The sequence below is a fragment of the Glycomyces luteolus genome (assembly GCF_027622875.1).
In the GTDB taxonomy this organism is placed as follows: Bacteria; Actinomycetota; Actinomycetes; order Mycobacteriales; family Micromonosporaceae; genus Glycomyces; species Glycomyces luteolus.
In genome coordinates this window covers 57,319-113,671 of sequence record NZ_JAPZVP010000014.1, presented here as the reverse complement: position 1 = coordinate 113,671, position 56,353 = coordinate 57,319, and the positions used below count along the sequence as shown (strand labels likewise).

Annotated in this window: 48 protein-coding genes (2 of these 48 running past the window's edge); 23 read left to right on the top strand and 25 right to left on the bottom strand. The window is 69.9% G+C overall.

Going from position 1 to position 56,353, the window contains the following annotated elements:
- Positions 1-856: the 5' portion of an L-talarate/galactarate dehydratase gene (locus O1R50_RS17605; protein WP_270111452.1), read on the bottom strand. It extends 368 nt beyond the left edge of the window; 856 of the gene's 1,224 nt are visible here — the first part of the coding sequence; the start codon lies at positions 854-856; the stop codon falls past the left edge of the window.
- A 238-nt stretch (positions 857-1,094) separates the two neighbouring features.
- Between O1R50_RS17605 and O1R50_RS17600 the strand changes: the two genes are divergently transcribed.
- Positions 1,095-3,449 carry an ABC transporter substrate-binding protein gene (locus O1R50_RS17600; RefSeq protein WP_270111451.1) on the top strand — a complete coding sequence of 785 codons (2,355 nt, stop codon included), beginning with the start codon at positions 1,095-1,097 and terminating at the stop codon, positions 3,447-3,449.
- 80 nt (positions 3,450-3,529) lie between these two features.
- Here O1R50_RS17600 and O1R50_RS17595 read toward each other — a convergent pair whose 3' ends face one another.
- The 3 genes from O1R50_RS17595 to O1R50_RS26410 form a co-directional block, all read right to left on the bottom strand.
- Positions 3,530-4,159 carry a dihydrofolate reductase family protein gene (locus O1R50_RS17595; protein ID WP_270111449.1) on the bottom strand — a complete coding sequence of 210 codons (630 nt, stop codon included), beginning with the start codon at positions 4,157-4,159 and terminating at the stop codon, positions 3,530-3,532.
- 222 nt (positions 4,160-4,381) lie between these two features.
- The gene (locus O1R50_RS17590; RefSeq protein WP_270111448.1) at positions 4,382-4,663 is read right to left on the bottom strand and encodes a hypothetical protein; all 282 of its coding nucleotides are present in this window, start codon (positions 4,661-4,663) and stop codon (positions 4,382-4,384) included.
- An 89-nt stretch (positions 4,664-4,752) separates the two neighbouring features.
- Entirely contained in the window at positions 4,753-4,932 is a 180-nt protein-coding gene (locus O1R50_RS26410; protein WP_408612735.1) for a LacI family DNA-binding transcriptional regulator, read from the bottom strand.
- A gap of 96 nt (positions 4,933-5,028) precedes the next feature.
- On the opposite strand from O1R50_RS26410, the gene O1R50_RS17585 reads away from it, so the two are divergent.
- From O1R50_RS17585 to O1R50_RS17575, 3 genes are all read left to right on the top strand, one after another.
- Entirely contained in the window at positions 5,029-5,655 is a 627-nt protein-coding gene (locus O1R50_RS17585) for a histidine phosphatase family protein (protein ID WP_270111446.1), read from the top strand.
- Between the two features lie 105 nt (positions 5,656-5,760).
- Complete coding sequence (locus tag O1R50_RS17580; protein WP_270111445.1) at positions 5,761-6,600, top strand: S1 family peptidase; 840 nt, start codon at positions 5,761-5,763, stop codon at positions 6,598-6,600.
- Positions 6,601-6,711: 111 nt separating this feature from the next.
- The gene (locus tag O1R50_RS17575; protein ID WP_270111444.1) at positions 6,712-7,641 is read left to right on the top strand and encodes a threonine/serine dehydratase; all 930 of its coding nucleotides are present in this window, start codon (positions 6,712-6,714) and stop codon (positions 7,639-7,641) included.
- 97 nt (positions 7,642-7,738) lie between these two features.
- Here the strand turns inward: O1R50_RS17575 and O1R50_RS17570 are convergent, their stop codons facing one another.
- Entirely contained in the window at positions 7,739-8,230 is a 492-nt protein-coding gene (locus O1R50_RS17570) for a mycothiol transferase (protein ID WP_270111443.1), read from the bottom strand.
- Between the two features lie 152 nt (positions 8,231-8,382).
- Between O1R50_RS17570 and O1R50_RS17565 the strand changes: the two genes are divergently transcribed.
- Entirely contained in the window at positions 8,383-9,615 is a 1,233-nt protein-coding gene (locus O1R50_RS17565) for an ROK family transcriptional regulator (protein ID WP_270111442.1), read from the top strand.
- A gap of 77 nt (positions 9,616-9,692) precedes the next feature.
- Here the strand turns inward: O1R50_RS17565 and O1R50_RS17560 are convergent, their stop codons facing one another.
- Together O1R50_RS17560 and O1R50_RS17555 are read right to left on the bottom strand one after the other, a co-directional pair.
- Complete coding sequence (locus tag O1R50_RS17560; protein ID WP_270111441.1) at positions 9,693-10,301, bottom strand: dihydrofolate reductase family protein; 609 nt, start codon at positions 10,299-10,301, stop codon at positions 9,693-9,695.
- Positions 10,302-10,363: 62 nt separating this feature from the next.
- Entirely contained in the window at positions 10,364-10,855 is a 492-nt protein-coding gene (locus tag O1R50_RS17555) for an Lrp/AsnC family transcriptional regulator (protein WP_270111439.1), read from the bottom strand.
- A 98-nt stretch (positions 10,856-10,953) separates the two neighbouring features.
- On the opposite strand from O1R50_RS17555, the gene O1R50_RS17550 reads away from it, so the two are divergent.
- Positions 10,954-12,168, top strand: coding sequence for a trans-sulfuration enzyme family protein (locus O1R50_RS17550; protein WP_270111438.1), 1,215 nt, complete (start codon positions 10,954-10,956; stop codon positions 12,166-12,168).
- A gap of 87 nt (positions 12,169-12,255) precedes the next feature.
- Here O1R50_RS17550 and O1R50_RS17545 read toward each other — a convergent pair whose 3' ends face one another.
- The 7 genes from O1R50_RS17545 to O1R50_RS17515 are packed head-to-tail and all read right to left on the bottom strand — an operon-like array spanning position 12,256 to position 22,413.
- A complete protein-coding gene (locus O1R50_RS17545; RefSeq protein WP_270111436.1) occupies positions 12,256-14,775 on the bottom strand; it encodes a glycoside hydrolase family 2 protein in 2,520 nt (839 codons plus the stop codon).
- 26 nt (positions 14,776-14,801) lie between these two features.
- Complete coding sequence (locus tag O1R50_RS17540; RefSeq protein WP_270111435.1) at positions 14,802-16,874, bottom strand: beta-galactosidase; 2,073 nt, start codon at positions 16,872-16,874, stop codon at positions 14,802-14,804.
- The gene (locus O1R50_RS17535) at positions 16,871-17,776 is read right to left on the bottom strand and encodes an ABC transporter ATP-binding protein (protein WP_270111434.1); all 906 of its coding nucleotides are present in this window, start codon (positions 17,774-17,776) and stop codon (positions 16,871-16,873) included. Before O1R50_RS17535 ends, O1R50_RS17540 begins: the two co-directional genes overlap by 4 nt.
- Positions 17,773-18,657 carry an ABC transporter ATP-binding protein gene (locus O1R50_RS17530; protein WP_270111433.1) on the bottom strand — a complete coding sequence of 295 codons (885 nt, stop codon included), beginning with the start codon at positions 18,655-18,657 and terminating at the stop codon, positions 17,773-17,775. Before O1R50_RS17530 ends, O1R50_RS17535 begins: the two co-directional genes overlap by 4 nt.
- Entirely contained in the window at positions 18,654-19,700 is a 1,047-nt protein-coding gene (locus O1R50_RS17525) for an ABC transporter permease (RefSeq protein WP_270111432.1), read from the bottom strand. Before O1R50_RS17525 ends, O1R50_RS17530 begins: the two co-directional genes overlap by 4 nt.
- A gap of 15 nt (positions 19,701-19,715) precedes the next feature.
- Positions 19,716-20,705, bottom strand: coding sequence for an ABC transporter permease (locus O1R50_RS17520; RefSeq protein ID WP_270111431.1), 990 nt, complete (start codon positions 20,703-20,705; stop codon positions 19,716-19,718).
- A 31-nt stretch (positions 20,706-20,736) separates the two neighbouring features.
- The gene (locus O1R50_RS17515) at positions 20,737-22,413 is read right to left on the bottom strand and encodes an ABC transporter substrate-binding protein (RefSeq protein WP_270111430.1); all 1,677 of its coding nucleotides are present in this window, start codon (positions 22,411-22,413) and stop codon (positions 20,737-20,739) included.
- 146 nt (positions 22,414-22,559) lie between these two features.
- Here O1R50_RS17515 and O1R50_RS17510 point away from each other — a divergent pair, with 146 nt between their 5' ends.
- The 5 genes from O1R50_RS17510 (at position 22,560) to O1R50_RS17490 (ending at position 28,680) form a co-directional block, all read left to right on the top strand.
- Positions 22,560-23,786: an ROK family transcriptional regulator gene (locus O1R50_RS17510; RefSeq protein ID WP_270111429.1), complete on the top strand. Its 1,227-nt coding sequence runs from the start codon at positions 22,560-22,562 to the stop codon at positions 23,784-23,786.
- A gap of 64 nt (positions 23,787-23,850) precedes the next feature.
- Entirely contained in the window at positions 23,851-25,059 is a 1,209-nt protein-coding gene (locus O1R50_RS17505; protein WP_270111428.1) for an ROK family transcriptional regulator, read from the top strand.
- 156 nt (positions 25,060-25,215) lie between these two features.
- Entirely contained in the window at positions 25,216-26,427 is a 1,212-nt protein-coding gene (locus O1R50_RS17500) for an MFS transporter (RefSeq protein WP_270111427.1), read from the top strand.
- A gap of 47 nt (positions 26,428-26,474) precedes the next feature.
- A complete protein-coding gene (locus O1R50_RS17495) occupies positions 26,475-27,608 on the top strand; it encodes a trans-sulfuration enzyme family protein (protein WP_270111426.1) in 1,134 nt (377 codons plus the stop codon).
- A gap of 67 nt (positions 27,609-27,675) precedes the next feature.
- Positions 27,676-28,680, top strand: coding sequence for an NAD-dependent epimerase/dehydratase family protein (locus O1R50_RS17490; protein ID WP_270111425.1), 1,005 nt, complete (start codon positions 27,676-27,678; stop codon positions 28,678-28,680).
- A gap of 11 nt (positions 28,681-28,691) precedes the next feature.
- Here the strand turns inward: O1R50_RS17490 and O1R50_RS17485 are convergent, their stop codons facing one another.
- Positions 28,692-29,654 carry a helix-turn-helix transcriptional regulator gene (locus O1R50_RS17485; protein ID WP_270111423.1) on the bottom strand — a complete coding sequence of 321 codons (963 nt, stop codon included), beginning with the start codon at positions 29,652-29,654 and terminating at the stop codon, positions 28,692-28,694.
- 109 nt (positions 29,655-29,763) lie between these two features.
- On the opposite strand from O1R50_RS17485, the gene O1R50_RS17480 reads away from it, so the two are divergent.
- Entirely contained in the window at positions 29,764-30,159 is a 396-nt protein-coding gene (locus tag O1R50_RS17480) for a RidA family protein (protein WP_270111422.1), read from the top strand.
- Positions 30,160-30,207: 48 nt separating this feature from the next.
- Here the strand turns inward: O1R50_RS17480 and O1R50_RS17475 are convergent, their stop codons facing one another.
- The 4 genes from O1R50_RS17475 to O1R50_RS17460 all read right to left on the bottom strand — a co-directional run bounded on the left by O1R50_RS17475 (position 30,208) and on the right by O1R50_RS17460 (position 34,356).
- On the bottom strand, positions 30,208-30,951 hold the full coding sequence (locus tag O1R50_RS17475; protein WP_270111421.1) for an alpha/beta hydrolase: 744 nt from the start codon (positions 30,949-30,951) through the stop codon (positions 30,208-30,210).
- A gap of 183 nt (positions 30,952-31,134) precedes the next feature.
- A complete protein-coding gene (locus tag O1R50_RS17470; protein ID WP_270111420.1) occupies positions 31,135-32,760 on the bottom strand; it encodes a glycoside hydrolase family 43 protein in 1,626 nt (541 codons plus the stop codon).
- Between the two features lie 11 nt (positions 32,761-32,771).
- A complete protein-coding gene (locus O1R50_RS17465) occupies positions 32,772-33,671 on the bottom strand; it encodes an alpha/beta hydrolase family protein (protein WP_270111419.1) in 900 nt (299 codons plus the stop codon).
- A 79-nt stretch (positions 33,672-33,750) separates the two neighbouring features.
- Positions 33,751-34,356 (bottom strand): RICIN domain-containing protein, encoded by a 606-nt coding sequence (locus O1R50_RS17460; protein WP_270111418.1) that lies wholly within the window; start codon positions 34,354-34,356, stop codon positions 33,751-33,753.
- A 151-nt stretch (positions 34,357-34,507) separates the two neighbouring features.
- Here O1R50_RS17460 and O1R50_RS17455 point away from each other — a divergent pair, with 151 nt between their 5' ends.
- Entirely contained in the window at positions 34,508-35,551 is a 1,044-nt protein-coding gene (locus O1R50_RS17455; protein ID WP_270111417.1) for a LacI family DNA-binding transcriptional regulator, read from the top strand.
- Between the two features lie 35 nt (positions 35,552-35,586).
- Here the strand turns inward: O1R50_RS17455 and O1R50_RS17450 are convergent, their stop codons facing one another.
- Entirely contained in the window at positions 35,587-37,392 is a 1,806-nt protein-coding gene (locus O1R50_RS17450; protein ID WP_270111416.1) for an RICIN domain-containing protein, read from the bottom strand.
- A gap of 215 nt (positions 37,393-37,607) precedes the next feature.
- Between O1R50_RS17450 and O1R50_RS17445 the strand changes: the two genes are divergently transcribed.
- Positions 37,608-38,300 (top strand): hypothetical protein, encoded by a 693-nt coding sequence (locus O1R50_RS17445; RefSeq protein ID WP_270111415.1) that lies wholly within the window; start codon positions 37,608-37,610, stop codon positions 38,298-38,300.
- A 53-nt stretch (positions 38,301-38,353) separates the two neighbouring features.
- Here O1R50_RS17445 and O1R50_RS17440 read toward each other — a convergent pair whose 3' ends face one another.
- The 4 genes from O1R50_RS17440 to O1R50_RS17425 all read right to left on the bottom strand — a co-directional run bounded on the left by O1R50_RS17440 (position 38,354) and on the right by O1R50_RS17425 (position 43,392).
- On the bottom strand, positions 38,354-39,370 hold the full coding sequence (locus O1R50_RS17440; protein ID WP_270111414.1) for an endo-1,4-beta-xylanase: 1,017 nt from the start codon (positions 39,368-39,370) through the stop codon (positions 38,354-38,356).
- 24 nt (positions 39,371-39,394) lie between these two features.
- Positions 39,395-40,327 (bottom strand): alpha/beta hydrolase family protein, encoded by a 933-nt coding sequence (locus O1R50_RS17435; protein ID WP_270111413.1) that lies wholly within the window; start codon positions 40,325-40,327, stop codon positions 39,395-39,397.
- An 11-nt stretch (positions 40,328-40,338) separates the two neighbouring features.
- Positions 40,339-41,448 (bottom strand): non-reducing end alpha-L-arabinofuranosidase family hydrolase, encoded by a 1,110-nt coding sequence (locus O1R50_RS17430; RefSeq protein ID WP_270111412.1) that lies wholly within the window; start codon positions 41,446-41,448, stop codon positions 40,339-40,341.
- A 240-nt stretch (positions 41,449-41,688) separates the two neighbouring features.
- Positions 41,689-43,392, bottom strand: a complete 1,704-nt coding sequence (locus O1R50_RS17425) for a cellulase family glycosylhydrolase (RefSeq protein ID WP_270111411.1) — start codon at positions 43,390-43,392, stop codon at positions 41,689-41,691.
- A gap of 427 nt (positions 43,393-43,819) precedes the next feature.
- Here O1R50_RS17425 and O1R50_RS17420 point away from each other — a divergent pair, with 427 nt between their 5' ends.
- The 5 genes from O1R50_RS17420 to O1R50_RS17400 all read left to right on the top strand — a co-directional run bounded on the left by O1R50_RS17420 (position 43,820) and on the right by O1R50_RS17400 (position 50,869).
- Positions 43,820-45,886 (top strand): glycoside hydrolase family 36 protein, encoded by a 2,067-nt coding sequence (locus O1R50_RS17420; RefSeq protein ID WP_270111410.1) that lies wholly within the window; start codon positions 43,820-43,822, stop codon positions 45,884-45,886.
- Between the two features lie 226 nt (positions 45,887-46,112).
- Positions 46,113-47,804, top strand: coding sequence for a type 2 periplasmic-binding domain-containing protein (locus tag O1R50_RS17415; protein WP_270111409.1), 1,692 nt, complete (start codon positions 46,113-46,115; stop codon positions 47,802-47,804).
- 188 nt (positions 47,805-47,992) lie between these two features.
- The gene (locus O1R50_RS17410) at positions 47,993-48,976 is read left to right on the top strand and encodes an ABC transporter permease (RefSeq protein ID WP_270111408.1); all 984 of its coding nucleotides are present in this window, start codon (positions 47,993-47,995) and stop codon (positions 48,974-48,976) included.
- The gene (locus tag O1R50_RS17405) at positions 48,973-49,914 is read left to right on the top strand and encodes a carbohydrate ABC transporter permease (protein ID WP_270111407.1); all 942 of its coding nucleotides are present in this window, start codon (positions 48,973-48,975) and stop codon (positions 49,912-49,914) included. Before O1R50_RS17410 ends, O1R50_RS17405 begins: the two co-directional genes overlap by 4 nt.
- 235 nt (positions 49,915-50,149) lie before the next feature.
- Entirely contained in the window at positions 50,150-50,869 is a 720-nt protein-coding gene (locus O1R50_RS17400; protein WP_270111406.1) for a FadR/GntR family transcriptional regulator, read from the top strand.
- A 49-nt stretch (positions 50,870-50,918) separates the two neighbouring features.
- Here O1R50_RS17400 and O1R50_RS17395 read toward each other — a convergent pair whose 3' ends face one another.
- Entirely contained in the window at positions 50,919-52,475 is a 1,557-nt protein-coding gene (locus O1R50_RS17395) for a phytoene desaturase family protein (protein WP_270111405.1), read from the bottom strand.
- Positions 52,476-52,686: 211 nt separating this feature from the next.
- Here O1R50_RS17395 and O1R50_RS17390 point away from each other — a divergent pair, with 211 nt between their 5' ends.
- The 4 genes in view from O1R50_RS17390 to O1R50_RS17375 are tightly spaced (at most 33 nt apart) and all read left to right on the top strand, a layout consistent with a single transcriptional unit that may run on beyond the window.
- The gene (locus O1R50_RS17390; RefSeq protein WP_270111404.1) at positions 52,687-53,706 is read left to right on the top strand and encodes a LacI family DNA-binding transcriptional regulator; all 1,020 of its coding nucleotides are present in this window, start codon (positions 52,687-52,689) and stop codon (positions 53,704-53,706) included.
- Positions 53,707-53,739: 33 nt separating this feature from the next.
- Positions 53,740-55,020, top strand: a complete 1,281-nt coding sequence (locus O1R50_RS17385; protein WP_270111403.1) for an extracellular solute-binding protein — start codon at positions 53,740-53,742, stop codon at positions 55,018-55,020.
- Between the two features lie 2 nt (positions 55,021-55,022).
- Positions 55,023-56,000 carry a carbohydrate ABC transporter permease gene (locus O1R50_RS17380; RefSeq protein ID WP_270111402.1) on the top strand — a complete coding sequence of 326 codons (978 nt, stop codon included), beginning with the start codon at positions 55,023-55,025 and terminating at the stop codon, positions 55,998-56,000.
- Positions 55,997-56,353 carry the beginning of a carbohydrate ABC transporter permease gene (locus O1R50_RS17375; RefSeq protein WP_270111401.1) on the top strand. It continues 531 nt past the right edge of the window, so 357 of the gene's 888 nt are visible here — the first part of the coding sequence; the start codon lies at positions 55,997-55,999; its stop codon lies beyond the right edge, outside the window. The genes O1R50_RS17380 and O1R50_RS17375 overlap by 4 nt, the downstream gene beginning before the upstream one ends.

Sequence of the window (56,353 nt, the reverse complement as noted above, 5' to 3'; positions counted from 1 at the left end):
CGGTGGCGATGGGGGTGGCGAGTTCGCGGGCGAGGTCGGCATGGCCTTCGGCGTCGTAGGCGTCGAGGGGCTCCTCGATCCAGGTGAGTTCGTACTCCTCGAGCTTGCGGCCCATGCGGATCGCGGTGCTGCGGTTCCACTGCTGGTTGGCGTCGACCATGAGAGGGAAGTCCTCGCCGAGGTGCTCGCGGACGGCGGCGACTCGGCGCAGGTCGATGTGCGTGTCGGGTTGGCCCACTTTGATCTTGATGCCGCCGATGCCGCTCGCGATGGCGGCGTCGGCGTTGTCGAGGACCGCTTCGATGGAGGAGGAGAGGAACCCGCCCGAGGTGTTGTAGCAGGCCACGGAGTCGCGGTGGGCGCCGAGGAGTTTCGCGAGGGGCAGCCCGGCGCGCTTGGCCTTGAGGTCCCACAGCGCGATGTCGAACGCGGCGATGGCCTGAGTGGAGAGTCCGCTGCGTCCGACGGAGGCGCCGGACCAGACCAGCTTGGTCCAGATCCGCTGGATGTCGTTGGGGTCCTCGCCGATCAGGTCGGGGGCGATCTCGCGGGCATGGGCGTACTGGCCCTTGCCGCCGGCGCGCTTGGAGTAGCCGTAGCCGACGCCTTCGAGGCCGGACTCGGTGCGGATCTCAGCGAACAGGAACGCGATCTCGGTCATCGGCTTCTGGCGGCCGGTGAGCACCTTCGCGTCGCTGATGGAGGTCTTGAGCGGGAGGATCGCGTGGGAGATCCGCACGGAGGCAATGCGGTCGAGGCTCGCCTCGCCCCGCTGCAGCGCGCTGAAGTGGCGTTCGTTGACGGCGCTCGTCTCGGTGGCGCTGGTCTGCTCGATGAAGGTGGCTTCACTGGTCATGTCGGTTCGCTCTCCTACGCTGGAAAGTCCCATTCATTGGGAATTCATATCGATGAATGGGACGTGACGAGCTTAGGTCAGACCGCGAACGGACGCAAGGGGAGCTGAGCCGTGCGCCCGCCTATATCCCCTCGATCGAATGAACGCATCCCGCAGGGCCGCAGGTGAAAGTGTCGGATTCCCGACTTGCGCGCGACAGTTGAGCCGAATTGACGCACCCGCCTGAAAACATGTGCGGATGGCAACGACCACACCCCGAGCCGGTAACGGCGACCCCTCCGAAAACCCGCATTCGCAGCCCTACACCCGAGCCGACCGCCCCCGGCTCATCCTCGTCACCGGCACCGCGATCGACGATCGGACCCTCGGGAACCTGCTGGACACCCGGGCCTTCGCTGCCGTAATCCCCCTGGGCTCCAACGAGACGCGCCCGGAGAGCAGCATCTGGGAGCGATTCGCCGACCGTCCCGAGCTCGCCCGGCAGACGCCGTTCAAGCTCCTCGCGCTCATGCTCGACGCCGTTCGCGGCAACCTCGAATCCGACGGCAGCGCACTCGCCTACGAAGCCCTCGCCCTCACCCGCGACAAGCCGAGCCGCTTCCTCGACGCCCTCAACAGGGGCTCGCAGGACAACGCCGGCATCGGCGTGGGACCGCTCCAGTTCCCGCTCAAAGGCCTGGCGATCCCGTTGCGCTGGATCGCATTCGGTGCCGCCCGCAAACGCCTCCTGAAGCTCACCACGACCGACGGCCAATGGGACCTCGACGCCGTCCGCCAAGCGGCGCACCAGATCCCCGAAGGCGACAGCGAACCCAACCGCACCACCGACTGGGCCCGGCAGGAACTCGCGAACACCTACCGCCGGTCCTTCATCGCCGACTGCGCCGTCAACGGCATCGAACTCGTCTTCGCCGGGATCGCGGACGGCGACGAGGCCTACGAACTCGCCAGCGCGCTGCGTGCCGAGAGCCGCCAGTCGCGCGGCCAACTCCACTACTACGAGCACCACGACCCGAGCCAGCGCGCCCGCACCGGGGAACTCTTCGGGCTGCTGCGCCAGCTGCGCACCGGTCCGTCGAGGTTCGCCGAATGGCACCACTTCGGTGCGACCGGCCTCTCGGGCGACGAGCAGCCGATCACCGCCCGCAGGTCGCGCGTCCGCGCGGCCGTGTCCTGGACCGCGGTCGCCGTGGTCCTCGTCGTCATCGCTGCACTGGGCGTCTTCGCGCTGGGCGGCGGTTTCGAGCCGGACTCCTGCGGCGAGCCGTTCACCCGCGATGAGGCCAGCGGCGATTGCCTGCGGCTGAGCGAGGGCGGCAACTGCGTCAACCCGGCGCTCAAGCAGGCCTGCGACGCCGTCGCCCGGCAGAACGAGGCCATCGGCGACGACGAGGACTCGTTCACCGTCGCCTTGGCGCTCTCGATGACCTTCGAAGGCGACGACGCCAACTCCCCCGACGACATCGCCAACCAGATCCAGGGCGCGGCCGCCGCGCAGGCGCTCATCAACGACGACCAGTACCCGAAGGTGCGGCTCCTCCTGACCGACCTGGGGCCGAGCAACGAGGAATGGGCCGAGGCCGCCGAGGCGCTGGTCGATCAGCGCCGGGAGGCGAACCTGATCGCCGTCACCGGGTTGAGCGCCAGCTACGAGGCGACCGGGCTGTTCATCGACCGGATGAACCGGGAGGGCCTGGTCGTCATGGGCTCCACCATCACCGGCGACAACATGCTCACCGGGGACCCGGAGACGAACTCGGCGTTCCGCATGGGGCCCACCAACACCCAGGAGGCGCTGGCGCTGGCGTCGTTCGTGCGCGAGCACGGCGACCTGTGCTCGGTGTTCAACGTGAGCGACACGGACCGGAGCTACGACTACTCGATCACGCTGAACGAGTCGTTCCAGCAGCAGCAGGTCGATGAGGGCTGCACGGACTCCCCCCGGCCGTTCACGTACAACGGATCGGACATCTCGGAGGTCAACCCGTCCCTGTTCGAGGAGACGGTGGCGGCGATGTGCCAAGAGGTGCAGGAGGATTCGTACCTGTTCTTCGCGGGTCTCTCGCGGTTCGCGCTGCCGTCGCTGATCCGGAGCCTGAGCCTGCGGGAGCAGCCGTGCCTGGAGCAGCGGATCACGATCATCACCGGGGACAACGCCTCGTCGGTGCCGCGGGAGCGCTCGCTCGTGAGCGACATGCGGGCGGCCAATGTGGACCTGTACTACATCGGTCTGGCGCACCCGGACCAGTGGGCGGAGGCCGGCCCGGAGCACGACTCCTCGGCCGCTCAGATGAAGAGCGCCGCCGACCAGCTGCAGCACCAGTTCGGCACGAACGCGAACCTGGCGAACGGGCAGGCGCTGATGTCGTACGAAGCGTTCAGGCTGGTCGCGCTCATCGCGCAGGGCCAGGGTCCGACCGTCACCGCCGACTCGCTCGCCGACGAGCTGCGGGGCTTCAGCGGGATCACGGCGACCGGGCCGCTGGAGTTCGACGGCCACGGCAATCCGATCAGCAAGACGATGACCGTGCTCGCGGCCACCACCGACGTGGAGGACCCGGTCGAGGTCATCGATCTGGTGGTCAGCGGCTGAGCGACACCGGGCGCGGGCTGCGGGCCGCGCCCGGTGTGATCGCCCTGTCGGGCCGCGAAGCGTCTGCCGAGCGGCACCGGTCAGGTCAGTCGGTCGACGTCCGCGCCGATGTCGCCTACCGCGGGTTCGCCCGCGGTCTCGTATTCGAGTTTGAGCGTGCCGTTGGCGAAGACGCGCGATTCGGCCAGGCGCAGGGCCGCGGGGACCGCGCCTTCGGCGAAGACGCGCTTGCCGTCGCCGAGGACCAGCGGGTAGACCCACAGGTTGAGCTGATCGACGAGGCCGAGCCGGAGCAGCGACTGGACCAGGTTCAGGCTGCCGATCACATGGACGTTGCCGTGGCGGTCCTTCAGGCCGTTCACGGCCTCGGCCAGGTCGCCTTCCAGGAGGCTCGCGGTGTCCCAGCTCAGCGGGGCTTCGAGCGTGCGGGAGGCGACGTACTTGGGGACGCGGTTGATGAGCTCGGTGAACTCGAACTCGGCGGGGGCCGTGGGCCAGTAGCCCGCGAAGATCTCGTACGTGCGGCGGCCGAGCAGCAGGGCGTCCATGCCTTTCGCCTGCTCGAAGATGAAGTGCTCCTCATCGCGGTCGATGAGCGGCGCCTGCCAGCCGCCGTACTCGAAACCGCCCTCGGGGTCCTCCTCCGGCGCGCCGGGGGCCTGGGCCACGCCGTCGACGGACGTGAACTCGGTGACGATGAGCTTGCCCATGTGCTGCTCCTCTGGTTCGGGAATCCTCAGGTATACCGACGACGCCGCAGGCCGAAACTCATCGGTTCAGGCGGGCAGCGGTTCGCCGGTCAGGTAGACGAACGAGGTGTCGTCCATGGCGTCTCCTCCCGTGGCGTCCCGAACCAGCCTAGGCGGATCGGGCGCTCGGGGGGCGGCAACCGGGCCAGAGGCTGGTGGCCCGGGGGTGTTGCGGTGTTCGGTCTAGCGGCGCGGGAGCTGCGCGTGCACGTTGATGTAGCGGGGGCGGTAGAGGCTCGCGTCCGCGTACAGGTCGCTGCCTTGGAAGCTGTTCACGTTGCAGGAGATGACGAGGGTGTCGTGGTCGCCGAGGTTCGGGTGGGCCTTCGTGATGCAGGTGAAGACGTTCCCGCCGGTCTCCGGGGTCGTATACAGCTCGGTCTTGCCGGTGCGCCCGATCTCGCGCAGCGCCTGCTGGTCCCGGGCGATGATCGACGTGTCGATCGGCGCCCCGCGCTCGTTCATCGCCTGCTCGTAGCCGCTGACCGGCGCTCGCCGGTGAACACGGAGCTGCGGTTGCCGAAGAATCCGATGCGGGTGTGCCCGGCGCCGAATTAGAGCAGGTGCCGTGGTAGAGCCGCGCGCCATCGAGCAACGCTGTGGTGTCCGCCAGTACGGGCATGTGGCACGTTGACGCCGCCCGCGAGCGTGCGGGACACTGTCATCGGACTGACCCCCGCGCGCGTGGCGACCTCTTTGACGGTCGGCTGGCGCGCGCTTCGCGATGTCGACATGCCCGCCCTCCTCTGCGTCGCGCCAATCCTAGGCGAACCCTCGACGCCCTGCCGGTCTAGAGTCGAACGCTCCCCCGCTCAGAGAGGCACGCACCCATGCGCACGCTCTACGTCGTCACCCACCCGCAGGCCACCCACCACGTCGAAGGGCGAGTCGGCGGCTGGTACGACTCGGACCTCACGCCCGGCGGCGTCGAAGCCGCCGGGCGCATCAGCGACGCCCTGCGGGCCGCGATCCCCGATGCGTCGCAAGTGGAGCTCTACTCCTCGGACCTCCAGCGCACCAAACAGACCGCCGACGTGATCGGGAAGCGGTTCGGGCTCGAACCGGTCTTCGACCCCCGGTTGCGCGAGGGGTCGTTCGGCGAGGCCGAAGGGCACCCGCAGTCGCGATGGGACGAGCTCTTCACGCCGCCTCCAGCGGAAGGCGACCGGATGGGTCATCTCCACATCCCCGGCTCGGAGTCGAGAGGCCAAGTGGCGCAGCGGATCTACGCAGCCATGGACGAGATCACCCGGAGCCCGTGCGAGCACCAGATCATTGTGACCCACGGCTACGCGTTCACATTCGCGGTCGCCGCCTGGATCCGGATGCCGATCGAGGCGCTCGGGTACGCGGTCTTCAAAGCCCGGTCGGGCAGCATCACCACGCTGCACGAGGACGACCTCTACCGCGGGCGCCTGGTCCTGCGCCTCGCCGCGACCGAGCACCTCGAGGGCTGAGCCTGCGGCACAAGCGCTTCGGGAGGGGTCCCGGAACATTGCGGATATTTTCGGGCACGGTGGGCCGATCGGGCCGACCGCACTTCCACCCCGAAAGGATTCACAGTGGACAGTAAGAGGAAGCGCCTGGCGGTCCGCGTCGGCGCGGGCGTCGCCGCCGGCCTCGGTGCCGTGGCGCTCGCCTGGACCGGCGTCGCCGCCTTCGCGGAGGAGCCCGAAACCAAGGGCGACTTCGAAGCCAAGATCATCGGCGGCGAACCCGCCGAGGAGGGCCAGTACCCCTGGCTCGTCGCCCTCGGCTACACCGGTGACGGCACCCCGTACGAGCGTCAGTTCTGCGGCGGCACGGTCATCACCGAGAACGTCGTCCTCACCGCCGCGCACTGCCTCGCGGACCTCACCTCGCCCGACGAGTTCGCGGTCTTCTCCGGTTCGGTCGACCTCGAATCCGACGACCTCGTCGAGACCGCCGTCGCCGACTTCCACATCGCGCACGACTACAACGAGCCGATCGACCGGGCGAACGACTGGGCGCTCGTGCTCCTCGACGAGCCCGTCGACGTCGAACCCATCGACGTGGGCACCGAGCCCGAGGAGTTCGACGTCCTCGAGACCGCCGGCTGGGGCGAGACCGGCAGCGGCTACCCCGCGGTCGCGCAGCGGATCGAGGTGCCGTTCGTCAGCGACGACGACTGCGAAGCGGCCTATCCGGACGGGATCGACGCCCAGACCATGCTGTGCGCGGGCGACCTCGAGAACGGCGGGGTCGACTCCTGCCAGGGCGACTCCGGCGGACCGATCATGGCCCCGACCGATGAAGGCCTGATCCTGGTCGGCATCGTCAGCTGGGGCGCCGGCTGCGCCGAACCCGGCAGCCCGGGCGTCTACGCCGAGGTCGCCGACTTCAACGGCGCCATCGACGACGTCCTCGAGGACTGGGAGTAAGAACGGCGGCGGGGCCGGGAGGGGCGACCCTCCCGGCCCCGTTCGCGCGCCGCCCGGAGGGCCGGTGGATACAGTCGTGCCGACCGATCGAAACCACGGAAGGAGCGACCGATGATTCACCTCAAGGACGTGCTGGAGGCCGCCGAGAGGATCGCTCCATTCATCCGCCGCACCCCGCTGTTCAAGGCCGAGGGCCGGTACTACAAGGCGGAGTTCATGCAGCACACCGGGAGTTTCAAGCCGCGCGGATCGTTCAACCGACTCCTGACCGCACGCGAGGCCGGGGACCTCGACACCGAGGTCGGCGTGGTGTGCGCGAGCGGCGGCAACGCCGGACTCGCGGCCGCCCACGCCGCCGCGACGCTCGGCGTCCCCGCCACGGTCTTCGTCCCGGCCACCGCCCCGGCGATGAAAGTGGCGAGGCTCCGCGCACTCGGGGCCCGGGTGCATCAGGTCGGCGACCAGTACTCCGACGCTTTTGAAGCCGCGCAACGGCACGTGGCCGAGACCGGGGCGACGTTCGTCCACGCCTACGACCAGCCCGCCGTCGCGGCCGGGGCCGGGACCATCGCACTCGAGATCCTGCACGACCTGCCGGAGGTCACCCACATTGTCGTCGCCGTGGGCGGCGGCGGACTGTTCGCGGGAATCGCCACCGTCGCGGCCGAGTGCGGCGTCCGCGTCGTCGCGGTCGAACCCGAACGGGCGCCGACCCTGCACGAGGCCCTGCGGGCCGGCGCACCGGTCGATGTGGCGGTTTCGGGCGTCGCCGCCGACTCCCTGGGCGCCAGAAGGATCGGTGACATCGCGTTCGCAGCCGCCGAGCGCGCCTCGGTGACTTCAGTCCTGGTGAGCGACGAGGAGATCGTCGCCGCTCGCCAGTCGCTGTGGGACCGGCGGCGCCTGGTCGTCGAGCACGGCGCGGCGGCCGCCCTCGCCGGAGTCCTCAGCGGACGGTCTGCGATCGATCCCGCGGCGACGGTCGCCGTCGTGCTCTGCGGCGCGAACACCGACCCGGGCAGCCTGGTCACGCCCGCATAAGTCTCCCGTCGGTGCTTTCGGGAGTCTCGGCCGCCATGCGAGGACCTTTCGGCAGGGGTCGGCAATCCCTTCGCCCCAGCGAGATCGGGGTCCCGCGTCAGTTGACCACGAGCCATTGGCGGCCGTCGCGGAGCTCGCGGACCACGTCGAGTTGCCCTGCATGGCAGGCGGTGTCGATGATGACGTGGAGCATGACCTCGCGCAGGTCGCCGTTCCGCCAGGGGCCGTAGCGGTCGGGCCACCAGGCCGGGCCGCTGTCGAGCGGCAGGCCTGCCACGGCGGCGTCGGCCAGCGCCGCTTCGCGCCGGTACAAGTCGAAGACCTCCGCCGCGCTCAGTCCGGGCGGGGCGGTCCAGGCGCCACCGTCGACTGCGAACGAGTCGACGGCGGCCGGGTCGCCGCCCATGACGGCGCGGAACCAGAAGCGTTCGACGTCGACGGCGAGGTGGTGCACGAGGTCGAGGCAGCTCCAGCCGGAGGGGACGGCCGGCTCGCGCAGGGCCCGCTCGTCGAGGCATTCGGGGATGCCGAGGACGTGCGCCCGCTGGGTCTCCTGGCGGCGAACCAGGGCGGTGTGCTCGGGGGTCATGGTCGCTCCGATCCGGAATGCGCGGGCGGGTCGCCCGCTACGTATCAGACAAGGCGGCGGCCGCGGATTCATCGGTGTTCGTGAACCCGAATCGGGGCGGGGTCCTTTGTTAGTCTTCGAGTCCGATCATTCGTCAGGATCTGGGAGGGCTCATGTCCGGCACCCGGCTTACCTCACGCGATATCCGCAGCGAATCGCGACTCGTGGTCATGCGCGCCCTGCTCGCGGCGGGCGAGTCGACCCGGAGCGATCTGGCCGAGGCCACGGGGTTGAGCCTCGGGACGGTCTCCACGATCGTCCAGGACCTGCTGAAGTTCGGGATCATCGCCGAGTCCGGGCAGCTGAGCAGCGGCATCGGGCGGCCTACGACCGGCCTGCGGCTCAACGCGGACCGGGGCCGCGTCGTCGGGGTCTACGTGGAGGACCGGTACCTGGAGGCGACCGTGTTCGACGCGGCGCTCGGGGAGCTCGCGACGGTCGAGGCGGCCTCTGACGCCGCCGTTGCGGAGGCCGATGAGGTCATCGCCTGGATCGACCGCACGCTCGAGACCGCTCTTGAACGCGCGCAAGCGAAGCGCGAGGACGTCATCGGCGTCGGCATCCTGCTGCCCGGCGGTATGCAGCGACCGGTGAAGGGCGCGACGGCGCCGGACGCGATCTGGCTCCACTTCGACCGCCTGCTCGACACGCTCGGCCTCCCGGTCGTGGTCGACAACCCGCTGAAGGCCATCGCGACCGCGGAGCTGTGGCTCGGTGCGGGGCGACGGGTCGCGAGCGCGGTCGCCGTCAGCCTCGGATACGGGGTGGGCGCAGGGATCATCCAGGACGGCGCGGTGGTTCGCGGCGCCACGAACGCGGCAGGCGAATGGGGACACAGCCTCCTGGTCTTCGATGGGCGCCAGTGCCAGTGCGGCCGCAAGGGCTGCGTCGAGGCCTATGTCGGCATCCCGGGCCTGCGGACGACCCTGGCCGAGATCGCCCCCGGCCACCCCCTCGCCGAGGGCGTCGATGCCCTCGGCGAAGGCCCTGAGGGCTTCGACCTCGTAGCGGCCCTCGCCGACGCCGCGAAGAACGGCGACCGGGCCGCCATCGCGACGATGGAGCGCAGCGCCCATTACCTCGGTGCCGCGCTGACCGATCTCGTCGCCATTCTCAATCCCGAGGTCATCGCCCTGAGGGGCTGGGCTGAGTGGCCGGTGTGGCGCGAGCGGATCGCGCCGATCGTCCGGCGGCGCGTCCTCGAGGACTCCCCTGGGGACGCCGCCGCCGGTCTCGCGATCGAGCTCTCCCCCACGTGCGGGATGGAGGGCATCGCCGCGATCGCCTTGGAGCGCTTCATGAGAGACATCGGCTTGGTCACCACCCGGGAGATTCCGGCCCTCTGACGCCCGTCGGCGCGAACGCGCTCGGCCGGGCCGGCGAACCGGTCTCGGCCGAGACGTCGCAGGTGCGATTGGCGGCCTCAGTTGAGGATGCGGTAGGTCACGTGCGTGACCGCAGTTGCGCCGCGGACGCTGACCTGCTCGAGCTTGAGCGGCGGGACGCCGTCGAAGAGGCGGCTGCCCGCGCCGATCATGATCGGGGCGATGTGGAGCCGCAGCTCGTCGATCAGTCCGGCGGCGAGGTACTGGTTCACGGTGGTGGCACCGCCCATGACGGCGATCTCGCCGTCGCCGGCCGCTTCGCGCGCCTGCGCAAGCGCGGATTCGATGCCGTCGGTGACGAAGGTGAAGGTGGTGCCGCCTTCCATCTGGACGGTGTCGCGCGCGTGGTGGGTGAGCACGAAGACCGGGGCATGGAAGGGCGGGTTGTCGCCCCACCAGCCGTTCCATTCGCGGTCCCAGGGCCCGCGGATGGGGCCGAACATGTTGCGCCCCATGATGAACGCCTTGGCGGCGGTCATCTGGGCGATTTCGACGGGGTTCTCCTCGGGGGTCTTGAACATCCAGGCGTGCAGCCCTTCGCCCTTGCCGTTGCCGCCGTCGTCGCCGAATGGCCGCTCCTCGGTCTGGTTGTGCCCGGCTGCGTAGCCGTCGGCCGAGACCGTGATACTGCAGATCACCTTGCCCATGTGTGCCTCCTTGTTGATGCCTGGGGCATCAGGATGCCACCCCGGGCCGACAGCTCGGCGGGTCAGCGAGGCAGGACGCCGCGCCCGTCGCGGACCTCGAACACGAGTTGGGTCTCGGTCTGGCGCACCACGGCGTGGGCGGTCACGTGTTCCAGGATGAGGTCGCGCAGCGCCTCGGGCCCGGCCACGGCGACGTGGAGGAGGAAGTCGTCATCGCCGCCGACGTGGAAGACGGTCATCACCCCGGGCAGTTCGACCAGGCGGTCGTAGAGGTGGTGCACATGCTCGCGGCTGTGGCTTCCCAAGCGCACCTTGATGATCGCGTGGAGCGGGCGGCCGAAGGCCTCGGGGTTGAGGCGGGCGGCGATGCCGGTGAGGACGCCGGATTCGCGCAGCGCGCGGAGGCGGTACGCGCAGGTCGACTCGGCGACGCCCGCACGGGCGGCGAGCGCGGCGTTCGTCATCCGGCCGTCCTCGGCGAGGGCGGCGAGGATCGCCAGGTCGGTGCCGTCCAGAGGCGGTGGTTGTGGTTTCTTCGATCGCTCGTCCGCCATCTGCGCTCCTTCCGGTGAATCTTCATGGAAATCCGCGATCGATGCGGGTTTCCGCAGCAAGTATTGCAGATTGTTGTGGTTCGGCTTAGATTCTGGTCATGAATGCGCCTCAACTGCAGTTCGACACCGTCGCCGTCCACGCGGGCCGCGAGGACCTCGCGGCGCTCGGCGTGCACGCCCTGCCGATCGACCTCTCCTCGACCAATCCCCTGCCGGGCATCGAGGCGGGCGGGCTCTCCTACGAGGCCATGGCGAACGGCGGGACGCCGACCGCGGAGGGCGGGTCGGTGTACGCGCGGTTGTGGAATCCGACCGTGGCGCGGTTCGAGTCGGCGCTGGCCCGGCTCGAGCACGCGGAGGCGGCGGTCGCGTTCTCCTCGGGTATGGCGGCGATGACGGCCGCGATCCTCGCGGGCGGGACCGGCCGCCACATCGTGGCGGTCCGTCCGCTGTACGGCGGGACCGACCACCTCCTGTCCTCGGGGCTGCTCGGGACGGAGACCCAGTTCTGCGCGGCCGAGGAGGTCGCGGGCGCGATCCGGTCCGACACGGCGATGGTCGTGCTCGAGACTCCGGCGAATCCGACCTTGGATTTGGCGGACATCGGCTCGGTCGTCGAAGCGGCCCAAGGTGTTCCGGTGCTCGTGGACAATACGTTCGCGACGCCGGTGCTGCAGAACCCGATCGACTTCGGCGCCTCGATGGTCCTGCACAGCGCCACCAAGTACCTGGGCGGGCACGGCGATGTGGTCGCCGGGGTCATCGCCTGCGGCGAGGAGAGCGCGGCCGCGCTGCGACGGGTCCGCGCGGTGACGGGCGGGCTGCTCCATCCTCTCGGGGCGTATCTGCTCCACCGGGGATTGACGACGCTGCCGATCCGGGTGCGGGCCCAGCAGGCGACGGCGCAGCGTGTCGCCGCTTGGCTGGCGCGGCACCCCGGCGTGGCCCGCGTCCACTATCCGGGGCTCGACGGGGACGAGCAAGGCCTGCTCGGGCGGCAGATGCGGGGCACCGGGGCGATGGTCTCGGTCGATCTGCGGGGAGGGTTCGAGCAGGCGGCGCACGTGACGTCGGCGGTGCGGCTGTTCACGCATGCGGTGTCGCTGGGCGGTGTGGACTCGCTGGTCCAGCATCCGGCCGCCCTGACGCACCGGCCCGTCGCCGCCGACGCGCGGCCCGCAGACAGCCTGGTCCGGCTCTCGATCGGGCTCGAAGCGGCGGAGGATCTGATCGCCGACCTCGATCAGGCGCTCACGCCGCCGATGTCCACGACAGCGGGTGCACGAGGTGCCGCCAGGCCCGCTGCCGCGTAATCGGGCCGCCGGTCCGGTCGGGCCGCGAACCTGGACCCAGGCTCCGGTCGGAATGCGCAGCGGCGCTTCGCATTCCGACCGGTATCGCTAACGCAGGTCGTTCGCGCAGCGCAGGGCGGCCGCGAACGCCGCCGGGTCGCCCGATGGCGACATGATGCCGAACCGCGCCGACTCCCCCGCGCGGAGCGTCAGCATGCCCTGCTCGGCGCGGGCGGCCGGGTCGACCTTGTCCGCGTGGCAGAACAGGTCCCGCACCAGGGAGGTCGCGGTCACGTGCAGGACGCAGCCGCCTTCGACCGCCTCGGCCGCGACCTCGAACGGGCGCGGGTCGAGGCGCTGGTCCACCACTTCGGCCCCGTAGTGGAAGGCCGGTGCGAAGCCGTCGCCTTCGGCCCGGATGTACTCGTCGGCCGCGTCGTGGAACGCCGCGACCTCGGCCGGGACCGCGATCGTCGCGCCGTCGCGCGCGTCCACTCGGGCCTCGACCACGGCCTTGGCGAGCACCGTGCCGTCGAAGGCCTCGCGGGTCACGGTGAACGATCCGGAATAGGCCTCGCCGGTGTCGTTGACGAGGACCAGCGCGAGCAGGTCGAAGTCGGGCACGAGGCCTTCCCAGGCGTTCGCGCGGCTCTCCTCCGACGGGCGCGGCTGGAGGGTCGCCAGTCGCGGCGCGTAGGCGTCGCGCAGCGCGTGCCATAGCGGCTTGCGGTGCCCCGCGAAGTCGACCGCCGCCCACGAGACGACGGGCCAGTTGTCGTTGAGCTGCCACAGGATCGTGCCGGTGTTGTGCGGGGTGAGCGAGCGGTAGTGCTCGACGCCGAAGCGGATCGCCTGCGCCTGGTTGAGCTGCGTGGTCCAGTGCCAGTCCTCGATGGACTCGGGATCGGGCAGGTGGCCCTGCCAGCCGCGCTGGAGCTTCTCGTTGCCGCGGTTGGCCTTCTGGTGCACGAGCATCTCCGCGCCGAACGGGTCGAGCGGTTCGTCGTGCACGACGGAGACGAGGGTCGACCACGCGGGCGGGGCCTGGAAGCCGAACTCGGACACGAACCGCGGCCGGTAGTCGGCGTAGACCTTGTAGTCGACCCGGTTCCAGACGTCCCAGACGTGCATGGTGCCGTAGCGCTCGTCGTTGGGGTAGCGGTAGTCGCCGTAGGAGTACGGGCTCGCGGGCGAGTACGGGCGGGTCGGGTCGAGTTCGGCGCAGAGCGCGGGCAGCAGCTCGCGGTAGTACGCGTCGCCCCAGCCGCGTCCGCCGAGGCGGTGCGCCCAGCCCCAGTCGACCGAGCCCCAGGTGTTCTCGTTGTTGCCGTTCCACAGGACGAGCGACGGGTGCGGGCTGAGCCGGGTGACGTTCTCGCGGACCTCGGCCTCGATCTCGGCGCGCAGCGGGTCGTCCTCACTGTATGCGGCGCAGGCGAAGAGGAAGTCCTGCCACATGAGCAGACCGTGCTCGTCGGCGAGGTCGTAGAGGTCGTCGGACTCGTAGATGCCGCCGCCCCACACGCGGAGCAGGTTGATGTTCGCCTCGAGGGCGTCGGCGACGCGAAGGGCGTACCGGTCGCGGTCGATCTCGGTGAGGAACGCGTGGTCGGGAATCCAGTTCGCGCCGCGCACCAGGATGCGGTCGCCGTTGACCTTCAAGTGGAACGGCGCCCCCGCCGCGTCGGGGGCGGTGTCGAGCTCGACGGTCCGGAAGCCGACGCGGCCGCGCCAGTATCCGTCTCCCGCTTCAATGCTCACGTCGTACAGCGGCTGGTCGCCGTAGCCGACCGGCCACCAGCGGCGCACGTCAGGCACGTCCGAGACGACTACAGTGGAGGTCGTACCGGCGGGTACCGTAGCGGAGGTCTCCAGTGGACGGCCGTCGGGACCGACGACGATGACCAGGACCTCCACATCCTCGTCCCCCGCCGCGCGTTCGATCTCCAGATGGACGGTGAGGACGCCGTCGTGGCCGCCGTCCGCGTTCGGGACCACGTCCACCAAGGGCCGGACGGAAGCGACCCGCGTGCCCGACCAGGATTCGAGGCCGATCGGCTTCCAGATCCCCGCGCCCGCGACGTCGATGCCCCAGTCCCAGCCGAAGGAGCAGGCCATCTTGCGCAGCTGGTTGTACTCGTGGTGGTTGGTGCGGGGCAGCGCGCCGTCGCGCTCGGCGCGGGCCGCCGCCTCCGGGACCGGGGCGGCGAACTCCACGGTGAGCGTGTTCTCGCCCTCGCGCAGCGCCTCCCGGACGTCCCACCGGTAGCCGCGGTGCTGGTTCTCGGCGCGGCCGATCTCGATGCCGTTGAGCGTCAAGGCGGCCACCGTGTCGAGGCCGTGCGCGACCAGGTCGTGGCGCGGCGAACCGTCGTCGGTCCAGTCGAACACGGTCGTGAAACGCCAGGCGGTGTCACCGATCCACTGCTGCGCGGCCTCGTTGTCGCCGTCGAACGGATCATCGATCAGTCCGGCACGCAGCAGGTCGAGGTGCGCCTCACCCGGGACAACGGCCGCGATGCCGTCGGCGAGCGGCGCGACCACTCCCCTGGGAGCGTCGGCGGCCAGGTCGGCGGCGGTGAGCGTCCATCCCTCGTGGAGGGCGCGGAAGGTCGGCGGGTAATGCATGGGAGAGCTCCTCAAGAATGGCGAGGTCAAGCGGGCGTTTCGCGCAGCACGCGGACGCCGTTCGCGGGAATCGAGACGATGGGACCGAGGGATTCGCCCGTGAGCAGGTCGAGACCCTCGGCTGTGGCATTGCGGTCGGCGTCGGTGTGGTTGAGCAGGAACAGGAACGAGCGTCCGTCGCCGACGCGGCGCACCGCTTCGACGCCCGGATCGGCCTCCGCCGCCGGGGCCAGTCCGGTCTCGGCGGTCAAGCGGTCGGCGATGCGGTCGATCGAGTCGGACGGCAGATGCGCCGAGACGTACCAGGCCGCACCGTCGCCGACCGCGCGGCGGGTCACGGCCGGACCTCCGGCGAGCGTGCCGGAGGTGTAGCCGACGACGGACTCGGCGCCGTCGAGATGCACGCGTTCGGTCCATTCCGCCACGGCCCCACCGTCGTCCAACGCGACCGTCTCATGCGCCTGGAGCGGATAGCACTCGTCGGTCCACGCGCCGAGCACATCGCGGAAGGCGCCGGGGAAACCGCCCGGGATCACCTGGCTGTCGGCGTCGCAGACACCTGAAAGGTAGGTGACCAGGAGCGTGCCGCCCCTTTCGGGAACGGCGCGGAGGCGGGCGGCGACCGGTTCGGCGACGGTGAGCAGCGTCGGGACGATGACCAGGTCGTAGCCGTCGAAATCGGCCGAGGGCGGGACGACGTCGCACAAGAGGTTCCGTTCCCACAGGGCCCGGTGCCATTCGCGCAGTTCGCGCCCGTACGACAGTTCCCGGTGCGGTTTGAGACCGTGCTGGAGCGCCCACCCTGCCGGGTCGTCGGCGACGATCGCGGCCCGGGCCCGCTCCACCCGCGTCCCCTGCACTTCCTTGAGGGTCTTCAGATGCCGCCCGAGTTCGAGCACCTCCCGCCAGACGCGGGACCGGGTGCCGCTGTGCGGGAGCATCGCCGAGTGGAACTGCTCGGCCCCCGAGCGGGACGCCCGCCACTGGAAGAACATCGCGCCGTCAGAACCGCGGGCCACGTGCCCGAGGGAGTGCCGCACGATCTCGCCGGGGTCCTTGGCGCGGTTGCGCCGCTGCCAGCTCGGCGAACCGGTCGAGCTCTCCATGAGCAGCCACGGGCGCCGGTCGGGGAACAGGCCGCGCATCCGGTCGGCGGCGAAGGCCAGGTCCTGCTCGCGCAGCGGGTCGTCCACAAGGGTGTAGTGGTCGTTGGCGGCGATCGCCGTGTGCGGGGCCCAGGTCGCGTAGTCGACGACCTGCGCGCCCGCGCCGACCATGAGGTTGGTCGTCACCGGTGCGTCCGAATGCCGCTCGACCACGGCCTTCTCGGCCAGGTACTGCGAGAGCAGCGCGTCGGAGGAGAAGCGCTCGTAGTCCAGGTACAGGCCCGGGTTCGGGGCGCCGTGGCGGCCGCGCGGCGGGAGGATCTCCTCCCACGCGCCGAAGCGGTGCCCCCACTGCTGCGTCCCCCAAGCGGCGTTCACCGCGTCGAGGCCGCCGTGGCGCTCGCGCAGCCAGTCGCGGAACGCCTCGGCCGAGAGGTCGCAGTAGCAGCGGGCGTTCCCGCCGCCGAACTCGTTCCCTATGTGCCACAGGCGGACCGCAGGGTGGCGGCCGTAGCGTTCGGCCAGCGCCTCGACATGGCGCAGCGCGTAGCGGCGGAAGACCGGAGAGGCCGCGCACCAGGCGAGGCGCCCGCCGGGCGGCTCGCGGAAGCCGTCGGCGAGGACCGGCGCGATCTCGGGGTGGGCGGCCAGGAGCCAGCTCGGCGGGGCCGCCGTCGGGGTGGCGAGGTCGATGCCGATCCCGCCCTGGTGCAGCAGATCCACGATGTCGTCCAGCCAGGACCAGTCGCGGACGCCGTCGGCGGTCTCGATCGTGCCCCAGGCGAAGATGCCGAGCGACACGAGGTTGACGCCGGCCTCGCGCATGAGTTCGACGTCCTCGTCCCAGACCTCGCGCGGCCACTGCTCCGGGTTGTAGTCGCCGCCGAAGGCCAGGCCGTCGGCGACGCGCACGGGCGGCCGCGGGGACGGGTCCGGCACGCTCACTCTGACCGCGCTGCCAGGTTCGCCGCTGTACCAGGGGCCCGCGGTCATGCGCCGGTCCTCGCTGCCGCGGCCGGGACGCCCGCTTCCCGCCATTCACCCGCGAAGTGGTCGTAGCACGTGCTGTTGTCGATCGCCTCGCGGTCCACACCGGCCTCGGAGGTCACCCTTCCGGGGCGCTCGGGGTCGGGGGCGGCCAGGGCGAGGAGTTTCGTGTAGTCGTGGTGCGGGTCGAGGATCACGGCGTCGGAGGGGCCGCGTTCGACGACCCGGCCGCGGTAGAGCACCACGATCTCGTCGGAGAAGTGGCGTGCGGTGGCGAGGTCGTGCGTGATGTAGAGGACCGCGAGCTGGTCTTCTCTTTGCAGGCGGCCGAGGAGGTTGAGGACCCCGAGGCGGATCGATACGTCCAGCATGGACACCGGTTCGTCGGCGATGAGGACCTGCGCGCCGGGGGCGAGGGCCCGCGCGATGGCGACGCGCTGGCGCTGGCCGCCGGAGAGCTCGTGGGGCCGCCGGGGCGCGATGGTCTCGGCAGGGGTGAGGTTGACGCGTTCGAGCATTTCGAGGACGCGGGCGCGGGTGTCCTCCTGGGTCCTGGTGCGGCCGTGGATCTTCAGGGGCCGGGCGATGTGGTGCTCGATGGAGTGGAACGGGTTGAGGGAGGCGAAGGGGTCCTGGAAGACCATCTGCACTTCGCGCCGGTAGTGGGCGTTCGAGACGGTGGTGCCGTCGTCGAGTCGCACGTCCACGGTGCCGGAGGTGGGGCGTTCCATGCGGGTGAGGATCTTCGCGATGGTGGACTTGCCGGAGCCGGACTCGCCGACGAGGGCGACGGTGCGGCCGGGGGTGAGTTCGAGGCTCACGTGGTCGACCGCGCGCAGGCGGGTGCGTTTGAGTCCTGCCCGGAGCGTGTAGTCCTTGACGAGGTCGGTGATCTTGACGCTGGTCATGCTCGCTCCTCGGCCAGGATGTCGGTGGTCTCGTCGATGCCGGTGCGGATGAACGCGCCCCGCTCCCCCGAGAGGCTCGGGAAGGAGCCGAGGAGCTTGCGGGTGTAGGGGTGCTGCGCGTCGCGGTAGAGGCGGTCGGCGGTCTCGAGTTCGACGATCTCGCCTTCGAGCATCACGGCGATGCGGTCGCTGATCTCCAGCAGCAGCGGCAGGTCGTGGGTGATGAAGACGACGGCGAAGTCGAGTTCGTCGCGGAGGCGCACGATCTCGCGGAGGATGTCGCGCTGCACGACCACGTCGAGCGCGGTGGTGGGCTCGTCCATGATCATGATCTGGGGCTCGAGGAGCATGGCCATGGCGATCATGACGCGCTGGCGCATGCCGCCGGAGAGCTCGTGCGGGTAGGAGCCGAGGCGGCGGGGGTCGACCCCGACGCGCTTCAGCACGTCTTCGGAGCGTTCGCGGATCTCCTTGCGGGACATCCGGGGCCGGTGGGCGAGCAGGGTGTCCTTGAGCTGCGCGCGCACGGTGGTGACGGGGTTGAGCGCGTTCATGGCGCCCTGGAAGACCATGGAGAGGCGTTCCCAGCGGAAGGCCCGGAGCTCGCGGTCCTCGAGGGCGAGGATGTCGATGTCGCCGTCGTCGCCGTGGAAGGTGATGCGGCCGGAGGCGATGCGGGCCGGCGGGCGGTGGAGGCGGTTGATCGCGTAGGCCAGGGTGGTCTTGCCGCATCCGGATTCGCCCGCGAGGCCGAGGATCTCGCCGCGGTGGAGGGTGAGGTTCGCGTGCTTGACGGCGGTGACGGGCTGCTCGGTCTCGTAGACGACGGTGAGGTCGTCGAGGGTGAGCACCGGTTCCGTGCGGCGGTCGGCGGCGGTCATCGCGCGGACTCCTTTGCGGTCTGGGTCGGCACGCCGCCGTTCCGGCGCGTGGCCTGGGCGAGCTCGCGTTCGAGGCGGGCCGCGCGGCGGGCGCGCTTGCGGTGCAGGCGCAGGTTCTTGAGTTTGGGGTTGATGATCTCGTCGATGGAGAAGTTGACGAGGGAGAGGCCGGTGCCGAACAGCGCGATGATGAGGCCGGGCGGGATGAACCACCACCAGGCGCCGAGGGACAGGGCGAACCCGTTCTGGGCGTAGAAGAGCATCGTGCCGAGGGTGGAGGAGTTGGAGGCGCCGAGGCCGATGAAGGACAGGCCGGCCTCGCCGAGGATCGCCGCGATGACGGCGAACACGAACTGGGAGGCGATGACCGGGAGCAGGTTCGGCAGGATCTCGACCACGATGACCCGCCAGGGGCGTTCGCCGGAGACCTGCGAGGCGGCCACGTAGTCGCGGTTGCGCACCGAGAGGGTCTGGGCGCGCAGGACGCGGGCGGAACCGGCCCAGCTGGTGATGGCGAGGACGATGGCGATCGTCCACAGTCCGCGGCTCTCGGCCGGAACGAAGCCGGAGATGACGATGACCAGCGGCAGGCCGGGGATCACCAGGAACACGTTGGTGAAGAGGGAGAACGCCTCGTCGACGATGCGGCCCCGGTAGGCGCCGTAGATGCCGAAGAAGGCGGAGAGCGCGGTGGCGAGCAGGCCGACGATGACGCCGATCTGGAGCGATCCCCGTGTGGCGTAGGCGAGTTGGGCCAGGACGTCCTGGCCGGTCTGGGTGGTGCCGAGCCAGAACTCGGCGGAGGGACCGGTCAGGCCCATGTCGCGGATGGCCCGCGGGTCGCCGACGAAGTACGGTCCGATGAGGCCGAACAGGGTGATGGCGATGATGAGGCCGAGGCCGATGGCCAGCCAGGGCGTCATGGTGGGCAGGAGCATCCGCCAGCCCGCGCGCGGGCGGCGCCCGGTCTCGGTGGAGGTCTCGGCGAGCAGTTCGGCGCTGTCGGCGACCGAGGGCTCGCTGGTGGGTTTCAGGTTCGTCATGGTGCGGGTCTCCCGTCAGGACCGGGCGCGGGTGCGCGGGTCGATCAGGCCGTACAGCAGGTCGACCACGAGGTTGGCGCCGAGCACGGCGAGGGTGATGAAGAGGAAGAGGCCCTGCATGAGCGCGTAGTCGTTGTTCGACACCGCGCCGAGCAGCCGCCCGCCGATGCCGGGGTACGAGAACACCTGCTCGGTGATCACCGAACCGGAGACCACGAAGCCGAGCGAGATCGCGAAGCCCGCCACGGACGGCAGCACGGCGTTGCGGGACGCGTAGGAGCGCAGGATCTTCCGCGGCGAGAGGCCCTTCGCCTCGGCGGTGAGGATGTAGTCCTCCGAGAGCGTCGAGACCATCATGTTGCGCATGCCCAGCAGCCAGCCGCCGATCGAGGCGAGCACGATCGTGAGCGCGGGCAGGAAGCCGTAGGTGATCGCCGAGGCGATGAACTCCCAGTTCCATCCGGGGGTGAGGACGACGTCGTAGCCCCCTTGCAGCGGGAACCAGCCGAGCACGCGGGCGAGCAGGTAGGTGAGCAGCAGCGCCAGCCAGAAGTACGGGACGGCCGCGAGCAGTGTCGTCGCGGGGATGAGCGAGTCGAGCCAGGTGCCCGGCTTCCAGCCGACGAACGCGCCGAGCGCCACGCCGAGCACGGCGGCGAGGATCGTCGCCAGGCCGACGAGGATGACGGTCCACGGCAGCGACTGGCCGATCACCTCGCTCACGGGCGCCGGGTAGTAGCTCACCGAGACGCCGAGGTCGCCTTGGACGAGATTGCCGAGGTAGTCGAAGTACTGCCGCCACAGCGGCAGGGAGTCGTCGCCCCCGAGGAGCAGCGCATAGGCCTCCCTGGTCTCGGGTGTGACCGTGCCGCCGCGCTGCTGGAGTTTGGCCAGCAGGATGTCGACCGGGTTGCCCGGGAGCATGCGGGGGATCGCGAAGTTCAGCGTCAGCGCGGCCCACAGGGCGACGGCGTAGAAGCCGATTTTGCGCAGGAAGTAGCTCATGCGGTTCTCCTTCGGGGGCGACGGGGGCGCGTCAGCCCTGCGGCTCGAGGTGCTTGAAGATCTCGGCGGCGTCGAGCGCCGACCAGACCGCCGGGAAGGCGTACAGGTCGTCGTCGGAGGGCCAGCCGGTGAACTTCGCCGTGTTCCAGACGCTCGTCGTGCCGCCGGTCAGGATCGGGATGTACGGCATGTCGCGCACGATCTCGGCCTGGATGGTGTCGAAGTACGGCTGCCTGGCGGCCGCGTCGTCGAGCGGCAGCTGCACGAGGGCGTCGATCGCCTCGTCGACCGCCGGGTTGTTGTACCGCGAGTAGTTGTTGCCCGCGGCCTCGCCGACCTTCGCACCCGAACCGGAGTCGAAGAAGTAGTTGTAGAGGTAGTACGGGTCGGCCGTGGGTCCCTGCCACAGCGCGTCGATGGCGAGCTGGAAGTTGCCCTTGCCCTTCTTGTCGGTCCACTCGTTCCAGGAGGACTGCGCGGCCTTGACCTCGATGCCGGCCGCGGCGGCCTGCGAGGCGATCGTGTCGACGGCGGTGATGTAGTCGGTCCAGCCGGTCACGATCTCGATGGTGAGCGAGAGCCGCTCGCCGTCCTTGGCGTAGATCCCGTCGTCGCCCTTGGTCCAGCCGGCGCCTTCGAGGAGCTCGGCGGCCTTGGCCGCGTCGGGCTCGGTCGGCACGGTCTTCTCGGTGACGGCGGCCGAGACGAAGGAGTCCTGGCTCGGGGTCAGCGCGAACGTCGGCGACATGTCGCTGGCGGTGTCCATGAACGCGAGGCTGTTGATCTGCGTGCGGTCCATGGCGTAGTAGAGCGCCTGGCGCACGGCCGGGTCGGTCTGCGGCCCTTCGCAGCCCATGTCCGCGCTCGAGCACGAGGCGAGGACCATCTGGTTCTGCGCCTGCGTGTAGGCGTCGTAGTTCGGGAAGTTCTCGTGCGTGTTCTGGATGTCCGGGATCGGACCGGTCTGCCAGTCGATGGTGCCCGCGGCGATCGCGTCGGCGCCCGCCTGGTTGCCCGAGAGCGCGAGGAAGCGGATCTGCTTCACCTTCGGCTCGCCGCCCCAGTAGTCGGGGTTGGCCTTGTAGGTGAACGCCTGCGGCTTGAAGTCGTCGAGGACGTACGCGCCGGTGCCGACGGGCTCCTCCATGACGTCTTCGGCGGGGTTGACGTCCTTCCAGAGGTGCTCGGGCACGATCGGCGTGCTCAGCAGGTCCGGTCCGCGCACGAACGCGGGCTCGGCGAAGGTGAGGGTGACGTGGGTGTCGTCGACCGCCGCGACCTCGCCGTCGAAACCGCCGGTGTTGATCGCCGGGTTCGCCTTGATCATGTCGAACGTGAAGGCCACGTCCTCGGCGGTGAACGCCTCGCCGTCGCTCCACTTGACGCCTTCGCGCAGCGTCACCGAGAGCACGGTGCCGTCCTCGTTCCAGGCCGACTCGGTGCCCAGGAGCGGCACCGGGTCGGAGACCTCGGCCTTGTTGTGGAAGAAGAGCGGCTCGTAGATCGTGCCGAGGGCGCCGATCCGGGAGGGCGAGAAGGGGTTGAAGTTGATCTGGTAGTCACCGGCCTGGCCGGTGTAGGCGATGAGGGTGGCCGGGTCGCCGTTGCCGCCGGAGCCGCCTGAGGAGCAGCCCGTCGCGAGCAGGCCGATCGCGGCCGCGCCCGCGAGCAGCGCCGCGGCACTTCGCCTTCGGATGTTGAGAGACATCATTGTCCTTTCAGGACCGTGGGGGGATCTCCCACGGGACGGGAGGGGTGGCGTCCGCTCCGGGCGCCGTGTTTATTATTAACGCGTTAAATTAAACGTGTCAAGAAGAAGTTTCGGTTCAGTGAACGCCCGGGAGGGAGCACCGCATGGCCGCCACCGGTGCCGGCCGCGCCACCACCGCCGGACGCATGCTCGACCTGCTCCGCACGCAGGGCACCCTGAGCCGCGTCGAACTCGCCGAGCGGACCGGCCTGACCCCCGCGACCATCACCAACACCGTGCGCCGCCTCATCGACGCCGGGCTCGTGCACGAGATCGGCCGCGGGCACCAGCGCGGCCGCGGCCAGCCCCGCCGCCTCCTCGAACTCGACCCCGCGGCCTGGCACGCCGTCGGCATCCAGGTCGACCGCACCACCACCACGATCGTCGTGCTCGACTTCGCCGGAACCCGCGTCGCCGGCGCGAGCCTGCGCGGCTCGGGCGGCGAGCGCCCCGAGACGACCATCGCCGCGCTCGTCGAGCACGTCACGGACCTGCTGCGGCACAGCGGCATCGCGCCCGAGCGGGTCCTGGGGGCCGGGCTCGTGACGCACGGGCCGCAGGACCGCGAGCGCGGGATGCTACTCACCGCGCAGCCCGACCCGGCCTGGCTCGAATTCCCGCTCACGCGCACGCTCGCCGAGCGGCTCGGCATCCCGGTCCTGCTCGAGAACGACGCCACCGCGGCGGCCTTCGGCGAGCAGTGGGCCGGGACCGTCCCCGCCGACACGTTCGGGCTGATCTACATGGCCTCCGGCATCGGCGGCGGCGTGATCGTGGACGGCGAGAGCTACCGGGGCCGGACCTCGAACGCAGTCGAGATCGGGCACATCGCGCTCGGCGGCGGCCGCGCGCCCTGCCTGTGCGGCAACAACGGCTGCGCCCAGGCCGAGGCGAGCCCGGGCACCGTGGTCGCGCAGGCCCTCGCCGACGCGTCGCTCGCCGCGCGGCTCGGCATCCGGGGCGGCCCGGAGGACACGCTCGCCGACTTCGAACGGCTCGCCCGCGCCTGGCGCACCGGCGACAGGGCCGCCGCGGCCCTGCTGGAGCGGTCCGCGCGCTGGATCGGGCAGGCCGCCGTCACCCTCGTCAACCTCTTCGACCTGGACACCGTGGTGCTCGCCGGGCCCGCGTTCGCCACCGCCGGCCCGCTGTACCGGCGGCAGGTGGCGGCCGAGCTGGAGCAGCGCGCGCTCACCCGGGCGCTGAGCCGCCCCGGCGTGCACCTCGCCGCCAATGTGGAGACCGCCGCGGCCATCGGCGGAGCGCTGCACGTGCTGCGCACGATGCCGGTGGACGTGCCACGGCCCCCGGCGGTAATCGGATCGGGGTGAGCGGGCCGGGCAAGTATGGTGGTGCGGATCGGCCACGAGGCCGAGCCAGGTTCAGGAGGTCGCATTGAGGTCGTTCGGCTCGGACACGCGGATGTCCACGCTGGCCGTGGTGCTCGACCTCATCCGGGAGCGCACCACCGTCAGCCGCGTGGAGCTCGCCGAGGCCACCGGCCTGACGCAGGCGACCATGACGCACGCGGTGCGCCGGCTGATCGCGCTGGGCATGGTGCACGAGGTCGGCACGGCCCGCTCGGCCCGGGGCACCCCGCGGCGGCTCCTCGAACTCCAGCCCGACGCCCGGCACATGGTCGGCCTCCAATTCGACCGGTACACGGCGCTCGGCGTCGTCGTCGACCTCGCCGGGCACGTCGTGGCGCAGCGGGCGATGCCGGGATCGGGCGACCGCCACCCCGGGGACGTGATCGCCGACTACGCCGCAAGAATTGAAGCGCTGCTTGAGGATTCAGGCGTCCCGCGCGACGGCGTGCTCGGCATCGGGGTCGCCACCCACGGGCCGCAGGACCGGGACGCGGGCGTGCTGCTCACCGAGTACCCGGCGCCCGAGTGGCGCGGCTATCCGCTCGCGGCCGAGCTCTCGGCGGCCGCGGGCCTGCCGGTGCGGATCGAGAACGACGCCACCGCCGCCGGCCTCGGCGTGCAGGCGCAGGAAAGCGCCTCGTCGAGCTTCGCGGTCGTGTTCATGTCCGGCGGCATCGGCTCGGGCGTCATCCTCGACGGGTTCCCCTACCGGGGCGTGACGTCCAACGGCGTCGAGCTCGGGCACATCTCGGTGGACGCCCTCGGCGAGGTCTGCGGCTGCGGCAACCGCGGCTGCCTCGAGATCGTCGGCGGCCCGAATGCGGTGGTGCGCAACGCGAAAGAGCGACCCGAACTGCGCAACAGGCTCGAACTCGAAGGCGACCAGCTCGACGCGTTCATGCTCCTGGGCCGGGCGGCCCTCGCGGGCGACCCGGACGCCGCGGCGCTCATCGACGACTCGGCGCAGATGCTCGCCGTCGCGACCGTCTCGCTGGTGAACTTGTTCGACGTCGGCCGGGTCGTGCTCGCCGGGCGGGCCTTCGAGGACCTCGGCCCGCGCTACCGGGACGCGATCCAGGAGGTGCTCGACCGGTCGGTGTTCATGCGGCAGGTCCACAGTGTCCGCGTCGAACTCGCCGACGACGTCTCCCAGGCCCCGGCCATCGGCGGCGCGGCGATGGTCCTGCGGAACTTCCTCGAGTCCTCGGGCCTGCGGGACCGCGACGCCGACTGAGCCCGCATATCCCCTTGCGCGGTAGGGATTCCGGTCCCTAGACTGAGGCGGCCCGGATGCACGACCCCCTTCACCTCGTCGCTCGAGCGGCACCATCCGGCGCGCCCAGCCGACCGTTCCCCCGAACGGCGCTCGAAGCGACCGAGGTGAAACCAGATGACCATACTGTCCGATTTCGATCGACGATCGGTGGCGGCGCTGCTCGCGCTCGCGGTGGCCGCGTTCTGCTACGTGACCGTGGAGACCGTCCCGGTCGGGCTGCTCTCCGAGATCGCCGCCGACCTCGACGTCTCCCCTTCCCAAGTGGGGCTGCTGGTCACGGGCTACAGCGTCACCGTCGCCGTGCTCACGCTGCCGCTGGTGAAACTGGTCGGCAACGTGCCGCGCCGCCCGCTGCTCCTCGGGCTCATGGCCGTCCTCGTCGCCGCGACGGCGCTTTCGGCCGCGGCCCCCACGTACGAACTGCTCTTCGCGGCGCGCGTGGCGACCGCGCTCAGCCAGGCCGTGTTCTGGGGCATCGTCGCACCTGTGGCCGCCGGGATGTTCCCCGCGCACGTGCGCGGCCGCGTCATGGCCGTGGTCTTCACCGGCGGGTCCATCGGGCCGATGCTCGGCGTGCCGGCCGGGACCTGGCTGGGCCAGGCGGCGAACTGGCAGACCACCTTCCTCGCCTTCTCCGGGCTGGGACTGCTGGCCCTGCTCACGCTCGTGACCGCTCTGCCCGCAAAACCGATCCGGAACGAGCACGCCGGGCGCGGCACCACGCCCGACGCGCGCCAGTACACGCTGGTGCTCGTCACCAGCACGCTCGCGGTCGGCGGGTTCTTCGCCGCCTTCACCTACACCTCGACGTTCGTCACGGCGGTCGCCGGGATATCGGCGGCGCTCCTGGGGCCGCTGCTCCTGGCGCGCGGCCTGGCCGACTTCGGCGGGATCGCAGCGGGCGGCGCCCTCTCCGACCGGAACCAGCGGCTGGCCGTGGCGCTCCCGGTGGGCGTACTCCTCGCCGCGCTGCTCGCCATGTTCGCGTTCGGTACGAACCCCTGGGCAGCCGCGGCGACCATCATCCTCACCGGGCTGGCGATGGGCGCGCTCATCCCTGCCCTGCAGAACCGCGTCATGGAGTTCGCGCCCGGCAGCACCGACACCGCGTCGGCCGGGAACTCGATCGCGTTCAACATCGGCATCGCCCTCGGCTCCTCCCTCGGCGGCCTCACCCTCACCCACGCGGGGCCGCGGAGCATCGCGCTCACGGGAGCCGCGCTCGCCCTCGCGGCGCTGGCCACCGCAGCGTCGATGAAGGCGACCGCCAGGGTCGAAGCAGAGGCCGAACCGGTCGCCGACCGCGCGAACGTAAGCGAAAGTTAAGGGCATTTCGTTGATCCGGGACCGGGCGCCGTCGTAGCGTCAGCCCTATGAGCGACAGGCGCACCCGGTTCGAGACCCTGGCGGTGCACGGCGGCGAGCCGCGGCCGGGCCGCGGCGGCTCGGTGGTCTTCCCGATCTACCAGGGCACGGTGTTCGAGGCCGATACCGGCGGCGAGATGCCGTACATCCGGCTCGGCACCAACCCTTCGCAGCGGCACCTGCACGGCAGGCTCGCGGCCCTGGAAGGCGCGGAAGCCGCCGTCGCCACCGCCTCGGGGATGGCCGCGATCACCGCCGCGCTCCACAGTGCACTCGGCGCGGGAGACCACCTCATCGCGGCCGGGGCCTTCTACGGCGGCACCCAGCAGTTCCTCGCCGAGCACGCCGAACGGCTCGGCTGGACCTTCGACCTCGTCGACCCCGGCGACGCCGAATCGTGGCGGAAGGTGGTGCGCCCCGATACGAAGGCGTTCCTCACCGAGACCATCACCAACCCCGACATCAGGGTCGGCGACCTCGCGGGAGCGGCGGGCTTCGCACGCGAGCACGGGCTGACCTCGATCATCGACAACACCCTCGCGACACCCGTCGTCTTCCAACCGCACACGATCGGCTTCGACCTCGTCTGCCACTCCGCGACCAAAGCGCTCAACGGGCATTCCGACCTCTCCGCCGGGGCCGTGACCGGCTCACGCGCACGGATCGAACGCGTCGCCTCAGTGCTCAACGCGTACGGCGCCGCACTCGACCCGCACGGGGCGTTCCTGCTCTCGCGCGGGCTCAAGACGCTCGCGCTGCGCGTCCGCCAGCAGAACGCCAACGCGATGGCCGTCGCCGAATACCTTGCGGCGCACGAGAGGATCGCACAGGTCAGCTACCCCGGACTGGCGTCGCACCCCGACCACGACCGGGCGGCCGCCTGGTTCGACGGCTACGGTTCGGTGCTCTCGTTCCGGCCGGTCGGCGGCGCGGAGGCGGCCGAAGTGCTCGTCAAGTCCCTGCGACTGCCGTACGCGGCATCGAGCCTCGGCGGCGTCGAATCGCTCGTCACCCGCCCCGCCGCGGGCGGCCATCCCCCGCTCGGCCTGCCGGGCCCGTCCGGGGCCGACATCAGGTTCTCGGCGGGCATCGAAGGGGCCGCGGACCTGGTCGCCGACTTCGCGCAGGCCCTCGGGGACTAGCACCTGGCAGGGCCGCCACGCCGCCGGTACACTTCGCCGCGTCGCGACCCGATAGGAGAACCACAGCATGCGCATCGTCGTCATCGGCGGCTCCGGCCACATCGGCACCTTCCTCGTCCCGCGCCTCGTGCGCGCCGGACACGAAGTCGTCAACATCAGCCGCGGCACCAGCACCGCCTACATTGACGCGCCCGAATGGCGGCAGGTCCGGCAGGTCGCCGCCGACCGCGAGCGACAGGACGCGGAAGGCGTCTTCGGCGCCACGGTCCTCGACCTCGAACCGGACGTCGTCGTCGACCTCGTCTGCTTCACCCTCGAATCGGCGACCGCGCTCGTCGAGGCGCTGCGCGGCCGCGCCGCACACCTCCTCCACTGCGGCTCCATCTGGCGCTACGGCAAGAGCCGCAAGCTCCCCATCGCCGAAGGCGCCGACTCGACGGAACCGCCCCTCGACGAGTACGGCATCCAGAAGGACCGCATCGCGCGGATGCTCAAGCAGGAGACCGCATCCGGCGGCCTCGTCACCACCACCATCCACCCCGGGCACATCGTCGGCCCCGGCTGGCACCCGATCGGCCCGCTCGGCAACCTCGACCCGGCCGTCTGGTCCGCCCTCGCGACCGGGCAGGCCCTGCGTGTGCCCGGCAGCGGCACCGAGATGATGCACCACGTCCACGCCGACGACCTCGCCCAGGCCTTCGAACTGGCCATCGCGAACCGCGACGCCGCCGCGGGCGAGGACTTCAACATCGTCGCCCCCACCGCGCTCAGCGTCCGCGGCTACGCCGACATCGCCGCCGCCTGGTTCGGCCGGACAGCGACCCTCGAATCCGTGACCTGGGAGGAGTTCCGCGCCAGCACCGAACCCGGGTACGCCGACGCCTCGTGGGGCCACCTCGACCGCAGCCAGTGCTTCACCATCGAGAAGGCCAAGGCCCGCTTGGGATACGCCCCGGCGTACGAACCCGAGCAGGCCGTCCTCGAATCACTCCGCTGGCTCATCGACAACGGCGAACTCGATCTGCCCGTCCCGCGCCCGCTGGGAAGCGAACCGCTGACACCGCCCCGGTGAGCCGGGTCCGATCAGCGGTAGCGGGCCGCGAACGCGGCGGCGCGGTCGTGCAATGCGGCCCTCAATGACTGCGGCGCAAGGGCTTCCGCGTCCGCGCCGAGCTGCCACAGCGCCCATTCGGCGTGCTCGGCGTCCTGGTAGGTGACCTCAAGACGCAGCCGGCCGTCCGGCTCGGGCGTCTCCGCGCGGACGGCCACCGCCGACCGCAGGAGGTCGTCCCGCCGTTCCGCCCCGACCCGGACCTGCACGGTCAGGTGGCCCTCGGACAGGAACCGCGCGCTCCGCTCCCGCCAGATCCGGTCCAGATCCACCCGGGCGGGTCGCTCGGCGGGATCGGGAAGCGCTTCGGCCGCAAGGCAACGCGAGAGCCGGTACGTGCGGTCAGCGCCTGAGCGCGTCGCCAGCAGGTAGGCGCGGTCCCGCACGGTGACCAGGCCGAGCGGATCCACGGTGCGCCACTCCGGCGCCGCACCGGTCGCCGCGTAATGGAGGCGGAGGCGCCGCCCGGCGAGCACCGCGCGCCTGACCTCGTGCATGACCGCCTCCGGCACCGGCTCGGCGACCGTCCGCCGCGAGAGCAGGTCCGTCTCCGGCTCGACGAGGAACCGGCTCGCCGCGTCCCCCACGCTCGCCTGATGGCGCTCGGGCAGGGCGTCCACCACCTTGCGCAACGCCGAGGCCAGCGCCGGGCCGAGCCCGAACGCCCGCTCGCCGCGCCCCGAACCGGCGGTCAGAAGTGCAAGGGCCTCTTCGTGGTTGAGCCCGGTGAGCTCGGTCCGGAAGCCGGGCAGGAGCGCGAAGCCGCCGTGGCGGCCGCGTTCGGCGTAGACGGGGACGCCCGCGGCGGAGAGCGCTTCGATGTCGCGCAGGACGGTGCGGGTGGAGACCTCCAGTTCATCGGCGAGGCTTTCGGCGGTCATCCGGCCGCGCTGGCGCAGCAGGAGGACGAGGGAGACCAGTCGGTCGGCGCGCATGGGGAAACTCTACGGGAATACCTGACACAGGATGTCGTGATTGGTTGCGAAGCTCGTTCCTGCGGCGGCAAGGGGCCGTCGATGCGCATGGAATGGAGCCGTTGTGGCGATGGAACGAACCGCGGTCAACCCGGTGGAATGGTCGCTCGAGCTGGGGTTCAACCAGGGCGAGCTGGTGGCCGGGCACACCCGGACCCTGTACTGCTCGGGGCAGACCGCGATGGACGGGGACGGCAAGCCGCAGCACGAGGGCGACATGGCGGGGCAGCTCGCGCTGAGCCTCGACAACCTGGAGGCGGTGCTTGCGGCGGCCGGGATGTCGCTCGCGAACCTGGTGCGGCTCAACGTGTACACGACGGATGTGGATCTGCTGTTCCCGCATTACGGGGTGCTGGCCGCGCGGCTCGGTGCCGCTCGGGTGTCGCCCGCGACGACGATGCTCGGGGTGGCGCGGTTGGCGGTTCCGGGGCAGATGGTCGAGCTCGAGGGCACTGCCGTCGCATAGTCGCCCGCCGTTCCTCGTGCCGGATCACCCCGGCACGAGGAACGGTGCCTAAGCGTGGCGGAGGATGAATGCCTCGGTGAGTTCGAGCAGGTGCTCGCGGGCCGGGACGGTCTCGAAGCCGTGGCCGACGCCGTCGAGGCGGTGGTATTCGAGCCGGTCGCCGTAGAGGTCCTGGTAGCCGTCGAAGACGTGGGGGCCGAAGACGTTGTCCTCCGTGCCGGCGGCGAGGAGCACGGGTCCGGTGTGGCCCTTGGCATCCGCGAAGGCGTCGATCGACTCGGCGTCGTCTGCGTAGCGCTTGAAGATCGGGGTGCCGCCGAAGTCGTCGTAGCCGTGCTCGGCGATGACGGCCTGGCGGTGGCGGTTGACCTCGGCGGCGACCGCGATGGCGGCCGGGGCCCAGAGCGCGAGGGAGCGGACCGGGCGCTTCGCCGCCGCGAGCGAGGCGGTGAGGCCGCCGAGGCTCATGCCCAGGAGGGAGAGCCGGTCGGCGTCGACGCCCGGGTGGCGGCCGACTTCGTCCAGCGCGGCCAGCGCTTGGGCGACCTGGTCGGAGACGGTGATGTCGGCGTATGCGCCGTCGGATTCGCCGCCGCCGGCGAAGTCGAAGCGGTAGGCGGCGATGCCGCGTTCGGCGAGGCGCTTGCCGAGGCGCACGAACATGTGCCCGAACTCGGTGCGGGTGCCGGAGAAGCCGTGGCACAGCACGACCGCGGGGGCCGGGCCCGACTGCGGGAGGTGCAGGGTGCCGCGGAGGGTGCGGCCTTCGTGTTGGACGTCCAGGGGTTCCATGCATCGCAACGTAACAGGCTGCGATGGGAGCGCGGCTCCGGTCGAGGGTCCTCCCGGAATGTGAGCGCTCACGGTGGCGTGGGCACGGCGAAAACCGCCCGGTGCCACCTGCGCTTTTGACGGTGTGGCCGGGCGGTGCCATGGCAGCCGATGCCGGGTGCGACGGCTGCCGCGCCGCGTGTCTTAGGGGGTCGCGACCTCGAACCGCTTGACGGTGACGGCGCCGCCGAGGGCCTGGGTGGCGTGGTTGAAGACGGCGAAGCGGTAGCCCATGAAGAAGGTCCAGTTGCTGTTGAGCGTGAAGTTCGGTCCGAGGGGGACGAAGGTCGCGCCGTCCGTGCTGTAGGAGAACTGGGCCTGGCGTCCCGAGCCGGGCCGGATGTCGGCCTTGGCGCGCAGCCAGATCCGGGTATCGCACAGGTCGGCGGTGGCGCGTTCGGTGCCGGTGCCGGTGGTGTTCCAGTTCGAGTCCATGGTCAGGCCGTCCCGCATGACGGCCCGCAGGACGCCGTTGTCGCGGCGGACGCCGATCCACGCGGAGGCGTCGCGCAGCATCGCGAGGCCGGTGCGGTCGCCGTCCCTCATGGACGCGAGGTCGAGTTCGACGGTGGCGGTGGAACTCGGGCCCTGGATCCGGTGGGTGAGCGTGTTGCGGGCCGAGTAGAGGTCGTTGGTGACGGTGGCGGTCTGGAGTCTGAGGCCGTTCCCGGTGGTCCACTTCGTGTCGTCGGGGTTGTGGTTCCACTCCCATTTCGCCGCCAGGGTCGCGGCGGTGAAGGTGTCCGCGCCGGTGAGCGGCGGGACCGGGTGCGGGGTGAGGTTCGGGAACGGGTAGGTCTGCCCCCAGGCGCCGTTGACGGTGGTGACCTGCGGCCAGCCGTCGGCGGTCCAGGTGATGGGCGCGAGGGCGGGCATCCGGCCGCCGGGGTAGGCGTCGACGAAGGCCATGTAGTACCAGGCGCCGTTCGGCGTCGAGACGAGCCCGCCCTGGTGCGGGACGCCACCGCCGGGGATGGGGCCGGGCATGTCGAGCAGGACCTGCCGGAGTGTGTAAGGGCCCCAAGGGGACGAGGACTTGAGGATGTACTGGCCGTTGGCGGGGCGGGTGAGGAATATGTAGTAGTTCCCGTTGATCTTGTAGAAGCGCGAGCCTTCGAGGGTGCCGATGTTCGATGGCGTTGAGAAGACCTGCTGGTTGCGGACCTCGGTCTTGCCGTCGGCGGAGAGCTGGGCGACGGAGATCTGGGTGTTGCCGTAGGCGACGTACATCGTGTTGTCGGTGTCGACGAGCATCCCGGCGTCGTAGTAGGCGCGGGGCAGGTCGGCGTGGCGGGTCCAGGGTCCGGCGGGGTTCGCGGCGGTGTACATGTAGGACCGGGCGAAGTCGATCTGCCCGAGCCAGTAGAAGCGGTTCTCGCTGGGGCGGTGGGCGATCGTCGACGCCCAGATGCCGCGTACGTAGCCGCGGCCGCCGTTGAGGTCGTACTTGGCGCCGAAGTCGAGTTTCGGCACGGAGTGGCCGATGAACTCCCAGTTGACGAGGTCCCGCGAGTGCAGCACGGGCGCTCCGGGCGAGTAGTGCATCGTGGACGCGGTCATGTAGAAGTCCGAGCCGACGCGGATGACCTCGACGTCGGCGAAGTCCTGCCACACCACGGGGTTCGCGTAGCTGGTCTGCTGGGCCTCGGCCTGGCCGAGGGTGTAAGGCGCGTACACGGCGGCTGCTGCTCCCGCGGCGAGTCCTGCGCCCGCGATGAGCAGGCGGCGTCGATTGGCTTCGTGTTTGAGGGCGTGGTCGATCCAGTTCACGGTGGTACTCCTCAGTCGAGTTCGGCTTCCCAGACGATGCCGCCGCCGGAGGCGTCGGTTGCGAGGCGATCGCGGGCGTGCTCGTCGCCGTAGAGGGCCCAGCGCATCCAGTCGATGCTGGTGGCGACGGTCTGCGGGTAGGTGGGGCCGTTCCAGATGTACTCGTCGTGACCCTGCCCGGTGTGGGTCATGAAGGCCTTCGGGGCGGGCAGTTCGGCGTAGGCCTGGCGGGCCAGGTCGTAGTGGGTGAGCGTGTCCTGGTCGCCGTGCACGAAGAGGACCTTCGCTGCGACGGCGGGAGTGCCCATGTCGATGCACGCGAAGGGGATCGCGGCGGTGATGCGGCTGTCGGGCCAGGCGGTGAGGAGCCCGTGGGTGGTCATGCCGCCCAAGGAGTGTCCGGCGACGCCGACGCCGTTGGCGAGATGCATCCGGTTCTCGAACGGGTCGCCGGAGCCCTTCTCGTTGAGGGCGAGCGTGCGCGAGAGGACTTCGGAGACGTCCTTGGACTGGTTGCCGTTGTAGACGTCGCCGACGTTGCCTTCGGCTCCCGTCGTAGTCGTGGGGAACACGGGCGAGGGGACGATGAACCCGGCTTCGACGAGGGGCCAGCTCATGACGCCGTAGCTCTCGGGGTTGCCGCCGAGGCCGTGGCTGAACTCGCAGACGGGGAACTTCCCGGGGGCGAGCGGGGCGTCCTTGACGGGGTCCCCGCCGGGGGTGCCGGTGGCGGGGTAGAAGATCCGTGTCGTGAGGCGGCGGGTGCCGCGGCTCCACGCGAACTCGCGCCAGCCGATCGCGAACTTCCTGGCAGGTGCGTGCCGAGCCAGGGCCGGAGTAGGCGCGATCATGCCCGCCGCGGCGGTGGCGGTCGCGGCGGCGGTGAGGCTCAGGACGGTTCTGCGCTGCATGAATTCACTTTCCTTTGAAGGGTGGGGCGGTCGGTTGGTATCGCTCACTAGCGCCGACCGCCCCATGGGGGGATCGGACTCAGGCCTCGTCGATGCCGGCGAGGACGGTGTCGGTGCCGCAGTTAGCGGCGACGGGGTTGAGGGACCATTGCTGGTTCGAAGCGCCGGTCGGGGTGTACTGCACGATCTGGGAGCCGGCGCTGGTCGACCAGTTGTAGACGTCGAGGGCTTTGCCGGAGTGGCGGCTGATGATCGAGTAGTAGCCGGCCGAGTCCTTGGTGACCCGCCACTGCTGGTTGGCGCCGCCGAGGTCGGTGTACTGCGCGATGGTGGCGCCGTTGGCGGTGCTGAGGTTCCAGACGTCGAGCACCAGCCCGGAATGCCTCACCTGGATCTTGTAGTAGCCGGTGCCGAGGTCGATGAACCTGAACTGCTGGTTCGTGCCCTCCCAGTCGGTGTACTGGGTGAGGATCGCGCCGGTCGCGGTCGAGGCGCCCTGGATGTCGAGGACGAGGCCGGAGTGGCGCGACTGCACGGTGTACCAGTCGCTGGCGGTCGGCTGGGCTTCGGCACGGGTCGCGCCGAGGCCGATCAGCCCGGCCGTGGCGAGCACGACCGCGACCGCCAGCGCGGTCAGGATGCGGGACCACCGGGTGAGGACCGCGAGGTCGGGTGCCGGGTGCATCGGGGGACTCCCTCAAGGATAGTCGGAGCGAAACTTTCGATCCATAAATCGAAACTTCCGGATATAAGTTATCGATAACGTTCGATGCCTGTCAAGAGTGGAACGGGGATCGACCCGGAGTATTCGGCGCAACCGCAGCTAGAATCCTCGAATGACCTCCTCCCCCGACTCCCCAGCCGATCCTGCGTCCCAGGACGAGCCGTTCACGATCGCGCAGCTCGCCGCGCGCGCGGGCGTTTCCGTCGCCACTGTCTCCAAAGTCGTGAACGGGCGCCTCGACGTCGCGCCCGAGACCCGGGAGCTCGTCGAGACGCTCATCCGCCAGTACGGCTACCGCCGCCAGAAGCGGGCCTCGCGCCCCGCCCCGCTCATCGAACTGGTCTTCCACGAGGTCCGCGGGCTCTACCCGGTCGAGGTCATCAACGGGGTCAGCACCGTCGCGCGCACGAACGGCCTCGGCGTCGTGGTCTCCGAACTCGGCGGCAGCCACGTGCCCGGCCGGGGCTGGGTCGAGGACGTCCTGGCCCGCCGCCCCGTCGGCGTCATCCCCGTCTTCTGCGGCGTCACCGAGGACCAGCGGGAGCGCTTGCGCGCCAGGGACATCCCGATCGTCGCCGTCGATCCGACCGGCGAACCCGGCCACGACGACCCGTCGGTGGGCACCAGCAACTGGAACGGCGGACTGGAGGCCACCCGGCACCTCCTCGAACTCGGGCACCGCCGCATCGCCGTCATCACCGGTCCCGAGCGGGTCCTCGCCGGACGGGCCCGGCTCGACGGCTTCCGCGCCGCGATGGACCTCGCGGGTGTACCGGTCGACCCGGCGCTGGTGTGCCTGGGCGACTTCCAGATCGAGGACGGCCGCGACCACGCCAGGTCCCTGCTGCGCCTCCCCGACCCGCCCACGGCGATCTTCGCGTGCAACGACGGCTCGGCGCTCGGCGTCTACCACGCCGCCGCCGAACTGGGCATACGCGTGCCCGAGGCCCTCAGCGTGGTCGGCTTCGACGACCTGCCGAAGGCGAAGTGGATGATCCCGCCGCTCACCTCGGTCCGCCAGCCGCTCCACGACATGGCGGCCACCGCCGCCGCGATGCTCCTCGACCTCGCGGCGGACCGCCCGCCGGCCAAACGCCGCGTAGAGATCGCCACCGAGCTCGTCGTGCGCTCCAGCACCGCTCCGCCCGCCCGCTGAATCGCGGGCGGGCGGAGCTTGGAATCCGGCCGGATCTACCGCCCGAGGGTCCACTGCTGGTTGGAGCGGCCGTGGCAGGTCCACAGCACCGCTTGGGTGCCGTTGGCCGTGGCCGCGCCGTTCACGTCGAGGCACAGGCCGGACAGCGAGTTCCTCACGGTGCCATCGGCTTGGAGCGACCAGCGCTGGTTCGCGCCGCCGTGGCAGTTCCAGATGATCACCGGCGTGCCCGCGGTCGTCTGGTTCTCATAGGCGTCCAGGCAGCGCCGCGACTCTCCGCTGTAGACCGAGAGTTCGCCGGAGTCGCTGAGCGCCCACTGCTGGTTGATGCCGCTGTGGCAGTCCCAGATCTGGACCCGGGTCCCCGCGGTGGTCGTCGAGTTCGGCACGTCGAGGCACCGGCCCGAGGCCGCCGAGCGGAGCTGACCGGTGTCGCCGCCACCGCCGCCGGTCGCCGGGGTGAGGTAGACCGAGTACGCGTCGCGGGCGTTCTGGATGCTGAACGGGACCGTGATGGAACCGCTCGCGGTGCTGACGTCCTGGCTGTACACGACCTGCGGCGCGCTCAGCGGAGCCGCCTCGGGGATGCGGTTGACCGTGACGTGGACGTTTCCGCCCTCGGTGAGCCACGGAACCGAGGCCAGCCCGTTGAAGGTGACGGACGTGGATCCCGTGGCGCCGTTGATGTTCCCGAGCACGGCCACCGCCCGGCGGGCGGCCTCGTCCTTCGAGGCGGAGATGGCGGTGCCGTTCACCTGGCCGGAGGTCTGGAGGAGCGTCCCGGTCATGTCCGCATAGGACTTCATCACCCACCAGTTGCCGGTGGGCGACCAGGTGCTCCCGGTCTGGGTCAGCAGCCCGGTCAGGTTCGGGGCGAGGCAGCAGAACCAGTTGCCGCGGATCGCGTTGTCGTAGTCGGACTGGGCGAACCGGGCCAGGTACCAGGCGGTGACGTTGGCGGTCTGCATGTTCTGCGGCTGGTATTCGTTGGCGGACAGCGGAAGCGCCGGGATGCCGTTGGCGGACAGCGCGGCGAGGGTGGAGTCGCCGACGGCCACCGGGTCGTCGACGTTGCCGAGGGTGTGGTTGGCGATCATGTCCGGCAGGGTCCCGGCGGCCTTCACATGGGAGAGGAAGGTCCGCCACTGCTCGGGGCGGCGGTCGGGCGTGTACGCGAAGGACGGCCCGACGATCTCCGCGTCGGGGTCGACGCGCTGGATGGTGCGCACCGCGGTGTCCCACATCTGGAAGTACTGGGGGCTGTTGACCCCGCGCGTCCAGAAGATGTCGATGTCGGGCTCGTTCCAGATGTCGTAGCTGATCGGCAGGCCCGTGTCGCGCAGCTGCCCGACGACGGTCTCCAGGAAGGTCACCCAGTTCGAGCAGTTGCCGTTGTCGCAGGGGTACATGGTGTTCGCGCCCTGGCCGCCGTACGCGCCGTACATGTCGCTGAGGATGGCCTGGTACTGGGCGTTGTACGGGGCGGCGGTGAAGCGCCTCGCCTGGGAGGTGATCGAGGAGAGCACGGCCTGGGTGGCCTGGCCGTTGCGGTAGCCGTCCTCGATCCAGCCGCGCGAGACGTGCCCGCCGCCGCGGAACGCGTTCATGCGCAGGGGGTCGAGCAGCGAGGCGGGCGGCTGCGAGCCGTCCGCGTTGACGCCGTAGAGGAAGCCGAGTCCCACGCCGGTGGAGGGTCCGGCGTTCGAGGCGAGGTTGACGGTGAGGCCTGTCTGCGCCTGGGCCGCTTGCGGGGCGAGAAGCTGGGCGGATAGGACCATCAGGAAGGCGAGGAGGAGCGCGGCAGTGCCGCGACCTCGGGATGTGAGCGCTCTCAGTCTCATGCGAGCTCCAGATTCGGGTTTTCACGGATGGAGGGAGCGGCCGGAGCCGGGATGCGCCGCGGCGGCAGGCGGCGGCGCGCGGGCACGGCGGGGATCGGATCGCACCCGTTGCGAAACTTTCGACACTGAGGACGAACGTTTCGCACCACTCACCATAGACAGTTGTCGATATTCGGTCAAGCCGTGGCGTCGGCGCCGCCGGATAGGATCCGGCCATGCCGAACTCCTCATACCTCTGCACCGCCGACCGGGACTCCCTCTACCCCTCGACCACGGTGGAGGGCTTCGCCCCCGAGACCGACGTCGTCGCCTGCGACGCGCGCTGCGTCCCGCTGCTGTGGCTCGCGCTGTTCCGCCCGGCCGACCTCAGGACGCAGACGATCGTGATCGAGGCCGACCCCGACGCCGTCTACGCCGAGTTCGACGAGACGACCGGGGACTTCGTCGAGGTGCCGGGCGAGGAGGAGGACGAGGTCGTCGAGGCCGTAGCGCCCATCGCTCCCAAGGACCGGGCGCTCGCCCAGCTCGACGCCGCTCTCCCGGCGCTCAACCGACTCTTCGAAACCGAAGGGCCCCTTCACGACCACGTCGCGCTGCTGCGGCAGGCCATCGCGGCCGCGCCGGGCGGGTTCATCACGATCGAGCTCGATGAGATCGAAGGGCTCTGGGAGGAGGGCACGTTCCAGCCCGCGCTCCGCAGCGCACTGGCCTCCATGGAGGCCGTCGTCGATCTGGGATCGGAGCGCGCCAACCTCATCGAGATCGCGCAACTGCGGGCCGGACGGCCGTTCCCGTCGGCCCGCATGCTCTACGGCGAGCACGAGGCCGTCGAAGACGACTACTGGAACCTGTCCCGCCTGCTCGGCACCTCCTTCAGCGCCGCCGTGCCCTGGGAGCCGGGCGCCTGAACGCAAACGAGGGGCGCAGCTCGAGATGAACTGCGCCCCTTGGTCTTTCGGGATCAGGCGGCGTTCAGGGCCTCGAGTACGGCCGTGTACGCCTCCTTCTTCTGGTAGTTGCCGTCGAAGAGCAGCGGGGTCTCCTCACCGCGCCACGAGTACTTGTCGGTGATGCCCCAGACGGTGATGCCGGTGCAGCGGTCGACGTTCAGGCACGCCTCGGTGACCGTGCGGAAGACCCCGGCCTGCGCCGAGCCCGAACCGCCGACATCGAGCTCCGTGATCTCCACGTCGACGCCGAGATCGGCGAAGCGCTGCAGGTTCTCCTGGTAGGAGCTGAGATCGGAGTCGCTGCTCAGGTGGGTCTGGAAGCCCACGCAGTCGATCGGCACGCCCCGCGCCTGGAAATCGACCACCATGTCGTAGATCGCGTCGCTCTTGGCGTTGACGCCGTCGGTGCCGTAGTCGTTGTAGCAGAGCTTCGCGTCCGGGTCGGCCGCTTCGGCGGCGCGGAACGCGTCCTCGATCCAGCCGTCCCCCAACTGGATCTGGAGGTTCGACTGTCGGCGCGAGCCGTCCCACTCGAAGGCCTCGTTCACCACGTCCCAGGAGCTGATCTTGCCCTGGTAGTGGCTCGCGACCCCTTCGATGTGACCGGTCATGGCGTCGTGCAGCGCCTGGCCGGTGAGGCCCTGCGCCCACGCCGGCTGCTGCGCGTGCCACACGAGGGTGTGCCCGCGCACGGCCATGCCGTGCTCCTCGGCGTAAGCGACGAGCTCGTCCCCGCCGGAGAAGTTGAACTGGCCCTGCGCGGGCTCGGTCGCGTCCCACTTCATCGCGTTCTCGGCGACGATGCTGTTGAACTCCGCGTTCAACGTGTCGGCGTACGCCTGCTCCCCGAGGAAGTTCGGCGCGATGGCCGCCCCGAAGTACCGGCCGTTCTCGGCCGCCGAGGCGCCGAGTGTCTCGGCAGCGGAAGCGTTGCCGGCGAACAGCATCGCCCCGGTCGCGGCCAGACCGGCGGCCGCCGTCGCGGCCACGGTCGCGATGATCCGCCGCTTCGATGAAAGCTTGATCATGTCTCTCTCACCCTTCTCAGAGGTTCAGCCGCTGGCGGCCAGGTCGGCTTCCCAGATGACGCCCGGGACGGCGGCGTTGTCCGCGAGGCGGTCGCGGGCCGCGGTGTCGCCGTAGAGCCCCCATCGCATCCAGTCCAGATAGATCTCGAGGGTCGCGGCCGTGTTCGCGTCGCCCCAGATGTACTCGTGGTGGCCGGCGCGGACGTGCGTCATGAACGCCTTCGGGGCCGGGAGCTCGGCGTAGGCCTGGCGGGCCAGGTCGTAGCGCGTGAGCGTGTCCTGGTCGCCGTGCACGAACAGCACCTTGGCCGCAACGGCCGGGTCCCCCATGTCGATGCACGCGAACGGGACGGCGGTGGTGATCCGGTCGTCCGGCCACGCCGTGAGCAGGCCGTGGGTGGTCATGCCGCCCAAGGAGTGTCCGGCGACGCCGACCCCGGCGTCCACATTGATGCGCCCGTTGAACAGGTCGCCCGCCGTGTCGTTCAGCGCGAGGGTCCGCGTGATGACCTCGGAGACGTCCTTCGACTGATTGCCGTTGTAGACGTCCCCCACGTTGCCCTCGGCGCCGTCCGTGGTGGTGGGGAAGACCGGCGCGGGGACGATGAACCCGGCCTCGGCCAGCGGGCGCACGAGCGCGCCGTAGCTCTCGGGAGTGCCGCCGAGGCCGTGGCTGAACTCGCACACCGGGAAGACCCCGTCGGCGAGCGGCGCGTCGCGCACCGGCTCGCCGCCCGGATTCCCGGTGGCGGGGTAGAAGATCCGCGTGGTCAGGCGGCGGTCGCCGCGGCTCCATGCGAACTCGCGCACGCCGATCGCGAACGGATCGGCGGGTGCGGACTGCGCGGGCCCGGCGAGCGGCTCGCCGAGCGCCTGGGTGACGCCGAGCGCGGAGGCGCCCGCGGCGGCGGCGCCGGCGATGCCGAGCCCGAGGACGGTGCGTCGTCGAATGGTCATGTCTGGGCTCCTCAACAGCTCGGGTTGCTCTGGGTGGCAAGGCCGAGCCGGTACGGCAGCTGCGAGTAGTCCATGCCGTCGGAGTTCGGGTCGCGCCCTTGGTAGAGCATCTGGAGGTTGCACGGGTCGATCGTCATGGTCTGGTCGTTGCCTGACCGCAGCAGTTCGCCGTGGCTGATGTCCCGGGTCCATTCGCCTTCGGGGAAGTCCACGTTGGCGGGCCCGGCGAACGGGTCGTCCTGGGTGTCCGCGAGCGGCTGCCATTCGCCGGTGAGGCCCTGGGAGGTGAACGAGCGGTAGTACCGGCTGCCGTCAGAGGCGATGGCCTCCATGATCAGCAGGTAGGTGTCCGTGTCGCCGACCTTGTAGACCGCCTCGCCCTCGAAGAGGTCGAACTTGTCGTCCTGCAGGACGATCTGGGTGTTGTCGAACCCGTTCGGGAATTCGCCGATGGTGGTCTCGGCCCGGTACAGGTGGCCGTTGTCGTCGGCGGAGAACAGGTAGCACATGGCGTCGTCGCAGACGACCCAGTAGTCGAGCCAGGCGCCGTCGCCGATGTTCTCCTTGACGATGTCGGGCATCGTGTCCTGGAAGTTCTTCGGCGCCGACCAGCTCCGCGGGTCGGTCGGGTCGTCAGTGGTGGAGTAGGACGGCAGGCCGGTCTGGTAGACGAGGTACCACTCGTCCCCCGGCTCGAAGTAGAACACGTGGGGAGCAGCGGCGTACCGGGTGCCGATGTTCGGGTTGGCGTCCAGGAAGGACTGCGGCGCGGCGGCGGCCTGGTCCCAGTCCCCGAAGCTGGTGTAGGCCAGGCTCCAGGCCCCTGCGGTGTTGGCGGTGGTCATGTAGACCAGCCATTCATCGTTGTGCCGCACCACAGTCGGATCCTTGACGGACACGATGTCGTGCGACGCATCGGGTTTGGGCCCGACGAGCTCGCCGGTGGAGGTCCACTGGTAGCTCTCGGGCAGTTGCTGGGCGGCGGGCGGCCCCTCGTCCGTGGCGGCCTCGGCCTGGAACGGCCTGGCGTGGACGGAGGTCGCCCCGACCACCAAGGCCCCCACGGCGACCGAGGCCGCGAGCGCGGCCCTGGTGCGGCGGCGGACTGGCATGCGGAGCATCGTTCGCATCTCTCCTTCGTTGAAACTTTCGGGGTCGACCCCGAAACTTACGGTTCCAAACTATAGATATCGCTCGATACCGGGTCAAGGCGCCAGGGGCAAAAAACTCAAATCATTACATAAACCCACAGAGCGTAGTCGGACCCGAACCTGCTGCTGCGCCAACGGAAACGCGGTTCCCCGGGCATGCCGCTAGGGGCGGCGCGAGTGCGCCGCCCCTAGGGTGTGGGTCTGCAGTTGCTACGCCACCGAGCCGGTGACGGTCTCGCCGCTGCGGACCACGGTGTACGAGAGGGTCTGGCCTCCCCAGAAGTAGAACGTCAGGTCCGCCTGCTCGCCGTCCTTGAGGGCGTCCAGGTACTGCTTGGTCAGCAGGATGGCCCCGTTCTCGTAGTCAGGCCGGAAGTCCTCCCAGAACCCGGGGAACGTGGTCCAGCCGATGGAGCCGGCCGCGGTGCCGTCGGCGTAGACCGACTCCAGCATGGACAGCCGGTCGCCGTTGAACGCGGTCGGGATCGTCAGCCCCGTGTTGGTGCCGGTGGCGTCCTCGATGACGACGTCCTCGGAGTTGATGAAGTTGAGCTTCCAGGGCATGCCGTCGGAGAAGTAGACCTTGAGCTGACCGCTGGTGCCGATCTCCCGGTCGTCGAGGATGCTCTTGAGCATCTTCGCCTTGATCGTCAGGGTGGCGCCTTCGAACGTGAAGTCCCTGCCGGCCCGCAGCGTGGTGTTCCCGTACTTCACCTTCTCGAACTCGAGGCCGTTGAGGTTCAACGTGACCGACTGGTCCTGGATCTTGTCCGAGGCGTCGACGTACACGTTGTCGGTGGAGGCGGTGCCGGAGCGGGTGGTCCAAGCGGTGGAGATGTAGTCGAACTGCTCCTGGTCGCGCCACTCACGCTTGTAGCGGTCGTAGTGCCTTCCATTGTCCCACCACATGGTCGTGATGCCCGAGGTGCGGGCCAGGTAGCCGAAGTGCTCGAAGAACTTCAGCGCCTCGCCGCGCTCGACCCGGTTCTCGTAGTTGTCGTGCAGGCTGTACTCGCCGATGATGACCGGAACGCCCTGGGAGACGAAGGTGTCGACCTGCCGCTGGAAGTCCTCCTCCAGGAAGTTCTGGACCTCTTCGTTGTAGGACGGATAACCGGCGAGGTTGGCGCTGAAGGGGAAGAAGCCGTAGTTGTGCGTGGTGGCCGCGAGCATCGGGTCGTCGAGCGCCTCGATCTGGGCGGCGAGGGCGTTCATGTCGCCCGGGTCGGATCCGGTGCGGATCGTCGGCAGGACCAGGAGGCGGTCGGCGTTGTTGCCGCCGGAGGCGCGCACGATCTCATGGAAGGAGCTGTTCAGCTCCCCGATGAGCTCGTGGTCCCTCTCCGTCCCAGGCCCCCAGCCGCTGAAGCCCACCTCGTTGATCGGCTCGAACATCAGTTCCTGCGGGTAGTCCTTGAAGGTCTCCGAGATCTGGGTCCAGGTGGCGGAGTACTGGGCCATGACCGCGTCGTGCTGCTCGGGATCGGCGACGTGCTCGATCCACTGCCACGAGTCGTGGTGCGTGTTGATCATGACGTAGAGGTCCGCCTCGAGGGCGTAGTCGACGATCTGCTGCACCCGGTCCATGGTCGCGGGCTCGATCGTGTAGTCGGGAGCGGGACCGGTGCGGGTACCCCAGCTGACGGGGATGCGGACCGAGTTGAAGCCTTCGGCCTTGATGTCGTTGAAGAAGGTGTCGTCGACGCGCGGGTTGCCCCAGGCGGTCTCGTCGGCGCCGGGGCTGCAGCACATGGCGTCGAGGGTGTTGCCGAGGTTCCAGCCCGGCTGCATGGCCGCGACGATCTCCTCGGCGGTCTGCAGCTCGGTGTCCTGGGCCTGGGTCGCGGCCGGGACGGCCAGCACGGATAGGGCGAGCGGGGCTGCCAGAAGCAGCCGCATTGCCTTGCGGATCAAAGGAGTTTCCCCTTTCGGCGCACCTGGGACGGTCCGCGGTCGAGCCGCGGGTAGGTGCGGGGTGGGCGGATGCCGGCTCGACTCCGGACAGGGTGTGCCAGAGAGCGAGATATGGAAAGACTGCTATATCTAAGTGGTCGGTGTCAAATGTTTGGGCGCACGTTGAAACTTAATTTGCCAATCTGTTACCTTGCCGTTCGGCCAACCCGAGCCGTCGATACATCAGACCTCTCATGGCAATCGCGTGCCAACATCTATCGTTTATGTCCGATTAATCCAGATATCGTCGGATGAGATGCCCATCGCGAGCCCCTCGGAAGGCAGATTCATCTGCCTTTTCCAAGCTCACCCCTTGTGATCACCCGGTCATGCGACTAGCTTGATTCGTTGACGCATTGATGCACTTCTATCCAGAGTGGAGTAATACGTGGCTTCGACCGCCCCGCTGCATCGCGACGAGGAACCGGCCTTCGAGTGGACCCTCCCCGGACTCCACCTGAAGTTCGACCACCGCGACGACCGGCCCGTGCGGCTCGTGCGCCTCGCCACCGGGCCTGAGGTGCCGTCAGCCGCCGCGCCCTGGGCGATCGTCGACGTCATCACCGCCGGCGTCGAACACCGCGCCCGCAACAACCAGACCCTCATGCACTCGGGGGCCGGGCAGCGGCTCCGCTACGCGGGCCACGAATCGGACGAGACCGAGCTGCGGATCCGCCAGCGCGCGCCGGAGTTCGGCGTCGAGGTGCTCAGCGTCTTCCGCGTCGCTGGACCGGGTCTCCAGATCCGGCACACCGTGCGCAACGTGGCCGACCGGAGCCTCGTATTGCTTTCGGTGAGCTCGGCGCTCGTGGCCGTGCCCGCCGACGGCGCGCACGACCTCCTCTGGGGCGAGAGCGAATGGCTGGCCGAGGGGCGCTGGCGGCAGCGCCCGTTGAGCGATCTGCTGCCCGATATCGATCCGGCGATGCACGGCGGCCAGTACTCGCGCGGGCTCTTCTCCCTGACGAGCCATGGGAGTTGGTCGAGCGGCTCGTTCCTTCCCACGGGCGTTCTCGCGGCCGAGGGCGTTCCTTCGATCGCGTGGCAGATTGAGACCAGTGCGGGCTGGCACTGGGAGGTGGCGCAGACCGGCGCGACGGTCACGGTGGGTGTCCACGGCGCAACCGACATGCACCACCAGTTCGCCGTGCGGCTGGCGCCGGGCGAGGAGTTCACCTCGGTGCCCGCCGGTCTCTGCGTCGCCGATGGCGGCCGAGACGCGGCCTTCGCGGCGCTCACCGGCTACCGGCGCGCGATCCGCGAGCTCCGTACGGTCGATGCTCGACTTCCGGTGGTCTACAACGACTTCATGAACACGCTCATGGGCTGGCCGACGACGGAGCGGCTGCTGCCGCTCATCGAGTCGGCGGCCGAGACGGGCGCGGAGTACTTCTGCATCGACGCCGGCTGGTTCGCCGCCATGGAGGGCAACTGGTGGACGAACGCGGGCGAGTGGCTCGAAGCTCCGAGGCGGTTCACCGATGGACTGCTCGCGGTCATCGATGCCATCCGCGCCAACGGGATGCGACCGGGGCTGTGGCTGGAGCCGGAGGCCGTGGGGGTCGAGTCGCCGATCGCGAAGCGGCTGCCGGAGGAGGCGTTCTTCCAGCGGTACGGCGAGCGGGTGAACGAGGCCGGGCACTTCCAGCTCGACCTGCGGCATCCGGCGGCGCGCGCGCACCTCGACGAGACGGTGGACCGGCTCGCGGACGAGTTCGGGCTCGGGTTCTTCAAGCTCGACTACAACACGAACTCGGGGGTGGGGACCGATGTGGACGCGACGGCGCCGGGTGCGGGGCTGCTGGGGCACACGCGGGCTTTCCGCGACTGGCTGAGCGACGCGCAGGCGCGGCACCCGAACGTGCTGTTCGAGAACTGCGGTTCCGGCGCGATGCGCATGGACTACAGCATTCTCTCCGTGGCGCACCTGCAATCCACGAGCGACCAGCAGGACTTCCGGAAGTACGCGCCGATCGCGGCGGCCGCTCCTGCGAGCGTGCTGCCTGAGCAGGCGGGGAACTGGGCGTATCCGGCCGCGTCAATGACCTTGGAGGAGACGGCGTTCGCGATGACGGCGGGGGTCATGGGCCGGCTCTACCTCTCCGGGTTCCTCAACGAGTTGAGCGCCGAGCAGTCCGCGCTGGTGCGCGAGGCCATTGCGCTGCATAAGGACTGGCGGCACCGCATCGCGGCGTCGACGCCGTCGTGGCCGCTCGGGCTGCCCGGGTGGGAGGACGAGGTGGTGGCGCTGCAATTCGACACCGGCGAGGAGTCGCTGCTAGCGCTGTGGTCGAGGGGCGGGGCCGCCGAGATCGCGCTGCCGGAGCTGAACGGGCGGACCGTGGAGCAGGTCTACCCGGTCGCCTTGCCGGAGTGGACTGTCCGCGTCGACGGCGGTTCGCCGGCGGTCGAGGTGCCCGCCGGTCCGGCTGCTCGGGTCTTCGAGGTCCGGTGACGAATGATCCGATGACCGAAACAGCACATGAGGGAGAAAGCTAGCGCTTGCCGTGTAACAGGTCAGCATCGATCCCATATGACTACGGAATCATCTGATCTTTAGTCCCTCTGAGGTCTTGCCTTAACAGCCCCACCTCGCTTACTTTTGTTTGAAGGCATATCCAAATTTAGAGATCCCTTGCTGCCGGGTCATCCCTCGCGGCAGCACGACTGAAAGGCCAACGATGCCCGACTCCTCCTCCGCACCGATGCGGCGCCGCTCCCTCTTCAAGGCCGCCGGTCTCGGCGGCCTCGGCGCCGCCGGACTGCCCTTCGCCGCCGCCTGCTCCGACCTCAAGACCGGTGAAGGCTCGAGCCAGGCGACCGACGGCTTCGACTTCCTGCCCGAGTACAAGGAATGGCCGCTCCCGGCCGAGCCCGACCTGGTCGGCAACCCGCCGAACCACCCGTCCGCGTTCACCTCGTACCCCGAGCCGGTCGAGGCCGTCACCGAGGTGCCCTCGAACTCGGGCACCTACGAGATCACCGTGCCGTTCTGGGGCGAGGCCCCGTCGAACGACGACCCGTACTTCGCGGCGCTGCGCGACGCGTGGGGCGGGACCACCGTGAACCTCCGCCAGGCCGACGGCAACACCTACGCCGACACCTCGGTCCAGTGGCTCAACGCCAACGAGTACGGCGACGGCCTCCTGATCTTCAGCTGGATGCTCGGCTCGCACACCAACTTCCCCGAGACCGTCGTCAACTCGTTCTACGACCTGACGGACATCCTCAAGGGCGACATCTCCGACCGCTGGCCGCTCCTGGCCGGTCTGCCCCAGCAGTCGTGGGCGCAGTCGGTCTGGTCCACGGACCCGGCCGACCCCGAGACCGCCCGCCTCTACGGCATCCCCGCCACCTTCAGCGGCGGACCGGGCAACGCCCTGTTCACCCGCATCGACCTCATGGAGGCCGCGGGCATCGCGATGCCCACCACCGTGGAGGAGCTCCTGGAGGCCTGCCGGACCTGGTCGGACGACGCGAACGGCAAGTGGGCCTTCGGCGGTGTCGACTGGATCCTCCCGCAGCTGTTCGGCCTGGTCGGCGACGAAGGCTGGAGCTGGGACGAGGAGCAGGGCAAGCTCATCAACGACTGCGAGAAGCCCGAGTTCACTGAGATGCTCGAGTTCCGCCGCACGCTGTGGGACGAGAAGCTCATCCACCCTGACGCTCCCACCGGCACCCTCGACAACGGGGCGCTGCAGATCGCCGGGACCACCCTGTTCTCCCAGGAGAACCCGGTCCGCTGGTACGAGTACGCGAGCAAGGTCAAGGACGGCTCCGCCACCGGCGCGATCGCGCCGGTCCCGCCGATCGGCGCCAAGGGCCGCAAGCCGACCCTCAAGGCCAGCACCTCCGTCGACGGCTGGACGTTCCTGAACAAGGACCTCTCCAAGGAGCAGGTCGAGGAACTCCTCGACGTCGCCAACTGGTGCTCCGCGCCGTTCGGCACCAAGGAGTACGAACTCCTCGAGTACGGCGTCGAAGGCGACCACTTCGAGTACGACGCCTCCGGAAACCCGGTCCACACCGAGCACGGCCAGAAGGTCGTCCAGGCCCCGGTCAACCTCAAGCAGTACTCCGGCAAGGTCCAGCGGTTCCTCACCGGCCTCCCCGAGGTCGTCCAGGCCCACTTCGAGTTCAACGCCGTGTGCGAGCAGTACATCGTTCCGAGCATCTTCGAGGGCGTCCGCATCGAGGCCCCGGCCGCGGCCAAGTCCGCCAGCCAGGTCTTCTCGGACCAGCAGAACGACATCGCCTTCGGGCGGGCCGAGCTCTCCACCATCCCCGACATCGTCGCCACCTTCATGGAGAACGGCGGCGAGGAGGCCCGCGGGTTCTACACCGACATCTACAAGAGCCTCAACGAGAAGTGACGGGCGCCGGGGGGCCCCCCCGGGGGGGGGGCCGCCCCCCCCCCCCCCCCCCCCCCCGGCGGGGGGCGGGGAGTGGCCCGGGGACCCACTCTCCCCATCATTTGTTGGGGGGGGGCGCGGCCCCGCCGCCGGGGCGGCCGCCCCGGCCGCTCACGCCCACCGACCTCGGACTTGAGACTGGAATTCCCATGGCAACAATGCAAAGCGCGGCGCCGCCGACTTCGGCCCGGACCCCGAACGCGCCCGTCGTCAAACGCAAGCGGACCGCGGCCCAGCGCCTCCGGCACGACTGGCCCCTCCTGGTGCTGGCCCTCCCCGTGATCGCCCAGCTCGCGCTGTTCTTCTACTGGCCCTCGGCCTGGAACATCATCGCGTTCATGGACTACAGCCCCCACCGGCCGTTCTGGGAGAACCCGTTCGTCGGCTTCGCGTGGTTCCAGCGGCTCTTCAACGACCCGTACTTCGTTCCGGCGCTGCTGAACACCCTCAAGTTCGCCGCGGCGCACCTGATGTTCCTGTTCCCGTTGTCGGTCGTGCTCGCGCTGGTCATGCACTCGGTGGTCTCCACCAAGGTCCGCAGCACCTTCCAGTCCATCGTGTACCTGCCGTACTTCTTCTCCTGGGTCCTGGTCGTCACCGTGTTCGTCCAGGTCCTCGGCGCCGACGGGCTCGTCTCCAACTGGCTCATGGGCCTCGGCGGCGACCGCCTCAGCTTCACCTCGAACCCCGACACGTTCCTGCTGCTCGCATGGATGCAATGGGCTTGGAAGGACGCCGGCTGGGGCATGATCATCTTCCTGGCGGCCCTGGCCTCCATCAACCCGAGCCTCTACGAGGCCGCCGCGGTGGACGGCGCGAACCGCTGGCGGCGGATGTGGCACATCACCCTGCCGGGCATCCGCCCCGTCATCATCCTGCTGCTCATCCTGCAGATCGGCGGCATCCTCTCCGTCGGCTTCGAGCAGTACCAGCTGCAGCGCCAAGCCGTCGGCTACCAGGCCACCGAAGTGCTCGACACGTACGTGTACTACCGCAGCGTCATCGGCACCGAAGGTGCCTCGTTCGGCACCGCGGCGGGCCTGTTCAAGGGCGCGATCGGCCTCGTGCTGATCCTGGGCGCCAACAAGATCGCGCACCGCCTCGGAGAGCAAGGGATCTACCAGAAGTCATGACCGCCATCGACATCAAGCCCAAGCGCCGCAGCAGCAACCGGCCCATGTGGGACGAGGAGCCCTCCTTCATCGGCAAGAGCCTCAAGTCGCTCTTCCTCATCGCCTACGCGGCGGCGATCGTGGTCCCCCTCTGGGCGATCGTCGCCACGAGCTTCGCCAGCGAGGACGCCCTCACCAAGGCGGGCGGGAACCTGCTGCTCGTTCCGACCGACCTGACCCTCGCCGCCTACCGGGAGATCTTCAGCGGCGGCGCGCTCACGGACTCGCTCGTCCTCACGATCATCCTCACCGTGGGCGGCACCGCCTTCAGCATGGTGCTCACCGTGTGCGGGGCCTACGCGCTCTCGCGGACCGGCTCGCTCCTGCACCGGCCGATCCTCATGCTCGTGCTGTTCACGTTCCTGTTCGGCCCCGGCCTGTACCCCAGCTTCCTGGTGGTGCAGAAGCTCGGCCTGTTCAACAACTACCTGTCGCTGATCCTGCCGGTCGCGTTGAGCGCCTTCAACCTGATCGTGCTCCGGGCGTTCTTCATGAACACGATCCCCGGGGAGCTGCTCGACGCGGCCCGCATCGACGGCGCCGGCGAGTTCCGCATCCTCCTCACCATCGTGCTGCCGATGTCGAAGGCGATCCTCGCGGTCGTCGCCCTGTTCTACGCCGTGGGCTACTGGAACATCTACTTCTCGGCCGTGCTCTACACGCCCGGGCTGGAGACCCAGCCGATCCAGGTGGTGCTCCAGCGGATGCTCATGTCCACCCAGGGCCTGCCCGACGGCGCGTCGGCGGCCGCGCAGTACCAGCCCCAAGGCGAGGCGGCGCCGACCGCCGCGCTGAAGATGGCGGTCGTGGTCTGCACCGTGATCCCGATCGTGATCATGTACCCGTTCATCCAGAAGCACTTCACGAAGGCCGTCATCACGGGGGCCATCAAGGGATAGAAGACGTCCCGGGGGTTCGCCCCCGGGGTGGGTCGCGAGGACGATGTGAGGGTCGGGGGGTCGATTCGCTGTCGTACTCCTCGCGATCGGGGGCCTTCCGGCCCGGGCAATGCAGACTGCACACTGCGCCCGGAACGGAAGGCCTCCTTGTCATGCCGTCGCAATTAAAGCGGTTGTGACAAGAGAGATCCGATGATTCTTGCGGTTCGCGCGCGACTCGGTGATACTTGCATCCATGTCCCGCACGGACGATGTCGTCAACGGCATCAAACACATGATCCTCAACGGCGAGCTGCGTCCCGGCGAGCGCCTGCCGGTGGAGAAGGAGCTCGCCGAGACGCTCGGCGTCTCCCGCGGCTCGCTCCGCGAAGGCGTCCGAGCCCTCTCGATCCTCGGCATCCTCAACTCGCGGCAGGGCGACGGCACCTACGTCACCGAGCTCGACGTCGCGCAGCTGCTCGCGCCGATGGGCTTCGTAGTCGACCTCCAGGGGGACGGCCAGGCCCGGGAAGTGCACGCCATCCGGCGGCTGCTCGAGAGCGAGGCGGCCCGGCTGGCCGCCTCCAGGATCACCGACGAAGCGCTCGAAGAGGCACGGGTACTGCTGGAAGAGGCGGGGCGGATCCTCGACAAGACGCCGGAAGACCATGACCGGATCATCGAGATCGACATCGCCTTCCACCGCATCATCGCCGCGCACACCGGCAACTCCGTGCTCACCGGCATGATCGAGGCCTTCGCGAGCCGGACCGTGCGGGCGCGGCTGTGGCGCAGCCTCCGCGAGGAGGGCATCGACCGGCGCACCCACGGCGAGCACTACGCGATCTGGCGGGCCCTGTACTTCCACGAGCCCGAGAACGCGCGCATCCGCATGGCCAACCACCTGCTGGGAGTCGAGGACTCGCTGCCGTTCCTGCCCGGCGAGGACGAGGAAGAGCCGCCGATCGAAGCCTGACGGCCGCGGTGACCACGGCTGCGGACCGCCCTCCCGTCTGCCGGGCCGACTACGGCCGGGCTTCGAGGACCGCCATGGCCGCGTTTCGTCCCGGAATCCCGCTCACGCCGCCGCCGCGCACCGCCCCGGCCCCGCACAGGAAGACGTTGGCGTGCTCGGTCTCCACGCCCCACCGGCCCGCCGGCTCGCCGGTGCGGAACGGCCACGACAGGTCGCGGTGGAAGATGTTGCCGCCCGGCAGCCGGAGGTCGCGTTCGAGGTCGACGGGGGTCTTCGCCTCGATGCACGGCGCCCCGTCGCCGTCCATCGCGAGGCAGTCGGCCAGCGGCTCGTCCAGGTACCGGTCGAGCTGCGCGACGGTGGCCTCGAGCAGACGGGACTTCTCGTCCCCGCTCCCGTCGAAAAGCCTTGCGGGCGTGTGCAATCCGAAGAGCGTCAGGGTCTGGTAGCCCTGCCGCGCCAGCTCGTCCCCGAGGATCGAGGAGTCCGAGAGCGAATGGCAGTAGATCTCGGAGGGCGGCTGCGACGGGAACCGCCCTGAGACCGCCTCGGTGTACGCGGATTCGAGCTGCTCGAAGGACTCGGCGACGTGGAAGGTCCCGGCGAAGGCCTCGCGCGGGTCGACTTCGGTGTCGCGCAGCCTCGGCAGCCGCTTGAGGAGCATGTTGACCTTGAGCTGCGCCCCCTCGGCGGGTTCCGGGCGCTCCCGGCCGAGCAGGTCCGCCAGCGCCTCGGGCGAGGCGTTCACCAGCACGTGCCGGGCCTCGACCGTGCCGGTCCCCTGCTCGTTCGCGTAGGACACCTCGGCGCGCGTGCCGTCCGTCGCCACCTTCGCGACCTCATGGCCGGTGAGGATCTCCGCGCCCGCCGCCTTCGCCGCGTCGGCGAGCGCGTCGGTGAAGGCGCCCATGCCGCCCACGGGCACGTCCCAGTCGCCGGTGCCGCCGCCGATCACGTGGTAGAGGAAGCACCGGTTCTGGCGCAGGTCCTCGGCCCATGCGGAGGTGAAGGTGCCGATGAGCCCGTCGGTGAGCACGACGCCGCGTACGAGGTCGTCGGCGAAGGTCTGCTCGATCGTCTCGCCGAGGGGCTGCTGGAAGAACATGCCCCAGATCCGGTCGTCGCCGACGCGCTCCCGCAGTTCCTCCTCTGTGGGCAGCGGCTCGGTGAGGGTCGGGAACACGCGCTCGGCGACGTGCGCGGCCTTCGCGTAGAAGTCCTTCCAGGCCTCGAACTCGCGGTCGGATCCGGTGAGCCGTGCGAAGGACTCCCTGGTCTTGTCCGCATCGCGCGTGACGAGCAGTCCGGTCGGGCGGCCGCCGCGTTCGGTCGGCGTGTACGAGGAGACGCTCCGCTTGCGCACTTCGAACCGCAGGCCGAGGTCGTCCACGATCCGGCGCGGCAGCAGGCTCACCAGGTACGAGTACCGCGAGAGCCGGGCGTCCACACCGGGGAACGCCGGTGCGGAGATCGCGGCCCCTCCGGTGTGCCCCAGGCGTTCGAGCACGAGGACGCGCTTCCCCGCCTGAGCGAGATACGCGGCGGAGACCAGTCCATTGTGCCCGCCGCCCACGATCACGGCGTCATACGACTTGTGCAGAGGCATGCCCATTCCTAACACGCCCGGGCCGGGCCGGAGCCGTGAAGCTCAGCCCACGGGTCGGCGGGCGGCCGGTCGCGTCGTTGCCGAACCGTGACCTGGGCGTGGCCGGGTTGTTTCCGGCCGGTCGTAGATTCTCCGTTAATCGATTAACAATTTCTCGCGGATGCGTCTTGGCAAAGTGGTTAATCGATTAACCGATGAAGGGAAGTCAACGGTGACCAAGCAGCCCCGATTGGCCGATGTCGCGAAGGCGGCGGGTGTCTCCACTGCCACGGCTTCGATGGCGCTCAACGACACCGGGGGCCGCCGGATCGGACCCGAGACGCGTGAGCGGGTGCGCGCCGCCGCCGCCGAGCTGGGGTACCGGCCGAACACGGTGGCGCGGGGGCTGCGGACCAGGCGGACCCAGATGATCGGGTTCGTCGGCGACGACGTGGCGACCACGCCGTTCGCGGGCCAGATGATCCGCGGCGCCCACGACGCGGCCCGCGAAGCGGGTTTCCTGCTGCTCATGGTCGACACCTCGGGCGACCCGGCAGAGACCGAGGAGGCGATCGGGGCCCTCCAGGAGCGCCAGATCGACGGCATCCTCCTTGCGACCATGTACCACCAGGTGGTCGAGGTGCCGGACTCGATCGGTTCCACCCCTTGCGTACTGCTCGACGCCAGGACTGCGGACGGCTCCGCCTCCTCAGTGGTGCCCGACGAGCGCGGCGGGACCCTCGGCGTCCTCGCCGAGCTGACCGGCGCCGGTCACGTGCGGATCGGCCACATCACCACCCGCGAAGAGGTCCAGGCCCGCGCGGTGCGGCTCGAGACCTGGCGTGATCGGTTGCGCGACTGCGGCATCGACCCCGAACCGCTGCTCGTGGAGGTCGAGAGCGCCACCACGCAGCTCGGCTACGAAGGCGCGCTCGAACTCCTCGCGCGGCCCGACCGGCCCACCGCCGTCTTCTGCTTCAACGACCGGATGGCCATGGGCGTCTACCGCGCCGCCGCCGAACTCGGCCTGTCCATCCCCAATGACCTGTCGGTCGTCTCCTACGACGACCAGGAGCTCATCGCACCGGCACTGCATCCCGGGCTCACCTCGGCCGCCCTCCCCCACTACGACATGGGGCGCTGGGCGGTCGTGGAGCTGCTGCGCCGCCTCGACGACCCCGAGGCCGCGCCCGTGCAGCACCTCATGCCCTGCCCGGTGGCACGGCGGCAGTCAGTCGCCAAGCCCCGATAGCCCTTCTGCCCGAATCACATTGGAGTGAGCACCATGCAACGACGCCACCTCATCAAACTCGCCGCCGCCTCAGGCGGTGCGGCCCTCGCCGGGCCCGCGCTGGCCGCGTGCACCACCGCCGGCTCCGGCTCCTCGGACGGTGAACTGGTCCTCTGGAGCCACAACGCCGGCAGTCCGCTCGAGATCGCGGTCACCGAGGACATCATCAAGGCCTTCAACGGAAGCCAGGACGCGGTCAAGGCCGCGCTGGAGCCGTTCCCGCAGGACGTCTACAACGACAGCGTGAACGCGGCCGCTCTCTCGGGCGACCTCCCCGATCTGCTCACCGTGGACGGACCGAACGTCCCGAACTGGGCCTGGGCCGGACACCTCCAACCGCTCGACCTGCCCGAGGAGATCACCGGGAAGTTCCTCCCCTCGACACTCGGGATCTTCCAGGACCAGCTCTACGCCGTCGGCCACTGGGAGGCCGCGTGCTCCGTCTTCGCCCGCCAGTCCGTGCTCGAGACCGCCGGCGTCCGGATCCCCACCATCGAATCCCCTTGGACCCGTGAGGAATTCGACGACGCCCTCGAGGCCGTCACGGGCAAGGCCGGATACGAGTACGCGATCGACTTCTCCACCGCCGACACCGGCGAGTGGTACCCGTACGCCTTCTCGCCCTTCCTGCAGAGCTTCGGCGGCGACCTCATCGACCGCTCGAGCTACCTGAAGTCCGACGGCGTGCTGAACGGGCCGGAGGCGCTGGCCTGGGGCCAGTGGTTCCAAGGCCTGTTCACCGCGAAACTCGCCAACCCCGACTCCCCCGGCGGCGCCGAGGACTTCATGCAGGGCAAGGCCGCCATGGCCTTCCACGGCAACTGGGGCGCACTGCCCGCCATCGACCTCTACGACGACATGCTGTTCCTCCCGCCGCCGGACTTCGGCAACGGCCCCAAGATCGGCGGCGGCTCCTGGCAGTGGGCCGTCACCGCCACGGCCGACAAGGCCGGGGCCAACTCCTGGCTGGAGACCGCGCTCTCGGACGAGTACGTGGCCGAGTACGCCAACCAGACCGGCCTCATCCCCGCCACCGACGCGGCCGCCGAGCTCACCGAGCACTACGGCACCGACGGCAAGCTGCGCATGATGGTCGACTACTCCAAGGCCTACGCGACCCTCCGCCCCGAGACCCCCGCGTACACCGTCATCGCCTCGGTGTTCGGCCAGTACACCGGCGACATCATCCACGGCGGCGACGTCCAGACCGCCCTGGACGCGGCCGTCGCCGAGATCGACGCCGACATCGACGCGAACTCCGGGTACGGGTTCTAGCCATGGGCGCCAAGCTCGCGAGCCGGGAGCCGGACTCGTCCACCGTCGAAGGGGCCGCCGTCACGGCGGCGGCCCCGCCGCCGAAGACCAAGCGCCGCAGCCACTCCCGCGCCGAGCAGCGCGCGGGCACCGCCTTCGCGGTGCCCGGGATCGTGCTGCTCCTCGTGTTCGTCATCGGCCCGGCCGTCGTGTCGCTGGTCCTGGCGTTCACCAACGCCAGGCTCATCTCGCCGACCCCGCCCGAGTTCATCGGCCTCGAGAACTTCCGCCGAGCCTTCACCGAGGACGCCACGTTCCACCGCTCACTGCTGAACACGCTGCTGTTCGCGTGCATCGTGGTCCCGCTGCAAGGCGGGCTCGGGCTGGTTCTGGCGCTCCTGGTCAACCAGAAGCTCGCCGGGCGCAACTTCTTCCGCACCGTGTTCTTTCTGCCGGTCATCACCTCCATGGTGGTCGTCAGCCTCCTGTGGCGCTTCCTCTACCAGGAGGACGGCCTCGTGAACTCGGCGCTGTCGATGCTCACCGGCGGGGCGTGGGCCGGGCAGGCCTGGCTCGCGAACCCGTCGACCGCCCTGGGCGCCATCGTGGTCATGAGCGTGTGGCAGGGCGTCGGATTCCACATGATCATCTGGCTCGCCGGGCTCCAGACCATCCCCGAAGAGGTCTACGAGGCCGGAGCGCTCGACGGCACCACTCCATGGCAGCGGTTCTGGCACCTCACGCTGCCGCTCCTCAAACCCACCTTCGTGTTCGTGCTCATCACCATCACGATCGCCGCGATGAGCCTGTTCGTGCAGGTCAACATCATGACCGGCGGAGGGCCCGTGGGATCGACCAGCACCATCGTGCTGCAGATCGTCCAGAAGGGATTCCAACAGCAGCAGATGGGCTACGGCGCCGCGCTCTCACTGGTCTTCTTCTGCATCGTGCTGACCCTGGCGCTCGTCCAGCGCCGCCTGACGAGGGACAAGGACTCATGAACGCCGCCACCGCCGCCCGCCGAGGGTGGACCTACGTTCCGATGACCGTGCTCGCGGCCTTCTTCCTCTTCCCCATCGTGTTCATGGTGGCCGCGAGCCTCAAAACCGACCACCAGATCTTCGCCGACATGAACTCGCTCAAGGCGTTCCTGCCCGTCGGGGACCTCTCGCTCGCGAACTACGCGGCCGTGTTCGACCGGGTCCCGTTCTGGCGCTTCCTCGGGAACACCCTGTTCGTGACCTTCATGGTCACCGCGTTCGGCCTGATCGTGAACTCCATGTGCGGCTACGCGCTGGCCCGGATGCGCTGGAAGGGCCGCGGCCTGGTGTTCGGGCTCATCATCGCCACCTTG

What these genes read in the sequence shown, in the direction of transcription:
- O1R50_RS17400 (WP_270111406.1), top strand. Translation starts at nt 50,150, where the DNA reads ATGTCCCGCACGGACGATGTCGTCAACGGCATCAAACACATGATCCTC.
- O1R50_RS26410 (WP_408612735.1), bottom strand. Translation starts at nt 4,932, where the DNA reads ATGTCGACATCGCGAAGCGCGCGCCAGCCGACCGTCAAAGAGGTCGCC.
- O1R50_RS17405 (WP_270111407.1), top strand. Translation starts at nt 48,973, where the DNA reads ATGACCGCCATCGACATCAAGCCCAAGCGCCGCAGCAGCAACCGGCCC.
- O1R50_RS17575 (WP_270111444.1), top strand. Translation starts at nt 6,712, where the DNA reads ATGATTCACCTCAAGGACGTGCTGGAGGCCGCCGAGAGGATCGCTCCA.
- O1R50_RS17540 (WP_270111435.1), bottom strand. Translation starts at nt 16,874, where the DNA reads ATGACCGCGGGCCCCTGGTACAGCGGCGAACCTGGCAGCGCGGTCAGA.
- O1R50_RS17550 (WP_270111438.1), top strand. Translation starts at nt 10,954, where the DNA reads ATGAATGCGCCTCAACTGCAGTTCGACACCGTCGCCGTCCACGCGGGC.
- O1R50_RS17535 (WP_270111434.1), bottom strand. Translation starts at nt 17,776, where the DNA reads ATGACCAGCGTCAAGATCACCGACCTCGTCAAGGACTACACGCTCCGG.
- O1R50_RS17515 (WP_270111430.1), bottom strand. Translation starts at nt 22,413, where the DNA reads ATGTCTCTCAACATCCGAAGGCGAAGTGCCGCGGCGCTGCTCGCGGGC.
- O1R50_RS17530 (WP_270111433.1), bottom strand. Translation starts at nt 18,657, where the DNA reads ATGACCGCCGCCGACCGCCGCACGGAACCGGTGCTCACCCTCGACGAC.
- O1R50_RS17410 (WP_270111408.1), top strand. Translation starts at nt 47,993, where the DNA reads ATGGCAACAATGCAAAGCGCGGCGCCGCCGACTTCGGCCCGGACCCCG.
- O1R50_RS17480 (WP_270111422.1), top strand. Translation starts at nt 29,764, where the DNA reads ATGGAACGAACCGCGGTCAACCCGGTGGAATGGTCGCTCGAGCTGGGG.
- O1R50_RS17585 (WP_270111446.1), top strand. Translation starts at nt 5,029, where the DNA reads ATGCGCACGCTCTACGTCGTCACCCACCCGCAGGCCACCCACCACGTC.
- O1R50_RS17555 (WP_270111439.1), bottom strand. Translation starts at nt 10,855, where the DNA reads ATGGCGGACGAGCGATCGAAGAAACCACAACCACCGCCTCTGGACGGC.
- O1R50_RS17495 (WP_270111426.1), top strand. Translation starts at nt 26,475, where the DNA reads ATGAGCGACAGGCGCACCCGGTTCGAGACCCTGGCGGTGCACGGCGGC.
- O1R50_RS17380 (WP_270111402.1), top strand. Translation starts at nt 55,023, where the DNA reads ATGGGCGCCAAGCTCGCGAGCCGGGAGCCGGACTCGTCCACCGTCGAA.
- O1R50_RS17445 (WP_270111415.1), top strand. Translation starts at nt 37,608, where the DNA reads ATGCCGAACTCCTCATACCTCTGCACCGCCGACCGGGACTCCCTCTAC.
- O1R50_RS17510 (WP_270111429.1), top strand. Translation starts at nt 22,560, where the DNA reads ATGGCCGCCACCGGTGCCGGCCGCGCCACCACCGCCGGACGCATGCTC.
- O1R50_RS17490 (WP_270111425.1), top strand. Translation starts at nt 27,676, where the DNA reads ATGCGCATCGTCGTCATCGGCGGCTCCGGCCACATCGGCACCTTCCTC.
- O1R50_RS17455 (WP_270111417.1), top strand. Translation starts at nt 34,508, where the DNA reads ATGACCTCCTCCCCCGACTCCCCAGCCGATCCTGCGTCCCAGGACGAG.
- O1R50_RS17460 (WP_270111418.1), bottom strand. Translation starts at nt 34,356, where the DNA reads ATGCACCCGGCACCCGACCTCGCGGTCCTCACCCGGTGGTCCCGCATC.
- O1R50_RS17525 (WP_270111432.1), bottom strand. Translation starts at nt 19,700, where the DNA reads ATGACGAACCTGAAACCCACCAGCGAGCCCTCGGTCGCCGACAGCGCC.
- O1R50_RS17545 (WP_270111436.1), bottom strand. Translation starts at nt 14,775, where the DNA reads ATGCATTACCCGCCGACCTTCCGCGCCCTCCACGAGGGATGGACGCTC.
- O1R50_RS17565 (WP_270111442.1), top strand. Translation starts at nt 8,383, where the DNA reads ATGTCCGGCACCCGGCTTACCTCACGCGATATCCGCAGCGAATCGCGA.
- O1R50_RS17450 (WP_270111416.1), bottom strand. Translation starts at nt 37,392, where the DNA reads ATGAGACTGAGAGCGCTCACATCCCGAGGTCGCGGCACTGCCGCGCTC.
- O1R50_RS17485 (WP_270111423.1), bottom strand. Translation starts at nt 29,654, where the DNA reads ATGCGCGCCGACCGACTGGTCTCCCTCGTCCTCCTGCTGCGCCAGCGC.
- O1R50_RS17465 (WP_270111419.1), bottom strand. Translation starts at nt 33,671, where the DNA reads ATGCAGCGCAGAACCGTCCTGAGCCTCACCGCCGCCGCGACCGCCACC.
- O1R50_RS17475 (WP_270111421.1), bottom strand. Translation starts at nt 30,951, where the DNA reads ATGGAACCCCTGGACGTCCAACACGAAGGCCGCACCCTCCGCGGCACC.
- O1R50_RS17385 (WP_270111403.1), top strand. Translation starts at nt 53,740, where the DNA reads ATGCAACGACGCCACCTCATCAAACTCGCCGCCGCCTCAGGCGGTGCG.
- O1R50_RS17395 (WP_270111405.1), bottom strand. Translation starts at nt 52,475, where the DNA reads ATGCCTCTGCACAAGTCGTATGACGCCGTGATCGTGGGCGGCGGGCAC.
- O1R50_RS17570 (WP_270111443.1), bottom strand. Translation starts at nt 8,230, where the DNA reads ATGACCCCCGAGCACACCGCCCTGGTTCGCCGCCAGGAGACCCAGCGG.
- O1R50_RS17415 (WP_270111409.1), top strand. Translation starts at nt 46,113, where the DNA reads ATGCCCGACTCCTCCTCCGCACCGATGCGGCGCCGCTCCCTCTTCAAG.
- O1R50_RS17435 (WP_270111413.1), bottom strand. Translation starts at nt 40,327, where the DNA reads ATGACCATTCGACGACGCACCGTCCTCGGGCTCGGCATCGCCGGCGCC.
- O1R50_RS17600 (WP_270111451.1), top strand. Translation starts at nt 1,095, where the DNA reads ATGGCAACGACCACACCCCGAGCCGGTAACGGCGACCCCTCCGAAAAC.
- O1R50_RS17520 (WP_270111431.1), bottom strand. Translation starts at nt 20,705, where the DNA reads ATGAGCTACTTCCTGCGCAAAATCGGCTTCTACGCCGTCGCCCTGTGG.
- O1R50_RS17590 (WP_270111448.1), bottom strand. Translation starts at nt 4,663, where the DNA reads ATGAACGAGCGCGGGGCGCCGATCGACACGTCGATCATCGCCCGGGAC.
- O1R50_RS17560 (WP_270111441.1), bottom strand. Translation starts at nt 10,301, where the DNA reads ATGGGCAAGGTGATCTGCAGTATCACGGTCTCGGCCGACGGCTACGCA.
- O1R50_RS17430 (WP_270111412.1), bottom strand. Translation starts at nt 41,448, where the DNA reads ATGCTCCGCATGCCAGTCCGCCGCCGCACCAGGGCCGCGCTCGCGGCC.
- O1R50_RS17440 (WP_270111414.1), bottom strand. Translation starts at nt 39,370, where the DNA reads ATGATCAAGCTTTCATCGAAGCGGCGGATCATCGCGACCGTGGCCGCG.
- O1R50_RS17500 (WP_270111427.1), top strand. Translation starts at nt 25,216, where the DNA reads ATGACCATACTGTCCGATTTCGATCGACGATCGGTGGCGGCGCTGCTC.
- O1R50_RS17595 (WP_270111449.1), bottom strand. Translation starts at nt 4,159, where the DNA reads ATGGGCAAGCTCATCGTCACCGAGTTCACGTCCGTCGACGGCGTGGCC.